Genomic DNA, 56,375 nt, shown 5'->3' with positions numbered 1-56,375 from the left:
CGACGAACTGCTGGCCGACCCGGAAACCTATGGCGGTCTGCGGGGCCGCAAGGGCTGGTTCGTGCCGAAGCCGGAGAAGGAGGAACGCGAGAAAGCCGTGGCGTCGTATGACGCCATCAGAGGGGCCGCCATCAACCTCAAAAACCAGTATTCCGCCGAAATCGAGAACGCACGTCCGGAGGAAGTGCGATACCGCCGACGCATCGCGATCGAGGTGCCCGGCTTGTCGCCGGCCGCCTCGGCCGCGCTGGCTCAGATTGCCCGTACACCGGGCTCGGACCCACGGGCCTTCGATGCCGTCGTCGCGCGGTCTGTTGCGACGTCCGAGCAGCGGGCGGAGATCGAGGCATTCGCGAGCGCCGTTGCCCGCCGGTTCGGCGCCACCGGCGCGATCGGGCATTCGCCGGACAAGGGCCTCGGCCCGGCGCAGTGGCTCTCGAGCGAAGAGCGCGAGATCCTGTCGGGCGGTGGGTTCGTCGCCTCCTACCTCAAGGAGGGGAGCCTGGATCACCTGATCGCCACGGTCCTGCGCCGCGAGCTCGACCAGCGCCTCGACGTGCAGCCTCAGCAAACCCTGGAGCAGGGCAAGGAGCTCGACCGTGACCTTGATCTCGGGTTGACGGTCTGAGGCCCCGTTATTTCCTGGATCGGCTCCTGAAACTTGCCCGTTAGAACTATCTCCGGTCTCCGCTGTGACGCCTACGACACGCGGTCCGTATTGGCGCCGCGGCGACTATGGGTAAGGGTAGGAGAGAGAGGACAGCCGAGAGTTTTGGCCGTCTGAAGGACGGATCGAGAGTCGCTGCCTGCGAGCCGGACCGGCCGGGCTAGAACCGAGGAACCGCACCCATGAGTTTCCGCGACCTGCCGGCGCTGGTGACCCAACGCCAGGACGCCCTCACCCTGCTCGAGGCTCTCGCCACGGGCGTCGACGAGCGTGAGTTCGCCCCCTTCGTCATCGCGCTGATGTCCCCCGAGGATGAGCAGGCGGCAGCCATCATGCTCGGATCGGGCAACGGGATGTCCTTGCGCGTCCAGCTCGGCGCGCTCCTCGCCGGGGCCGGCCTCGTGACCAACGACGAGGTGTTCCAGGCCCTCGATGCGCGCCGGGCCCGAGCCAAGGGAGCGGTGGCGTGAGCGGCGATCCCTACGTCTACGAGGGCACCGATACCCTCAGGAACAACGCCGGCATCCGGGATCCCGAGGCCCTGGCCGAGCGCGAGCAGATCGTCTCGTTCCAGGCCCTGCGCCAGATGCTCAAGGAGCCGGTGCTCGGCAACTTCGACCAGGCGCATTTCGCGGCGATCCATAAGCGGCTGTTCGCTGAGGTCTACCCGTGGGCGGGCGAGACCCGCACGGTCGAGCTTTGGAAGCCCGAGATCGTGCTGAACGGCCGCAGCGTCGCCTACGCGCCGCCGGCGCAGATCGACGGCCTGATGCGGTCGGCCCTGTCGAGCTTGGCACGCGAAGAGCCAGGGAACCTGAAGGACAGCCGGCCGGCGATCCGCCTGGCCCAGAACATGGCGACGCTGTTCCAGGCCCACCCGTTCCGGGAGGGCAACACGCGCACGCTGCTGGCGTTCATGGAGCAGTACGCCCGCCACCATAAGCAGCCGCTCGACCAGGCCCTGATCAACCGGGTGCCGAGCGAGACCCGAGACAAGTTCGTGCTGGCCACCCGCGGCCAGATCCAGCCCTTGGCGGAGATGGTGCGGAATGCGCGGTACTCGGAGGAGCAGCGCGCTCATCCGGTCCTCGGCCGCCTGTCGGCGGAGGCGTTCGAGGCGACGCGGCTGATGGGTGCGCCGCGCATCGTCCTGCCCGAACCCGGCACCCAGGTCCGGGGCCAGGTGGTCGCCACGAGCTACCACCACGCCCTGGTGCGTCAGGACCGCGAGATTGCGGCGGTGCCGCTCGCCTCGTTCCGGGTGATGCCGGAGAACAACGCGCGCGTCGACGTGCGGGTGCTGCGCAGCGACGAGGGCCTGGACCGCAACCAGCCGCGCGAGGAGGTCGCGCGAAGCCAGGTCGTGGGCCGGGTGCTGATCCCGGCGAGCTACCTCATGCTCTCCGGCCAGCGACCCGAGGACGTGACGCGCAACCGCATCGAGATCCCGGGTCCGAGCCCGGCGCTTGCCGAAGCGCTGAAGACCCGACCGGCCCGGGAGATCGTCGCCGACCCGGGGCTGGCCGCCGAGGTGCGCCAGATCGACAAGAGCCTGATCGAGCGCTTCGGGCGCGAGGGCTCAGCGATCCTGGTCCAGGGCAGCGACACCGAGGCCAAGAGCCTCCTGCCGAAAGGTCAGGATCTTGAGCAAATCCGCGCCGTCCTGAAGCCCATGATGGACGTCCTGGTGGCCGACGATCGTCAGCAGACACTCGCCCAGCAGAAGACGCTCGGCCAGGAAGAGCCTCAGCTCGGACGGTCCGTATGAAGGCTTTGCATCGCAAGCCGGTCGAGTCGATCTCGGCCGGACCGATCATCACCCTTGCCGTCGTCTCCCTCTCGACGATGGGCGTTCTCAGCCTGCTATGGTGGACGTTCTCTCCGGTCCTCGGCCGGATGTATGCCGCCCTGCGGCTGCTCGAGAGCGCGACCCTGTGGCGGTTCACGGGCTGGGGCCGGTACTTCACCGGCACGCCGGCGGGCGAGCCGTTCGCGTTCGTGTCGATCTACCAGTCGAGTGCTCCCTTCGGCCTGGTGGCCGCCCTGCTCACGGCGCTCATCGGCTTCCTCGCGTGGCGCAAACGCAGCCGGGACCACATCGAGAAGCTCATCACCCTTCCGCGCCAGGGCTTCGGAAAGGCGGAAATCATCAGTCGGTTCGTTCCGGCCGACCGGCTGGTGCGGCCGGTGCCGCTGGTCGACCCGGACCAGGAGACGTTCCCAGCCCAGCCGGACGTTTCCAACCCTCTCAAGGGGGTCCGCGACCTCCTCAATGCCAGGGCCGTGGAGACGGTGCTGGACGACATTCCCTGGCACCTCGCCGGCGCCCTCTTCCTGACGATCGACGCGGTGGCTCCCCTCGCCGATCGCAAGGCCCGCGAAGCCGTCCTGAAGGCCGTCAGGGCTGCCGCAGACCGCCACGCCGTGAATCCCCTGGCAGAGCACCCTGCCGCCCTCCTGCCGACCCTGTACGGCGCCCTGCTCCAGGCGATCACCGAACGGCCCGGCCGGAGTGACGCTCCGCTTTTCCAGGTTCATGCCGTGCTCGAGAAAAAGGAGGACCTCGCCTCGGTCGTCTCGGCGCTCGCTGCCGCGGCCCTCGCGGCGCACAGGCTGCATTTCCCGGATTACACGTGGCTTCGCCACGTCGATCCAAACTTGCAGTCTGCGATCACGACCTACTGAGGTCGCTCAATAAGAAGCGCCGAGCGGTGGGCCCGCTCGGCGCTGTCGTCGTGTCACGCTGTACCGGCCGGGTCGACCGTCAGGTCAGGTGCCGGACCCGGTCATGTATGTGGTGACGACGCCGATGATGACGCCCAGGATGGTGACGCCGGAGCCGACGACGATCCCGGCGATCGACCGGCCGCTATCCTCGCGGGCGTTGTCGTCCTGCGACGACTTGTAGAGCTTCACGCCCGAGATGCCGGCAAGGCCGATGCCGATCACCGCGAAGATGATCGAGATGACGATGCCGGCGTTGTTGCCGCCCGTGGCGATCGACGACGCGTTGAGTGACGAGCTCGCCGCCTTCGAGCGCGAGTTCTTGAGAAATTCGATCGGCGCGGACGGATCGCCCGAGGTGCCGCCCGTCGCCTGAGCCAGGGCCGAGACAGTGCTCCAGCCCATGACCGTCGCGGTCGCGAGCGCGTGGTAGTACATATCCTTGAAGTTCATGGAAGCCTCCATCGTCATGCTGCGGTTCTGGATCGGCCGATCTGGGGCTGAGCTTCGCTCATGATTTCCCCCAACACTTGATCGACGATCGTCTTTGCGATCCGGTCCTCACCGAACCGCGCAAGCGCGGACATCCGGCTCCACGTCTCGATGGCGGTGCCATCGGGAAAGCGGGAAGCGAGGATGCGCAGCGCATCGTTGACCGCCATGCGGCGGTACAGCTCGTCGCGCACCAGGCGGTCCTCCGCCTTGGTGGTCAGGGCCCACAGCATCCGGGGCCCGAGCGAGTTGTTCAGAATGATCCAGCGCTCTTCCTCGCGCAGCTTGAACCGCGCCAGCAGGTTCGCGCCGCGCCGCCCCTGCGGGCCGTGCACCTGGCGCTCGAGCGCGGACTTCACCGCCTGATCGAACCCGAAGGTCTTGCGCGCCTGCTCGCGGATCTCGTTCGAGTCGGCGTTGAGCACGAGCACGGTCGAGGCCATGTCGGCCAGCGTGTCGAAGTCGGCGAGCAGCTGCGAGACCAGGATCAGCTCCAGGCCCCACTTGCGGCCCTCGCGGGCGTCCGACTTCACCTGCCGGGCGATCGTCTCGACGCCGCCGGTCAGGTGGTACTCGTCCATGCACAGCCGCTTGGGCGTCTCCGCCACCTCGGCGTAGCGCGCCTCCCAGTACCGGACGTATTCCGACCTGATCTTGTCCTCGGGAGGAAAATCCATCTTCGCAATTTCCTCGGCAAAGCCGGAGATCTTCGAGAGATAGACGTGTCGCGCGATCATGAACATCAGCGCGTTGTTGCGCTCGGCCTCCGGCGACTTGTGGCGCTGCGCCACATCCTGGAGATCGATCGACACCACCCGGGCCTCTCCGAGGTCGAGCCTCGTCGGCCGGGCGAAGATCGGGAATTTCTCGATCGCGGACTCGAGCGAGCGCTGGACGTGGCGGATCAGCTCGGCAGGGAAATCCTGCACCATGATCGGCTCGGCGAGTACCCGGGCGAAGTCCTCCAGCACCGGCATCGCGTAGCGCTGCGCGCGCTGCGCCGCGTTGAAGAGCCGGCGCTCGACCAGCGCGTCGACGATGCTCCACCACCGCGCCTTGTCGGGAACAGCGATGCCGAAGTCGTGGATGATCCGGTCGAGCTCCGGGTCGACGTCGGGCTGGTAGACCGCCGGCGAGGACGAGAACTGGAGGTCGCTCTTGAGCTGGAACACCCGCGAGATCAGGCGCGGGACCAGGAGCGCTACTTCCGGGTTCGACACGTTGAGGAGCGTCGTCAGGAAGTTCTCGATGAAGCTCCTCTCGCGCTCGAGCGGCATGCGCCGGCCGAGCCCGAGGTCGAGGAAGTTGACCGCGTAATCCGGCGTGTTGAGGAGCCGCACGTAGTACGCTTCGTGCCGCCGCTCAGGGGGGAGCGCGTTGCGCACCAGCTCGATGAACCCCGACGAACTGACGCCGACGTCGATGACGGCGAGGAACGGCAGCGCCGCGCCGGCCGAGAACGCCGCGAACTCGACGTTAAGCCGGTTCATCAGCACGCTCTTGCCCGAGCCGGGCGTGGCGTAGATCAGCGTCAGCCAGAACAACTGCTCGGGCGACAGCGCCTCGTAGGGCACCGGCTTGCCGTCGGGCGTGACCAGCATGCTCTGGCCCTGCTTGAAGATCGGCGCCGTGCGGTGGAACGGCAGCAGGGCGGCGAGGTCGCCGAGCGGCGCGATCGAGCCCGGCGGAACCTCGGCCTGGACCGTCATGCCGGCCACCGTCTCGCACAGAGCCCGCAGCGGGTTGTGGGGCGCATCGGTCATCACCGCCTCGCCCCAGGTCATCATCCCGCTCATCAGGTACGAGCGGCGCCGCTCCAGTAGCCCCGGATCCTCGCCCGGCTCAGTCCAGGTCGTGGCGATCACCCGACCCTTGACGATCGCCTCGCCGTCCTTCTGAACCACTTCCTCGAGCTGGCGCAGCGCCCGAAACAGGTTCTTGTTGCTCGGGCTCGCGAAGGCGAGGAGGCCGGCGAACACCTTCCTGAGCCGGAAGCCGACATCGGCATCGCGCAAAGCCTCGAGGTGGAAGCAGACCCGGAACGGCATGTCGGCGGAGCGCGACGAACTCTCCAGCAGCGAGTCGAGCAGCCGGTTGAATGGCAGGATGGTCGAGGGGAACATCCGCATGACCGCGAGCGCGTAGCGGCGCCCGCCCATGTCCAGCGCCCGCATGTTGCTCGCGGCCTGCGCGTTAGAGGTCATGATCTGGCGCGCGACGGTCGGCGTGAAGAACTCGCTCACGTCATCGTCGTGGCGCTCCTTGGCGCCCGGGTAGCGCCGGGTGCCAGGTCCGTAGGGCGTCCAGCCGTCGGGGGTCTCGTGGTAGAGGACCGCCGCCCGGATCTGCTCGAGGTCGCGCCGACGCCCCTTGTCGTCGGGAGCCAGGATCCGGCCCTGCAGGCGGGCCTCGCCGAGCGCCTCCACCACCCGACGTACGAACGCGGCGTGGACGCCGTCGAGGGCGCCGAGCCGCAGGTAGGGGTTCTGCGCGTCGCGGGCCGGGGGCAGCTCCTGCCAGGCCTTGCGGTTGTCACGTCGCTCGCGGCGCACCTCCTCGGGCGTACCGGCCGTCGGGCGGGTCCAGGCGGCGAGCAGGATCGTCTCGGAGCGCGCACGCTCCTCCAGGACGGTCCGGCCTTCCTCGATCAGCGCCTCGACCGACAAACCCTTCTGGCGGGAGCGCCGGCCCTGGCGCTCGACGAAGGGATCGATGACCTTGGCGGTGTTGAGCGAGGACTCGTAGGAGATCGTGATCTGGTGCCCCGGCCGCTTGAGGATCTGCGCGATCCCGCCGGCGAAGCGCTCGACGACGTTGACGAGGTAATCCTCGGCCGAGACGATCGAGCGGATGCCGTCGATCTCGATCAGGGTGAGCTGCGACCCGTCATGGGCGTAGACCACCGCCTCCTCGCGCTCCGGGTCGAAGCCCGCCAAGTCGCAGAACTTGTCGGCCGTCCTCATTGGACACCCCGCAGGATGACCGAGAATTGGTAGACGGGCACAGCGAGCGCGAAGAGCCAGGCTCCGAGCAGTCCCGGGATGATGCCCCGCATGAGTGGCGCCGGGCGGACGTGCAGAGCGCAGAAGACCTGCGCGAGGGCAAACACCATCGCGGCGCAGGAGAGCATGATCGACGCCGGGTAGTAGGCGTAGATCAGCGGCAGGGACGTGATCGCGCCGTCGAGCCCGCGCGTCAGGCTGTCGTAGAGCAGCCCGGTCAGGAACAGGCAGCCGCCGCCCGCCACGCCGCAGAGGTGCAGGATCCGGCGCAAGCTCCGGTCCGAGCAGACCGACACCGACCAGGCGCGCGCGGCCACGACCGCGTAGCAGCCCGCCGCGAGGGTGAGCGCGATGGCCGCCTTGCTCACCACAGGATAATGGTCGAGGTAGGCCGCCGCGTTGACGGTCAGGTTGTCGATGAGGTGCCAGGATCCGTCGTTCATCGCGTCAGGTCCTCCCTCACTCGGCGAAGTAGAAGGAGAATTGCGCGATGATGATCGTGGGGATCGTCATGGCGCAGCCGATCACCCCGGCGACGATCCAGTTACCCGCCGTGCCGTCGCCCGAGTTGTTGGCCTGGTAGACCCGCAGCATTGCGTAGCCGGTCAGGAAAATGCCGGTGACGGCCGTGAGCACGACCACGAGCCAGGCCAATGTCGGCACGAGGTCGATCAGGCCGCGCAGGACGTCCGCGACTCCCTTCGAGCCACCCATCACGGCTTCCTCACGTAGGAGATAGGCAGGGTCTCGGGCCGGTAGCTCGGACCAAAGGCCGGATCGGGCCCGTAACCGGTGCCGGCGCCGACCAAGACGCGAGCGGCGTCGAGCGGCACCACCACCGGCTGGAGGAAGACGATGCCTACGGGGAAGTTGGTCGGGCTCGACAGTGTCGGCGGCCGGCTGAAGCTGCGCGCCGCCGCCGCGGTCAGGGCCTGGCCGACCGGCAGCGCGGCGCCGAGGCCCGCGGTCAGGTAATCGACGTTGCGGCCGGACTGGACCGCAAAGCCGTTGCCGACCACCGTCTGGGTGTTGAGCTGGGTCAGCTGCTGGCCGACCTGGCCGACGCCCTGGATCAGGCCGGCGATGACGAGGCCGCCGTAGCGCTCGAGCACGTGGTTGTCGACGTCCTCGGCGACGCCGGTACGGGCCTGGTCGACCGTGATCGCGAGCGCCTGCATCGGCCCCTGGCGGCCGTCCTGCAAGATCATGGTCGAGAACCGGATCGAGGCCTGCGTCTGCGAGTAGACGATCTGGCCGAGCAGCCGGATGCCGTTAAGCGGCCCGGGCTGCTGGCGCTCGTCGAGGTCGACGATGGTGGCGAAGATCGGGGCTGCCGGGTCGTCGGAGTTGAAGCCGCGATCGAGCACCGCGTAGGCGACGTCGCCGGCGCGCGCCACGGTCGCGTGCCGGATGCCGGGGCCGAACGGGCCGACCGGCACCGGCGCTGCCGCAGCGGCCGGGCGCGGCTCAGGCGGCTTTGGCCGGTCGCCCTTGCCGAAGGAGCGCACGAGGAACCCGCCAGGGGTTGGCTTCAACAGCGCCTTGATCTGCTCGTTGATCGCCGCGACCTGCTCGGGATCCGCCGTCGGCTGGACCGGCACGTCCCGGTACACGGTCTGGATGACCGGACGATCCTGGTAGATGATCTTCTCCACCACCTTGGGCTCCGGGGGCGGCTCCGGCGCCTTCGGGACCGGGTTCTCGTCAGGCAGATCGCCCATCGTCGCGCCGCGCTTCTCGGCGATCACCGTCGGCGCCACGTAGGGCTTCCCGGCGCTGTCCTTCTCGTCCGCCGCCTGGCGGTTGACGCCGGCGCGCCGGTCGGCCTCGACCTTGCCGACGGGACGCATCATGTCGTTCTGTGGACTAGGCGTCTGTCCGCGGATCTCGGAGGCCAGCCCGGCGCCCTGGTCCGTGCCGGGCGTGTCCTTCAGAACGAAGGCGGCCGAGCCGAGGGCGAAGACGAGGAGCGACCCACCCAGTGCAGCGGTCGCTTTCGGAGACAGCGTGGCCATTATCCCCTCCTAGAATTCGATGGTGATGGCGGTCTCGGCTCCGTCGCCGCGCTCGGCGACGAGGCGCGAGGCCGGGCGGAGGAACTCGTAGATCCGGTAGCCCCCCGACGCGTCGGCCGAGGCGACCGGCTGCGGGCTGACGAGGTCGCCCTGGACGCGCACGTACATGCGCTCGCGGTAGAGCCAGGCCTGCGCCCCACCGGTCGCAACGAGCTTCTGCGCGCCCGTCGGCGGCGTGCCGGCGCCGAAGAGGTGCAGGAGCGCCGTGGTGTCGATCGGGGCTGGCCCCCGCGGCGGGCCGGGCGGACCGGCCTTGCGAACAGGGGCGCTCGCCGTGACCACCTTGACCGGGGTGAGCGGCGAGGTGCCGGCGACCCGCACTGTGACCGGAATGTCCACCGTCTCGCTCTGGCCGGAGAGGACCATCAGCGGGATCGGGTAGGGCACGGCCTCGAGGCGGATGAGGATGTTGCCCCAGGTGTCGTACCGGCACGGCATCAGGTTGATCGAAGTTGGCCTGTCGGCGCCCGCCCCGGCCGGGACCTGCGTCGCCCCCAACGTGGTATCCTGGCCGCAGCCGGTGCCGTCCTGCGCAAACAGGCGCGGATCGTAGGCGACCGAGGCGATCGGCCAGGGCGCGCCCTTCGCATCCACGAAGGTGATCGGGCTCACGACCCCGTAGGCGAGATGCAGCGTCTCGGGCGCCGAGCGGCTGACCTCCTGCGTGACGGTGAGGAGCCGTGGCTCCGGCCGCGGCATGCGCCCGTCGCGGCCGGGGAAGTTGCCGGCGCCCTGCGCATCCTGGACCGCCCGGCGGACGTCCTGGATCTCGCCGGGCTTGAGGATCATGCCCTGGGTGCCGCCGATCATGCGCTTGCGCAGCTCTTCGAGCTCGGCCGGGGTCAGGGCGCGCGGGACGGGGGGCGGGGCCTGCGTGGGGACAACGACGGGACTAGCCGCAGTGGCCGGCGGCACCCCGGCCGGCCGGCGTACCGTCTCGCCCGGGGGCTGGAAGTTCGGCGGGGCCGGCTGCCCGGGGGCTTGCGCCACCGCGGCGGTCGCCCAGACGGCAGCCACGGCGAAGCCAGAGGCCAAAACGCGCTTCATGGCCCCACCTGATTGGTCAGTTGCTGCGTCGAGATCACCGAGTCGATCGCGATGCCATTCGGGTTGATCGGAGAGGGGTCGATCCGCACGATCGTCATGGTCAGAAGACGCCGCTCGACCCGCGTCTCGACGTTCGTGCGATAGAAGATCTGAAGCGGAACCTCGACGCGCCAGTAGTAGCGGCCCGCGAGCTTACCCTCTTCCGCCACATTGGCCGGGTCGGTCGTCACGGCCGAGACGGTCTGGTAGCCCGTCACGACTTTCTGGATGATGCCGCTCTCTTGCAGAGCCGCCCGGTAGCGGTCGCGCCCCTTCGGCGTGAACGACTGGCTCAGCGCGTTGTTGATGAGCGCGCGCCAGTTCGCGTAGTCGTAGGAGTTCAACTGGACGGCCGACGAGACCGCGAACTCCTTCAGCCGCGCCTGGCTGATATTCGGCTCGGCAAGCGGGATCGCCTCGCAGACGGCTTGCGCGTCCGAAGTCCAGATGAACTGCTTGACCGGAAACCGGATGAACGCGTTGTAGAACAGGAGCGCGTTGACCGTGAGCGACAGCAGCAGGAACAGCGACAGCAGCAGGATCCACTGCCACTGGTTGCGCAACATCATCCGGCCGGCGTCGACCTCTTGGGCGATGTGATCGGCCGATTTCATGACTGCGGCTTTCCCGCCGTCGGCGGTGCCACGATCTTCACCTCGCAGCCGAACACGCCGCCATCGGCGACGTAGGGGATCACCTCGGCCCGCTTGATCGACAGGTAGGCGAGCCACATCATCGCCATCAGCGAGGCGAAGACCGCGCCGGCGAGGAACGACGAGGCGCGCGAGTAACCCTCGATCCGGTCGGCGAGGGCCGAGGGCGACAGGCACCCGCCCGCCGAGGGCAGGCTGAACGCCCCGATGGAAGCTCGGCGGGCCATCCGTCAGCTACCGGCCAGGACGGCGCGCAGCTTGGCGTCGTCGCCAGCCTCGTAGCCGACCATGATCGCGAGCCGCCCGTCGGGCCGCGGCACGAACATCGTCGGTACGCCGGGACGCAGGGCCGGTGAGGCCGCGAAGATCGAGGCGAACGCCTCCCTGTTCTCGGCGAGCTTGGCGGCGGTCTCGGCGCTGACCTCGCCCGCCTTGCCGCCCTTCGTCTCGAACGCGGCCTTGAGCGCCGCGACCCGATCGGTGGCCGAGAGGATGCCCGCCGCCATGCGGTTGCCGCCCTCGGGATCGCCGAGGACTACAACCGGTACCCAGCGCGCCGCGATCTGCCCATGCAGGGCCGTGAATGCAGCGTGGCAGTACGGGCAGCGCGGATCGAAGAAGATCGTCGCGAACTGACCCTCCGGCGTGCCCGGGGGCGCATCGACGACTGCGGCGAGCTTGGCCAGAAGCTCCATGACCGGCCTCGCAGCCTTGGGATCCTCGATCGTTGCGTAACTCACGGTCCCAGCCTGCTGCGGCACGGGCGCAGGCACGGCTGCCGGGACATATGTCCGAGCAACCGTAGGGGGTGTGATAGCAGGCGCTAACGCAACCTGTGGGGCGGGCGGCGGCGCAGGAGCTAACAAATTGGCAGAATTAGCAGGATTGGCGGGAGAAGAATTGTTCTGTGAAAGCGCTGCCAAACTGGGATTTTGTTCCCGTGCCACGATCTGAAGCGAGACAGGCTGCCAGTTGTTAGACGTTGCAAGATAGACACAGGCAACGAGAGATCCGGCCCAGGCCAAGTGTTTTACTGCGTTCTCCATGCCAGAACCGCCCCACCAGAGTCATTGACGTTCGTGTTGGAGCTCTTATTGCGAAGAATGATACGACGTGTCAATTAAGGCCCGAGCCTATCGTAGCTAAACGATGCCGATAGAGGAGAACCATGGCGCGCCAGACACGCTCATTCGTGTGATAATGACTGTTATTCGTCGTGGTACGCTGTAACATGCCGCATGTTATCGAGTAATACTCGGCGTCAGGGGTTGCAGTAAGGCCCAGGCAAGCGTCCCGGCTAGATCGAAAGGGTTAAGCAGAAATGGCCGAGAAAAGCTTCGTTAGGAACTGGTTAAGAAATGCAACCCTCGCGGCTGTACTCTCAACCGGTATGCCAAGCCTGGTGGTCGCCGCGCCCGATGCCGCAGCAGCTCCCGAGCAACAGAAAAGAAACAGATCGAAATTCGAGTATCACGATGGGAGTGCTGAGGAGAAGCGGCCATATCGCCGGCCAAATCCCGACGTTGACCCAACGAATTTAAGATACGAGGAGCTGATAGCGCGCATCAACGCGCTTGAGGAGCGGCTTGAGGCGCTGGAATATCAGTCAAAGTTTTCGAAAAGGGTTCAGTGATGGCTGTGCCGGACCTCGGCAGCGTCCTCGTCTCGTTGAGCGAGGTGTTCCCGCTCGTCGTCAACCTGGTGTTCCTGCTGATCGCCCTCCTCGGGGTCGTGTACGGAACAGTCGGCCTCTACGGCCTCTACGGCGTCGCCGCCGGCGAGCACAAGTTCACGAACCGCCCCGTCACCATCGACGGCGCCATGGGCAAGCTCGCGCTCGGCAGCGCGATGATCGTCGCGCCGGTCCTTTTGTGGAAATTCGCCAACTCGTTCGTCTTGGGCGGCGACATCACCTACAGCATGTTCAACTACGGCTCGACGCCACGGTCCTCGACCTGCGAGGATATCAAGAGCGCGATCACATTTTTCTTCATGATGTTGGGCTCTTTCGCCTGGCTGATCGCCGGGATGCGGCTCTACAACGCCACGTCCGGCCAGCACGGCGCCGGCCCCGGCTCCGCCGCCCTGTATCTTGTCGGTGGGACACTCGCCTTCTTCATCAATGACGTGGCGAGCCTCGTCGGCAACACGATCAAGATGGACGTGTCGCTGTCGAACGTCTGCACGATGATCGGCGGGGCCTGAGACGATGCCGCCCCTCCTCTCACGGCCGATCGCGGCCGAGCAGGCCGCTCAGCTCGGCGGCCACGAACGCGCCGAGTGGCGCGCGGGCCTCGAACAACCGACCTCGCTCGAGCTGCCAGGCGCGGTAGCGCTGCACGAGCGCGCTTGCCAGCACCACGGTGCACAGGAGCATGGCGCCGAGCAGCGTGAGCCAGGAATGGGCGAGGATCGCCCAAGCCGCCGCCAGGACGCCGATCCCGACCGCGGCGAGGAACAGGACGAACGCCTGCCGGCGCGCCTCGTGCGCCAGGTCGCGGACGTCGGCCCCTTCCAGCGCGAAGGTGCGACCCATCTCGGCGAGCGTGAAGGTCGCCCCGCAGGTCGGGTCGTCGCATTTGCGAAGGTTGGGCGCTTCGGGATCCCCGATCAGGTGCCCGCGCCGGCACACCGGGCAGGCAGCGTGGGCGCCGCCGAGAACGGTCCCGGTCATCGCCGCGAAGGTGCGGTGCTCCGGCCCGACCCGACGCGCGAGCCGCGCCGAGAGAAACGATCCGATCCCCATCGATCCAGTCCATCAAGGGTGTTTCTTGGATGGAGCTTGTGGAGCAATCGGGGTCGTAACGGCAATACAAATATTAGTAAAAAATATCGGGGCTTCGACATGGACCATTCTCGCATTCGATATCTAGTTCGATTGGCGATCGTGCTTCTCGGCATGTCCGTTCTGCTGCCTGCCTGCGTCAGTACTGGCAGCAGCACTTCGGGTCACGTCGACGCCAAGTTGCGCGAGCGCGGGGTCTGACCATGCGTCTCGCGCGCTGGATCTTCTCCGCCTCGCTCGGTATCGCGCCCTTCCCGGCCACGGCCCAGGTCGCGAACACCTATTGCGCCCAGACCCCGGCGGCCTGTGCGCCCGTCGCGACTGCGGGCGCCTACGGCGTGCCCTATGGCGGCTACACACAACCTACCTACGGCGGCTACGGGGGCGGCTACGCCCAACCCGCCTACGGCGGCTACGCGGCTCCCGGCTACGGTGCGGGCTACGGTGCGCCTGGGTACGGGGCCGGCTATGGCGCGGGCTACAGCGCGCCGGGCTATGGCGGCGGCTACGGCGGCTACGGCGGCTATCCTCCGCCCGGCTACTACGGTCCCGGCGGCGTGGCGCAGGCCAACGTCCTCAACCAGATCGCCAATGGCCCGCGGGGACTGCCCGGGGGTGACAGCCAGCCGTTCCCGCCGAATGTCGGCGACAACTCGGCTGCCCCTGCCCCGCCGCACCCGTCGAACCCCGACTTCCAGCGCTACTCGGCCGGGGTCTTCGGTGACGCCAACCGCCCGACCAAGGTGGTCCAGCGCACCGGCCGCTCGGCCGGGATCCAGGACGGCTACCTGGAGGAATCGAGGCGCATCGCCGCCTACCTCGACACGCCGGCGATCGCCGCGCGCCTTGAGGCCCGCTATCCCTTCACTGCCGTGATGATCGGTGGCGACATCGTGCCCCCGGTGGTGTCCGAGCTGCGCGACGTGCGCCAGACCCCGACCCGCACCTTGCTGGTCACGACGCTTGGATCCTTCGAGATCGTGCGCGATGCGCGCGTCGCCGTGATCCCGCCGAACTGGCGCGACTACCTCACCGTCACCCCGCCGCCGGAGGGCCGCACCACCTGGACCCTCCCTAAAGGCGACGCCGAGAAGGCGAACTGGGAGATCGGCTACAAGGGCGGGCTCGAGGTCGGGATCGCCCAGGCGCGGGCGGCCTTCGACGATGGCCTGGCGCGCCTCGACCGGGACTTCCTCGGCATGCGCCGCTACGGCGAGCTCGCCACGGCCGGCGCGGTCAGCCTGCCGATCGTCAAGGTGCGCGCCACCGGCCTCAAGATCAGCCGGAACGGCCGCTCGGCCGCGGTCGACCAGCGCCTCCTCAAGATCGTCGTCACCCCGAAGTTCGTCAGCGCCGCAGGCCCGGCCGCTGTGGCCGCGGAGTAGGCCGATGCAGTGGAAGGGAGCCACCAGCTACCCCGAGGAGCCGATCGTCGTGCATGGCCGCGCCGAGGTCACGCGGCTCCTCATCCACGCCGTCGCGATCGGCGCCTCGGACGTGATCTTCCAGTCCGGCCGGCCGGTGCTCGCCTCCGTCCACGGGCATCTCTGTGCCCTGACCAAGGTCTGGCTCCAGCCGACCACGCTCGCGCGCATCGCCACCGAGCTGACCACCACCGAGTCGATCATGTCGAAGCTCTACTCGGGCCAGGACTTCGACCGCGCGATCACGGTGCTGGAGCAGAACGCGGGCGACCGCAACGCCGAGCCGGTCGGCCACCGGTTCCGCATCAACGTCACTGCCGGCTACTACGAGGGCGACGTCGGCGTGCAGATCGTCAACCGCTACATCCCGGCCGACCCGCCCACGGTCGAGGGGCTCGGCGTCGAGCCCGAGATCGTAGCCGAGTCGACCCCGGCGCAGGGTGCCGTCATCATCGCCGGCGAGACCGGCTCGGGCAAGACGACGACGATCGCCGCCCTGATGCGCCGCATCCTGGAGCAGCCGACGCCGATCCACGGCAACGTGCTGACCTATGAGGCGCCGATCGAATTCGTGTTCGAGAACGTACCGTCCTCGACCTGCACCATCATGCAGCACGAGATCGGCGTGCACCTGCCGTCCTTCGCCGCCGGCGTGCGCAACAGCCTGCGACGCAAGCCCGCCCTCATCATGGTGGGCGAGCTGCGCGACATGGACACGGTGCTGGCGAGCGTCGAGGCGGCGCAGACCGGCCACCCGATCTACACCACCACCCACGCCAACGACGTCGCCCACATCCTGCGGCGCCTCACCCTCAAGTTTCCGGCCGACCTCCAGGTCCAGGCCTTCCACGACGTCCTGTCATCGACCCACCTTCTGGTCTCTCAGCTCCTGGTGCCGAAGGTCGGCGGCGGCCGGGTCTGCCTGCGCGAGTGGCAGGTCCTCACCGATCCGATCCGGCGCGAGGTGGCACGTGCCGGCATGGCCGAGGCCGTCGAGACGCTGCGCACCATCATCGCGCGCGGCGAGGACGGCCGCTCGATGAAGCTCACCGTCATGTCCGCGCTCGAGCGGGGCGTGATCGACGTCACCACCGCCCGCCGCGTCCTCGATCGTTACGGATACCGCGATGCCCGTCTCGCGGCGTAGCCTCCTCACCGGCCTTGCCGGCGCCCTCGCGGCCACCCTGCCAGGGCTCGACCGCGCATACGCCGCCGCGCTCGCCGGCGCTTCAGTCCCCATGGCCGCCGCGCCGGTGCGGCTGTGGCTGCGACGGGAGGGAACCCGCGAGGAGGTGAGCGCGATCGTCCGGACTCCGGACGGCTACAACGGGCGCGATCTCCTCCTGCTCTCCTGGCTGCTGCGCGACGTCGGCGACGGCAGCTCGGCCGTGTGGATCGATCCGCGCCTGTTCGATCTCCTGGCGGCGGTCCAGGGCGCGATGAGCGCGGTCCACGGCTCGGCCGTGCCGTTGATCGTCACCTCGGGCTACCGGACGCCCAAGCACAATGCCGGACTGGAGGGAGCGGCGCGCGGCTCGCTGCATCTCGCTGGCCGCGCCGTCGACCTCAAGGCCTTCGGCTACGCCCCGGACGCGGTTGCGGTCGCGGGAGCGCTCTGCGGCCGCGGCGGCGTCGGGATCTACCCGAACTTCTGCCACCTCGACATCGGCGAGGCCCGGATCTGGGGCCGGGGACGCAAGAGCCCGCCTGGCCAGCCGACGCCCGGTACCCCGATCACCCAACCGAAGGAGCCCGCATGAGCGACGGTCACCTCCCCTGGCGCTGGTCCGCCGTACCGCTCCAGTTCTTCGGCATTCATGGAAGCATTGCGGCGTTCTTTCCGCTGCTCATCATCACGGGTCTGAGCCGCTACACATTCATCGCGATGGGTTTGTACGCGGCGTTCCTCGCGTACTGCAATCACCGCAAGATGACCCCGATGCGGTTCCTCAAGTACGTTTGGGCGAAATTTATCGAAGGTGGAAAATGGCCGGCGTTCTAGATCGGATCCCGCGTATGCGGGCTTTCCTCCTCCTCGCCGCTGTCGCCGGCGGGCTCGCGCTGGCCGTGCCAGCGCCGGCTCACGCGCAGTCGACCGGCAATAATTGCCTAGTGCGCCAAGCCGCCGACGCGGCCGTGCAGCGCCAGATCGCGCTGATCGACGCCGCCAAGGTCAACCCGTCGAGCTTCTTCAACGGGCCGAACTCGTGCATCGCCGGCGACCTGCTCAAGCGGTTCGACCTCTCGAACCTGATCCCGGACCTCTCGGGCTTCCTCACGAGCGCGGCGACGAACTTGGTGCAGTCGGTGATCGACCAGGCCAAGCGCCAGGTATGCCAGATCCTCGACAATCAGCTTCAGGACACGATCGGCAGCATCAATCGCCAGATGAACAGCTTCCAGAGCTCGATCACCGGCGACCTGTTCCGGCAGCTCAACGGCTCGATCTCGCCGATCTCGTTGCCAAGCATCACCAACATCGGCTCCTACAACCACGTCCAGAACTCGGCATTTGGCTCGGCGCTCAACCTGACCCAGACGCAAACCTCGACCCCTGTGGTGCAGCCGGACACGTCACAATCGTCCTCCTCCACGATTGTCATTCCTCCGTCTTCCGGCACTACGACCGGCACCGGATTTGAGGGGATCATGCGATGATGGGTCGTTTAGTCATTCTGTCTATTGTGGGTTTGTTTATCGGTGCTGTTTCAGCGCACGCCCAGAAGCTTTCGCTTCCCGTCGGCGAGTGGGGGAGATCATCTAATCATGGCCTGAATTGCAGTCCTCCATTTCTAAAAATCGAGCCTAACCGTATCGTCAAACGTCTTGGCGGCGGTGAAGGGCGCTGCCCCATGTCAAAAATCAAGAAAGAGGGTAAATATCTAATGGTGGACGCAAAGTGCACCTATGATAAATCAACACATGAAAAATATCTTATTCAAGGAGATGATGATGACGACTCATTTTCTCTTATTATACAGAGTCCAACTCGGATATTATTCAACAACACGCCACACGAGCTTTGTCAGAATGTTCAGGGAGGTGTGCGATGAGGTCGCTACCGCTCTTATTGCTTGGTGCGGCCTCTGCCGTTTTCTCCGGCAGCTCGGTTCTCGCCGGGACGTGCTTGACCGCAGATATTATGAGCCCGGGCGGGCAACGGGTTTCCTCGCCGTACGGTGTCAACAGAACCGGCCGCCCGGGAGCTTCTGCGGGTTACCACCAGGGTATGGATATCGTGAACAGTCAGGGCGCCGGAACGAAGATATTTTCGGGTTCGGCCGGCCCGGTCTCATATTATGAATTCAGAGGAGGGGGCGTAATTGCCGATGTAATTTCAGGAGATACACGCTTCTTGTATCTTCACATGAACACAACAACGCTCAAGGAAGGACAGTCTGGTCGGGTCGCTGCTGGAGATCAGGTTGGGACCATGGGTTGTGAGGGCATGAGGCAGTGCGCTCCTCACCTCCATCTCGGAACGCTCCTCAAGGGTAGCGCTCTCTCCTCGACGGGGACGAACGGTCGTGCCTGGAAGATGGGGTCGGGCAAGGGCGCGAGCCCGATGACTGCCGACGCGATCAAGTCGGCCCTCCCGCAGGCCTGGTACTACGTCAACCCCGAGCCGTTCCTGCCGCGCCAGATCCCGATCTCGACCAAGTACCCGGACATGGCCGGCGGGCCGCGTGACACCACCTTGCCGAAGACGTGCTCACCCGGTGCGAACGAAGGCGCAGCCTCGGAGACCGTGTCCCGCTCCGATACCCAGTCCCGGCAGGCCTCCATCTCGGCCGCAGCGGAGCGATCGACCGGCTCGGAGGATCACGCGGTCAAGGTCGCCAACCAACCCAACCGCAGCCTCTTCATCGAGCTGGCGCGGACCAACGCGACCGAGTTGACCGCCAACACCTTCGACTACGACGCACAGATGGATGCCGCGCTCGCCCAGCTCGTCGCCCTCTACGCCCTCGATGCCCGCCCCGTGGAGGTCCGGCCATGACGCGCCGGTTCCTCCTCCTTCCGGCCGGCGTCGTCGTTGCCGTCGCCCTGGCATCTCCGGCCCAGGCGCAAGGGCTGTTCCCGCAATGGGAGATCTCCCTTCAGCGGATGATTTCCGCCATGAAAGTCTCCGGCGCGCAGTCGAGCGCCACGGCTCTTCAGACCACCAACGGTCACAAGGCTGCCGCCGAGGCTGCTGCATCGACCCTGGTGAGCCAGGACAACGCCCTGCGCCTCGCTCGCGCCCAGCATCAGTACGGCTACGACACCGGTACCGGTTACGCCGCCTGCGACGTGTCACTCGCCATTCGCCAAGAGCGTGACAGCCACGCCTCGGCCGAGAGGGTCCGGCAGTCCTTCCGCCAAGCCGACCAGCGCTGGCTGACCAGCGGCGGCGACGCGGCCGAGCGCATGGGCATCACCCTCGAGCAGCGTCGCACTTTCTACTGCTCGCCCTCCGAGCAGGCGACCGGCTGGTGCAGTGGTGCCAAGCAGGGCGGTTTCGGCGCCGGCGACTCCGACGCCGCGCCCTGGCTGCTCAATCGCGACTACGGCGCCGAGGAGGTGATGACCGCCGCCGACTACCTCGACGTCGTCGCTCCCCTGCCCACCGTCAAGCCCAACCCGACCACGGTCGAGGACGATGCCGCCCTCGTCATGGCCCGCCGCTACGGGGCGATCATGAGCGGGGCTCGTGCCAGCCTCGTCGGCGTCATCCTCGGCGGCATGGGCGGCGACAGCCGCCAGGGAGGCAGCCCATGACCCGTCGCATCCTCCTCTCGGGCCTTGCCGCCGCGGCGATCGGCGCCGTCACCCCGGCGAGTGCCCAGACCTGCTTCGGCGTCGAGGCCCGCGTGAACATCGCCACCTCGACCCTCACCACCGCGATCACCGGCGCGATCACCACCACCGAGGCCGGTCTGATCACGCAGGAGATCGCAGAGCGCGCCCGCCTCCTCTCGGCCGTGAAGGTCCTCACCGCGCAGTCGGCGGCCGGCTCGGACCAGGTCTCGAACGGCTTCCGGGCCTCGAGCGAGGCGCTCGCCACCACCGTCGTCACCCAGGAGCAGCGCCAGGCCGTGGCGCTGGCCGCCCACCGCTACGGCTCGGTCGGCTACGACCCCTGCGGATCCAACACGAAGGCGCAGGGTCTCTACACGGCGATGACCGGGACCTCCGCCGCCCGCCGGCAGATCGTCACGCCCGTTCGCGCCCAGCCCGGCCGCTACGCCGACCCGAAGGACTGGGTCGCCGACGTCCGCTCGGGCGCCACCCCCGACGGCGCCGCCCTCTACAGCGGCGACGCGCAGGCGGCGGCCAAGTTCATCAACACGGTGGTCGGTCCGCCCGACGAACGGCCTCGCGGCACTGCCGCGACCGCGACCGCCACCGGCGACCGCGATCGCCTGGAGAAGACGGGGAAGGACACCTACCGGTCGATGACCGCGGTGGTGCTCGCCGACATCGCGGCCGATTACCGGCCCGACGGGCCGATCGCACAGGCGCGGGCCCTCTCGACCCACTGGCAGGGCAACGACGGCGGCGCCGCGTGGGCAGCCGGTGTCGCCGGCCAGCACGATCGCGGCATCATCCAGGACGCCGTGCGGATGGAGGCGGCCAACCTCGCGCTCCTCGCCCACCAGATCAAACGCGGCATGCGTACCGAGGCCACCGCCGCGGCGCTGCTGCTCGCCATGGTCAACGCCCGCCTCACGAACAGCGTGCCCGCGCCTGCGCGCGGCCCCTTCACCCCCGCGAGCTTCCAGGCACCGTGATGAAACAGGTCCTCCTCGCCGTCTCCGCCGCCGCCCTCGCGGCCAGCCTCGCCGCGCCGGCGGCGGCTCAGACCTGCTTCGTCGCCGATCCGATCTGGATCGCCGGCCACAACAGCGCGACCGCCACCCTGACCACCCGGGTGGCCACCATGGGCACCAACATCGCGACCCAGCGCAGCCTCACCCTCGAGCTGTTGCTGTCCGCCATGAAGGTGCAGACCGCCCAGACCTCGACCAACGGCGAGCGCGAGGTCAACCTCGTCAGCAACACCCAGCAGGCCGTCGCCTCGACCCTGTCCCAGGTCGCGCAGCGCCGCGCCCTCGTCGACGCGCGCGAGCAGTACGGGATCGACACCGGCCAGGGCGTGAACGCCTGCGGCTCGATCGACCTGATGAACTCGACGAGCCGCTCCATGGGCAACGTCGCGAAGAGCGGCCGGGAGACCTATCGCAGCCTCGACGTGGCGCCGGGCAAGAACACCCCGGTCCAGGAGGCGGCCCGCAACCGCTTGCAGGACCCGACCAAGACCGACAGCGCGGTCCTGTTCGATCCGGCCGCCAGCGACGACGACCGCAAGGCCGTGATCGAGGCGATGGCCGGCCTGCCGATGCCGAAACCCACCGCCGCGATGCCGGGTGCCGAGGCCGACGTGATGATGCTGCGGGCCCGCCGCGTCGAGGCCCTGCGCTCGCCCGCACTCGTCTCGCTCAGCGCCGTGCGGGCGATGTCGTCCACCGACGACCACCAGACCGGCACCTCCGCCGGCTCGCCGCTCGCGCAGCTCGACGCGCTCATCAGCCAGTACGGCGGCGGGCCGCAATTCGAGGCGTGGTCGGCCGGGCTCGCAGGTCAGTCCGAGCACGGCTTGCTGATCGAGCTCACCCGGATGCGCTCGATGTCGCTCAGCCTGCGCCAGCAGCTCATCGAGCAGCAGGCCCGCACATCGGCGCTGTTCGGCACCATCCTGGCCACCCAGGCCGGCGGCAACTTCTAGGGAATCCCCCCAATGCTCCGCAGGATCATCGCCGCCGGCGGCAGCCTCGGCGCCCTCGCCGCGGCCGGCGCCGCCCAGGCCCAGACGACGGGCAAGGAGATCTTCACCCCGGTCCAGAACGACCTGGCGCTGGTGAACCTGCGCAAGCTCCTCGGCTGCGTGGTCGACGGCGTGTGGACCGCCGCGACCTGCTCGGACGATCGCCCGCTCACGGTGGCGCTCGGCTACTTCAACGTCGGCTGCCTGATCGTCTCGACGATCCTCGCCTGCTACCTGCTCTATTCGCTCGTTGCCGACACCGCGAACGACGGCCAGGCCTTCGGCCGGGGATCCTCCGCCAAGTACACCCTGCTGCGGGTGATGACCGGCGCGATCCTCAGCTTGCCGATCAAGTCCGGCTTGTCGCTCGTGCAGATCCTGGTGGTGCAGATCGCCGTCTGGGGATCGGGCTTCGGCGACACCCTCTGGACGCGGGTCGCCGGCACCCAGCTCACCGGCATGTATGGCACGCTTGCCCAACCGACCCAGGCGCTCGGCGACTTCGCCCTGCGCGGCAAGCTCGCCAAGGTGCTCGAAGCCCGCCTCTACGGCCACGTCTGCGCCCAGTCCTTGCAGCAATATGCCAACAACGTGTCGGGCCGCGACAATGCCGCCTCGATCGTCTCACGTATCGTCACCGATACCGGCAGCTTCGGATCGTGGAGCCCGCAGACGACGACCTACTACTTCGCCGACTCGAACGGGTATTTCCGCAAGTCCAACAACCTGTGCGGCTCGGTCGTCTACGAGCACCAGAAGATCAACGTCAACCTCGCCGACACGAAGGACGCCTCGACGACATCGCTCCTGATCGCGCTGGCCGAGCAGCAGAGCCAGCGCGCGTTCCAGGCCGCGATCAACAGCCTCGACGGCGCCGCGAACGGGATCGCCACCACCATCATGTCCGGCACCCGCGACGAGGAGGCGATCCAGGGCCGCATCAAGGACGCGATCGACGCGGCCTATACCAGCGTCAGCCAGAGCCTGACCCAGGGCGACAATGCCCAGCTCAACCAGGTCCTGCGCAACTACCTGGACAACTCGACGGAGAGCGGGTGGCTGTCGGCCGCGATGTGGCAGCGCTCGATGAGCCTCGTCCAGGCCAAGCTCCTCGCCGCCTCCGCCGGCCCGAGCGCCTCGGTGACGGCGGTGCCCCCGGCCAGCATCGCCACCTACATGCCCTCGCTCGGCCACAGCGCCTACTGGCCGCTCGCCCAGGAAGCGCAGCGCAACGTCACGTATGTCGGGACCTTCAGCGGCTTCATCGCCGCTCAAGGCACGGGCAGCGTCGGGCGCATCGCCAGCGACGACCCGGTGGCCCAGGCCGACCCGCCGAGCGTGTTCGCCAGGGCGCTGTCGGCAATCTACTCGGGCGTCCTCGGGGTCATCAGCCGGCCGGAGAATACGACCTGGAGGGACCCGATCCTCGAGGTGCAGGAGATCGGCCAGACCATCGCCAACTATGGTCTTATAGCCACGGGAGCTGGTGTGGGGGCGGATTTCGTTGGTTGGGGGCTGGGGGAGCTAAAAAACCCAATCGGGAAACTCGCTGGTGAAGGCCTCCAGAAGGTTTCGAGCTTTCTTCATTTTCTAGCTACGATCCTCTTTGCTGCCGCCTTCATGCTGGTCGGCCTGGTGCCGTTCGTGGTCATTGTCCATTTTCTGATGAGCACCTTCAACTGGTTTCTCGTCGTCGCCGAGTCGATGATCGCAGTGCCGATCTGGCTCCTCACCAAGTTCATGCCAGCCCGCTCCGACAGCTTCGTCGGCAACAGCGGCCAGGGCTACATGTTCTTCCTCGGCATCCTGCTTCGCCCTCCCCTGATCGTCGTCGGGCTGCTGGTCTCGCTCCTGCTGATGCGGGTTGGCATCGACATCACCAACGTGTTCTTCCGCGGTGCGCTCGCGATGCTCTCGCCCGACGGCACCATCGCCTACGCGATGGTCGGGACCGCCGGGCTGTTCGTCTACGCCGTAATCCTGTTCTCGATCGTTATGCTGTCGGCCGGTCAGATCAGTGCCCTGCCGGAGACCGTGCTGTCCTGGATCGGGGCACAGATCGAGCGACGCACCGGCAGCAGCACTGCGACAGCCGCGGCCGGCATCATCATGCCGAGTTCGCCGAACCAGATCCTAGGCAGCACCGCTACCAGGGCCGGTAACAAACTCGTTGCCGGCGGCAAGACCATGCGGTCGATGATCCGTGGCAAGGATAAAGCGGGAGTGTGATCGATGAACGATGACACCCCCAAAGAGGTCGCGTGGCATTTCGGGATCGCGACTGCGCTCTCAGTGTCGCTGTGCGCCGCGCCGTTCGTGCCCGAGGCGATCCTGGCCTACGCCGGGTACCGCTTCCTGCGCCACTTCACCTACGGCTGGCGCAACTGGCGCGCGCCGGGGCGTGTGCCGCACCACCTCGGACGCCGCGGCTACCGCGACGAGACTACGCGCCGGCGCGGCGATGCGACCTGGCCGATCGGCCTGGCGAAGACCGGTCAGGTCTGGCTGCGGCGCGAGGACCTGGTCCAGGGCGTGGCGATCGAAGGCGACGACCCGCAGTGGCAAACTTTGGCGATCAACAACCTCGTGTTCGGGGCCTGCATCAATCGAATGGGCGCCATCGTCGTCCAAGGCATTGTCCGGCCCGTCCCTGAGGATGACGCCAACCCCGACGACCAGGAGGCCGACGAGAAGGAGGAAATGCTGGCCCAGAAGTTCGCCGAACTTGCGCGGCCTTTCGGCCGCGACAACGAGGTTTATTCGATCGATCTCGACGCCGTGCCGCGACCACCTCTGCGGATCACCGCCTCGACCTTGGCCGCTGCCATCGCGGACATGCGCCTGGGACCCGAGGCCGAGACCTTGCACGGCGCGCTGATGCCGTTCATCGAAATGGTCGCTCAACGCCGCAAGAAGAACCCGCTCGAACTCTACGCCGCCTTCGTTGACGCGGTCGCGCTCGATCGCCTCGTCGCGGGCAAGTACGAGATCGACCTGCACGAAGTGAGCGCCGACGAGATCACGTCGGCCGACGGCGCTGCTCTCCAGGCGGCGATCGATCCGATCCGCGCGATCCCAAAGACCATTCGCGAGACCGGTCGCATAGCCCTTGCGGCTCACGCCTCCGAGATCGCCGGCCTCAAGAGCGTCTCGCTCACCGAGGGGCTTGAATTGTGCTCTGCCATCTCCGCCCGGGGTATCGTTTGCATCCGCCCTTCTTCTCCTCTCACCACCGCGCTGGTGATCGCACGGTGTGTCGAGGCACTGATGGATGGCAAGCCGGGCCACGCTGCGGACAACCTCATCCACGTGGTCTACCACGAGGAACTGTCAGGCACGTTAGCGCGACGTTTCCGGGCCGCAGCAGTGCGGGCAGGAGCGATCGGGAGTCTTTCCCTCACGGCGAGACCGCCCGGGCACATCCACAAGGCCACCCGGAAAATCACTGCCGTTCGCATTCAGGGCAGCGCCTGGAACCCCGAAGGAGCCATCGGCACCGCAAAGGTCATCTCAACGATCAAGGACTGCTCGTTCACGCTCGACATTGAGATGCCCGCATGATCGAGCGTCTAACCCGCAAAGGGCCTAACAACGGCCTATCTACGTTGAAAATACCTTCGAATCATATCCAGGACGTGATTCGGGTTGACAATCTCCGCCGGGGGGCCGGAGATGCAACTACAGGTATTAATATGTGGTTTTCTACCAAAATTATTTATCGCGGTACCCGTGCTTTACTACGTCTTTGCCGCGAAACTCAGCGCGTTCTTGGTCGAATTTCGATTGCACGCAATAACTTAGGGGGAAGATAGTGTTTTCACCCATAAACCTAGTGCGAACGGACCAGTCGATATGGGCCGAAGGCCGCCCTGAATATCTCTGGAGCGGCCTTCGTGGCAGTCGCAGCGACGGTGTATGACCTCGGCACGCGAGCCAGAATCTAAACCTGTGAATCAGCTCCATCCACACGGAACTGCGTTCCAATGCCCACTGTAAGCGGCCCGGCTTAATGACTCCTATTGCTCCGCTCATCCGAATCGGCCCACATGGGCTGTCACGTTGGCTGAATCGGATGGGGTCCGATGAAATCGGCAGAGGAACGTCTCGCGGAACTCACGGCCGGCGATCGTCGCCGGCAGGCGCGTCGCCGCGAAGCGCTGCGAGAGAAAGGCATGACCACGCAGAGCGTCTGGCTCATGCCTGAGATCCGCGCCCTGCTCGATCAGGAGATCGAGGCTGGACGGTTCAAGAACCGGTCCGAGGCGATCAATCACGCCCTGTCCACGGTCTACGGTGGCAAGGAGAGAGCAATGTCGTAGCGGCAAAGCAAAAGGCCCCGGTGCTGGGGAGCACCAGGGCCTTTGGATCACATATCCGCTTGGGGAAGGGACTGCGACCCGATTCGCACTCCTGTTGTAGCTTCCCTCCCATCAGCGGTCAATGACACCCTAACGGGTGAACGATCCCGCTTTGCCTTCCGCCATGGAGGGTTCGAGTGGAGAGGGTTAATACCGGTGGACGGCCGCTGACGCGTGCCGCTCTCGCCGGCCGGAGACGTGCGCTCGACGAGGGCCGCGCGGTCTCCAGGCGCGAACTCGCGGGTCACGCTCGTGACGCCGCCAAGTCACTGGCCTTGCGTCCTTCGCTGCGCCAAGTGCTCGAAGCGTTGGTTGCGGCCTGGGGCGAACAGCCATGGGCCCGGCTCTTGGTCTGGCCCTCGAACGAGCGCCTTTGCGAAAAGACGGGACTCTCCGAGCGCGCCGTCCGCTACGCCCTGCGCGATCTCGTAGCCCTAGAGCTGATCGCCCCGAAGGACTCTGCCAACGGCAAGCGCTACGCCATCCGGGCACCCGACGGCTCGATCGTAGACGCCTTCGGGTTCGATCTCCTGCCTGTGGTCGCACGGGCTGGGGAATGGGCCGAGAGACTGCGCGCGTTGACCGCCGAGGTTGAGCACAGACGGCGTTCTTTTGACCTTTTAACCGTCTGTCGCCGTGCTGTTTCGGAAGCGCTGCATGGGCTCGCTACGCAGTACCCTGGAGTTTCGATTACCGATCTCGCCGCGGCGCGTGATGCCCTGGAAGAGTCCTCTCCCATGCGGTCGCGATCCTCGAAAGACCCGAGCCTGGTCGTCGAAGCGTGGAGTGAGTTGCGGGAGCTGGCTGAGGATCGTTTCTACCAAGCCGCCTGTGCCGGCAAATCGTGCAGCCACATAGAAACAGACAACGAACCCCTTAGTAAGTCTTGTAACAAGGTCTCTTCGAGGAGTGATGGGGCCAGGGCAGTGCTTCACCCTGCTCTGGTGGCGGCCGCCTGCCCCGTCGCAGCTGAGCTCGGGTTCGAGATTCTGACCGAGCCGGAGCTCATCGACGCTGGGCGCTCACTTCGCGGTTCAATTGGTGCCCATCCGAGCGCTTGGACTGAGGCCTGCGAAAGCTTGGGGCTGGTTCAGGCCGCGGCGCTCGTAGTGATGGTCGCCCAGCTGCACGACGACGAAACGACGGGCAGGCGCAAGTCCGAAATCCGGAACCCCGGCGGCTACTTCCGGCATCTCGTGCGGTTATGCCTCGATGGCCGCTACAGCGTGGCCGCTGAACTCATGACCATGCGCCGGCGGCGGATGACGTGACCGACAAAGAACGTATGGATGCTCAGGAGTGCTCTATCATGCCGATCGCTACTTACGTCGTTAATGCCGATTTTGGCTCAAGGTACATGTGTCGGGGACATTCAGCAGTGGAGCGACAGCGCCGACCCAAACTAGTCAACTTCGGATGCTGAAAAGGTCGCGAGCCGACAGCCATACAGCGAGATCGTGCGGCTACTGTGACCCGAAAAGGGCAACCCTGCCTGATCGGCTCAATCATAGGAGGAAGTGTGAGAATCCGTTTCAGAACTGGCATGCAAGCTTGAGGGTTGAGTGAGTGGCACGCGTCACGGGCGTGGAGGGAGTGTCTAATGCACAACCGAAAGACCCGATGTGGACGCTCGCCGCTCGCGCAGAGCTTTTGCGCGAAACCCTGCTGTACGTAACCTGCCTGAGCGACGTCGATTGGGTCTTACTCGCGCAACTGCTGCCCGCCCCACCTCGAACAGGCTGCCCGTAGCTGTGGTCGTAGTGCGCCGTGCTCGATGGCATCCTCTGTGCCTCGCGTACCGGCTGCGCCGTGCGCCAGCCGTCGCTCTACTTCCCGCACTGGGACACGGTGTACCGCCGGCTCTAGCGCTGGGCCGAGACCGGCGTGTTCGAGCGTCTGGCGCACGCCCTGATCCTGGCGGATCGCGAGCGGGTTGGCGCTAGGCCGGTCCGGTGGGGGCCATCCTTGATGCGCAGGCTGTGCGCTCGGGCGGTGTCAGGTTCGAGGGCGTACGCGGGTCCGGTCTCCCCAAGCGCATCGTCGGCCGCAAGCGCAATGCACTGCCCTACGGGCGACAGCCTGCTGATGGCCGCAGCCTCCCCGGATGACCCACACGACAGCCACGGTGGCGTCGCGCTCCTGCGGGCCCAGCGTCAGCTATAGCCGTTCCTCGCCCCCTTCGCGCTGGCCTCCAGGTTTGCGAGCACGAGAAGCCGCGTGGGCATCACCCTCAAGCTCGTCGTTGGACAGCCGAAGCTGGTGGCATCCATCTCCCCTCCCCTCTTATGACGACATATCCAGCGTGGTGCGTCTCCCCCTATCGCGGTCTGTGAGGCCCTGATCGACTGCTGCCCGGAGCTTCGATCGACGTTCATTCCAACGAATGGGGCCCCGACCCACTTGCCCGGTGGCTGGGGCGTTGATCAAGCCTCAGCGCGATCTGCCACCTATTGTCTGGATTGATTGACGGCGGGCCCGGCGCGAGTGCGGTTAGCTATTACCAACAATACGGATATGGTTCCTGGCGGAACCACATCCGTTTCAACGCGATCGAGCCCTCTTGTTGTGAATTTGGAGGGCAACCCGGATCGATCCTCCTGCGCGCTTGCCTCGCCCAGATTCCGGACTCGACACTCCCTACGAATCGTAGCAAATCGGTAATCTTCACGGTTATAACGTCCATTCGGCCGATTTACCGTGAGCGAGAGCCGAGGCTGTGAACCAGCATGCCATGCCGCACCAGACGTTGAGACCGTCAGTGGCCACCCAAAGCGAGATGATCGGCGACCACGCCGAAATCCTGCGTACCCAGTTGCAAAGGATGTCAGCTGCGCTCTATCCACCGAGTGCAGCTAAGACCCTCCGTCGGTTCTCCTCCGGCGAGGCTGCCAAAATCATTGGCGTTTCGGACAGTCGGCTGCGGCAACTCTCGATCGATCGAGCAGGACCCCAGCCCGAGGTTTCCGCGACCGGTCGCCGATCATATTCGCTCGGCGATATCCACGGCGTTCGCACGCATCTGGACGAGATTAATCGTTCGGGTCGCAAGTATCAGCCCTGGCGTGGACCTGGGGAGCACCTTCAGATCATTTCTGTGGTGAACTTCAAAGGGGGCTCAGGCAAGACCACAACGGCGGCACACCTTGCACAATCTCTAGTGCTTCGCGGTTATCGCGTCCTCGCCATCGACCTAGATCCCCAGGCCAGTTTGTCTGCCCTCCTCGGTGTTCAACCTGAACTCGACGTACAGCCGAACGATACGCTCTACGGCGCAATCAGGTACGAGGGAGATCGCCCTCTCTCCGATATCATCCGCCCAAGCTACTTTACTGGCCTCGACGTTGTGCCGGCCAATCTCGAGCTGATGGAATTTGAGCACGAAACGCCGAAAGCGCTGGCCAAGCGTAGGAGCACCGACCAGCTTTTCTTCACCCGCGTCGCTCAGGCCCTCAGCACAGTCGATGACCGCTACGACATCGTTGTGATCGATTGCCCGCCGCAACTCGGCTTCCTGACGCTCTCAGCTCTCTGCGCGGCAACGTCGCTCCTCATCACGATCCACCCGCAAATGCTCGATGTCTCGTCGATGTCGCAGTTCCTCGCGATGGCAAACGACCTTCTCTCCGTCGTGCGAGATGCCGGAGGGAAGATCGAGTATGATGCGTTGCGCTATCTCATCACGCGATACGAACCACAGGATGGGCCTCAGAACCGCATTGTTGCTTTGCTGCGCAACTTGTTTGGGGAGGCCGTACTGAATGCACCGATGCTGAAGTCCTCAGCGGTATCGGATGCCGGCCTATCCAAGCAGACCCTTTATGAAATCGGGCGGGAGACCATGACACGTTCGACTTACGATCGAGCCATCGAAGCTCTCGAAGCCGTGAACGCTGAAATCGAAGCCACCATCCGTCGCGCGTGGGGGCGTGCATGAGCCGGAAATCAAGCCTCGACGCAATTTTCCAGACGGGACCGCTGCCGGCGGTCCCCTCCCCGGTTGAGTCGTTAGAAGCTTCTAACGGGCCGAGCGATGGTTCCAATCCACCATTAGAAGCTTCTAACCCGCTACCCGCTCCTCGCATCCGAAGCGGAGCCGTGGCGGCCATGGGATCGGCTCTTGAGCACCTTGCGTCTCGCGCGGAGGTCGCCGAGCAGATCGAAACCGGTTCCGCCATTGTTGAGCTCGATGCCGAACTGCTCGACGGATCCTTCGTCGCCGATCGAGTGTCAGACGCGACCGATCCAACGCTCGATACCCTGGTCGAGAGCATTCGCGAAAGCGGTCAGCAGGTACCGATCCTTGTCCGCCCGCACCCGTCGAAGCCAGGCCGATACCAGATTGCCTTCGGACATCGTCGCGCGAGGGCCTGCCGTGCTCTCAGAAGGCCTGTCCGCGCAGTCGTTCGACCGCTCACCGACGCGGAACTGGTTGTCGCCCAGGGCAAAGAGAACCTCGATCGCCGAAATCTCAGCTACATCGAGCGAGCCTTCTTCGCCTTTCGGCTCGAGGCTCTAACGTTCACGCGAGACGTGATCTGCGCGGCGATGGGAGTCCATAAGCCGGACGTTTCCAACTACATCACTGTTGCACGTACGGTCCCAGAACACGTAGTCGCCGCCATTGGGCCGGCACCAAAAGCTGGCGGTCCGCGCTGGCGTGCACTCGCCGAGCTAATTAGGACGGCGCCGCCGAACAAGGTGGACCGCATCCTTGGCGACCCGAGTTTCCAGGGACGGCCGACCGATGAGCGATTCGCCGAATTACTCGAGGCATTGGCCCCAAAAGCAGATGTGAAAAAGGTTGAGGTCTGGAAGGACAAGACGGGTCGCAAACTCGCTCGCGTCGAGCGGGGAGATCAGCGCTTCATCCTTTCGCTGGATGAGAAGCTAGAGCCGAGTTTCGGCAACTATCTGCTCGGTCGGCTTCCTGAACTCCTCGCTGACTTCAAGGCCGGCAAGGACTAGTGGCCTGCGTATGGGGTTAGTGGCAAAGAGGATTCTCCTGGCTCAGCGTCGAGTACCCGCAAGCAAAGCGTTTGACGCTGGCCAGGGTGGCGTCCGCTAACTTCACCCACTGGAACGGTTTTGAACCAGCGTTCGCGGTTTAAACGAAAGTGTGAATGTCGCGTTCGAACTCCGGCGCCGAGCAATCAACATCGCGCCGGATCGCGCGCTAGGTCAAAAGGCCGAACCACTGCGCGGCCTGGTTGATCCACGAGGCGGATGTCGGCGTGAAGTGCACGTGGTATCCCGCGCGCTTGGCAGCCGAGCGCGGATCAGGTTGCTCTTGTGCGCTGCCGAGTTGTTGATCACCACATGCACGGTGAGGTTGGCAGGTGCCGCCGCCTCGATCTCATCCAGGAAGCAGCGGAACTCGCTGGATCGGTGATGGAGGTAGCACTGACCGATGGCGGTCTCGGCTTTTACGTTGCGAGCGGCAAATAAAGGGCTGTACCGTGCCGGGCATAAGTGTGAGTGTGCCGACCCTCCTGATGGAGCCAGAGCGGTAGCAGTGGCTGCGTGCGCTCGAACTCCTGAATCTGGCATTTCTCGTCCACGCAGAGAGCCAGGGCGCGGGCAGTCGGAGCCAGATAGAGCCCCACGATATCGCGCACCTTCTCGGCAAACAGCGGATCGGTCGACAGCTTGAAGGTCTCGAACCGGTGCGGCTGCAGGCCGAACGCTCACCATACTCGCCTAACCGTCGTGCCCGACACCTCATTGGCCTAGACCATGCTGCGCTGGCTCCAGTGAACGGCTCCCCGCGACCGCTGGTAGAGCGTGCGGTCGATCAATTCGGCGACCTGTTCGTTGCCGATTCGAAGCGGTGCACCGGAGCGGGGTTCGTCGAGCAGGCTATCCACTCGCTGAGTAGCGAAGTGCTGGCGCCACTCGCCAACCGTATGCTTGCCAGCGGCGAGGTGGCCGAGATGGCGGTATTGCTTAGACCGTCGGCAGCCAACACCACGATCCTGGCTCTCAAGGTCAGGCCCTGAGTAGTTTTGCGCCGAAGAGCCCAGCTCTGAGCTCGCCTCGTCCCTCCTCGCGCAACTCCAAGATGGTGGGCACGCGTTAGGCCATCGGCACCTTCCAGCAGGCGTTCCTCTGCCGCATACTTCAGCCGCAGGGCACTAAACGAGCCGGACGCGCCGGAGATCTCGAAACCCCGCTGCAAAACCGAACTGGCCTAAGGCCTGCTTGCTTCTGGACGCTTGCACCAACTCGTAAAGGGGCCGGTCTGGATTGAACGGGCTGGCCGAACCGATCGCTATCGTTGTACCCTTGCGTCGCTCGCATCGCCCAACGGCAACGTGGCTTATATCCTGATACGGGAAGTGCTCGCCATTCCATACAAGCCGGGTTTCCGGGCCTACCAGCAGCGCGCCACGTACTGGTGCCCGTAACAGGCAGGGGGCCAACGTCGCCTGTCATAAGTGAGGAGCGGCTCTGGTTTAAGGCGATTGCTTGACAGCTACCAGACTGCCGGCCGTTGGCCGCTCGGTTGGCGTCACTCGAAGCCCAAGCCTCCATACCGCGGTAAGGCCGTCTGACTGATCTGAGAAGCTGCGCCAATTCCCCTGCTGCCCTAGAACTCGCAGGCTTTAAGCGGCACTTCCTTATGGAAGGTGTTCCAGTTGACGAGCCACTTTGCGGAAGGAGCAGACAGCATGCCGCCAATCGACCGCCACAGAGTGCGACTCCTGCCTCTCTGGGAGTGACTCGACAGCTGCGCGTCCCTTATTTAAGGGCGCCTACCTTAGCATCCATCTTATTTAAAAAAACCCCGAATTGCTTTAATAACGCTCATCGGCCAAGATTGGCGGCATGACTGACATCTCTCAGACCAACCGTCGGCTCGGCCGGTTCCTTGACACGCCCGTCGCCGGCGAGGTTGTCCGTGCTTTTGTGCCGCCGCCACTCCCGCCCGAGCCGCCAATCGACGTACTCTCCCTCCTTGAGCGCCTGAGCGTCGCCGAACGAGCACTGGGGCGGCTCGACGGAATCACCATGCTCCTGCCCCGCCAAGAACTGTTCCTTTACATGTACGTCCGGAAGGAAGCGGTTCTTTCGTCGCAGATCGAGGGTACGCAGTCGACGCTCTCGGACCTGCTCCGGTTCGAAACCGAAGCGCAGGCCGGCGAGCCGATCGATGATATCCGTGAAGTTTCAAACTATGTCGACGCGATGATGTTTGGGCTCGAGCGTCTCGACGAACTGCCGCTGTCGCTCCGGCTCATCCGCGAGATGCACGCCCGCCTCCTTCAAAGCGGGCGCGGCGGCACCAAGAGCCCAGGCGAGTTTCGTCGCTCTCAGAACTGGATCGGTGGCAGCCGACCGGGCAACGCCCTCTTCGTTCCACCACCCGCTACCGAGCTCGACGCGACACTCAGCGCGCTGGAAGCCTTCATGCACGAGAACCAGTCGAGGCTTCCCGCCTTGATAAAAGCTGGGCTCATTCACGTTCAGTTTGAAACAATACACCCATTCCTTGATGGCAACGGCCGTATCGGCCGCCTACTCGTGACGCTTTACCTCTGCGTGCACGGCGTGCTGCAGAAGCCACTTCTCTATCTAAGCCTGTATCTCAAGACTCGGCGAACCGATTACTATCGCCTGTTGCAAGAGGTGCGCGAGCACGGCTCTTGGGAGGCTTGGCTCGAGTTCTTCCTTGACGGTGTCGCCGAGACGGCCAATCAAGCCTTCGATGCGGCGAGGCGCATCGTTGATCTGTTCAAGCAGGACCGCGAGCTCATCACAGCCCAGAGTGAGCGAGCGGGCTCGGCGCTGCGAATCCACGACCTCATGCAGCAGAACCCGTATGTCACGAGTAATCAGCTCGTCGAAAGGACGGGGCTGTCCTCGCCGACAGTCAACGCGGCGCTCGCTGATCTACAGCGGCTCGGCATCGTCGAAGAGGTGACCGGCCGCCGGCGCGGCCGCGTCTTCGGCTATCGCCGCTACCTCGCTATCCTGAGCGAAGGCACCGATCCGCTGCCAACCGCCTAATCAACGCCATCGAAGGCTCACCCCCTTGCGTCTCTAAAGCGTCACTATGTTCGACTTCCGCTGCTTTGCCTCGGCCCTGCGTGCGACGGCAGATTTCCTACGGGGGTAGGGGAGGGGGCCGACGACGACAAGGGCGTCCGGCAATGCGCAAAGCCGAACGAACCGAGGTGCGACTTCGACACTATGCGGGCGGTTCGGTCGGCGCCTTCGAAGGTTTGTGTGGGATGGATGCTCCTGCTTCACCGCGACATCGTCGAGGCCCTGCGTGCTACGGCAGGATATCTGCCGGGGCAGGGGAGGGTCCGGCAGTGACCCAAAGCGGTTCCTCGCAAACTATGTCAGGAATGTCCGGTCGCGAGGATTTTCCAGACATTTGATTTCATGACAGGCTCCTTGACATTCGCTGCGTCGCCGGGCTCTGGCGTCAAGTGCGTCACCGCCGAAGGCTCTTCTGGCTGTCAGGAACAGGTCGTTTTTCTTACATGCCAGTTCATGTGATGGAATGACCGCTGGGGCATGAGCCGCGCGAAGGCGCGCCATTCCCCTAGCTGTTCACGCGCTCGCCATGCTCCTACCAAAGCCATCGAGCAGTTGACGGAGCGGGCATGCAGCGCATCACGATCACCATTGACGACGAGTTGCTGGCGGCGATGGATCGTCTGTGTACCGAACGCGGCTATGGTAGCCGCTCGGAGGCCGTGCGTGACCTCGTCCGCGATGCGGTCGCCCCATCCCAGGGCGATCAGGCGGGCGCTGCGTCCTACTACGGGACGCTGAGCTACGTCTACAATCATGGCACCCGCGACCTGGCACGCCGTCTCACCGATGAAGGACACCACCACGGGGTGTCTATCGCCAGCATGCATGTGCATCTGACCAGGGACGATTGCCTGGAAGTAGCGGTGCTGCATGGATCTGTGCCGGCCATGCAGGCTTACGCCGATCGCATCATCACCCAGCGGGGTGTGCGCTACGGCCACCTGCACCTCATTCCCGAGAACAGCGCCGAACCGGCCAACCACCCGCACCCGCACGGTGACAACGCTGGCCACTGAGGACCGCCGGCCACAGCCGGCGGTGTGAACTTTGCGTAGATTTCTCATACGCGGGACGTGCGAGGGGCACGCCTCGATGCCGCTTCTGGAACGTCGTTGGCCCGCTCTACCTTGTCATCTGCCCACAGGGTGCGTCGATACAGCCTGCTCAGCTCCGCCAGCGTCCTGCTGGTCGCCTCCCACGCCTGGGCCGCGCCGGCGGTGACCGAGACCGCAGATACCATCGCGCTCTCCGAGATCACGGTCGCACCGGAAGCACCGGCCGCCACGTCATCGGGCACACCTAACCCCAGCGCCGGCTATGTCGGCGGCGTCACCGGCATCGGCGGCGCGCTTCGACCGTTTGATGCTGCAAGTGCCGGCATCATCACGGGGGCGCAGATCAACAGCCGCCCGGTGACCCGACCCGGCGAGGTGCTGGAGGAAGTGCCGGGCCTCATCATCACGCAGCACTCGGGTGAGGGCAAAGCCAACCAGTACTTCCTGCGTGGCTTCAACCTCGACCACGGCACCGACATCGCCATCAACGTCGACGGCATGCCGGTGAACATGCGCACCCATGCCCACGGCCAGGGCTACGCCGATCTCAACTTCCTGATCCCCGAGCTCGTCGGCGCGGTCGAGTTCCACAAGGGCCCGTACTTCGTGCGCGACGGTGACTTCGCCTCGGCCGGCTCGGTGCGGATCGACTATCTCGACAAGCTCAACCGCAACATCGCGCTGACGACGTTGGGCAGCTTCGGTCTTAAGCGAGCCCTCTCGGCCGCGTCGGCACCGCTCGGCGCGGGCAACCTGCTCGTGGCGGGCGAGGCGCAGACCTATGACGGCCCGTGGGTGGTGCCTGATACCCTCCGCAAGTTCAACGGCGTGGTGCGCTACAGCCAGGGTACGCCGCTCGACGGCTTTGCGGTCACCGGCATGGCCTACTGGGCCAAGTGGAATGCCACCAATCAGATTCCCGAGCGGGCGGTGGCGGAGGGGATCATCGGTCGCTACGGCACCCTCGACCCGAGCGATGGCGGCGATACCGGGCGCTTCTCGCTGTCGGGGCGCTGGAGCCAGTCGGATGACAGCGGCATCACGCGGGCCTCGGCCTACGTGATCCGATACCAGATGAACCTCTGGAACAACTTCACGTATTTCCTAAACGATCCGGTCAACGGCGACCAATTCCGCCAGCGCGACAGCCGCGTGCTCGGCGGCGGTGAAATCTCGCGCGTGTTCCAGGGCGACCTGTTCGGGCTCGCCATAGAGAACGAGTTCGGCGTGCAGACCCGCACCGACGACATCCGGGTCGGCCTGTTCAACACGACGGCGCGGCAGTATCGCTCGACGGTACTGGACGACCGGGTGCTGGAAGCGAGCGCCGCTTTCTACTATGAGAACCGGGTGCGCTGGACCGACTGGCTGCGCACCAGCGTCGGCTTCCGGGCCGACGGCTACTATGCCGATGTCCGCTCCGACACACCGGCGAATTCGGGTCGCGCCCGCGACGGCATCGTCAATCCGAAGCTCGGGGCGGTGTTCGGGCCGTGGCGCGACACCGAGCTGTACGTGAACTATGGCGGCGGCTTCCATTCGAACGACGCACGCGGCGTCACCGCGACGGTCGATCCGGTCAGTCCGCTGTTCAACGTCTCCCGCTCGCCGTTCCTGGTGCCCTCGACGGGCTACGAGGTCGGGATCCGCAATCGCTCGATCGCCGGGCTGGAGACCAGTCTCGCCCTGTTCCGGCTCGACTTCGCCTCCGAGAACCTGTTCCAGGGCGACACCGGCACCACCGAGCCGAGCCGACCGACCCGCCGCTTCGGCATCGAGTGGAGCAACCACTACGCCGTCACGCCCTGGCTGGCGCTCGAAGGCGACCTGACGATCACCAATGCCCGGTTCTCCGACCGCGATCCGGTCGGCCAGCGGGTGCCGGAGGCGCCGACGACCATCGCCTCGGCCGGCATCACCTTCGGCGAGGGCCTGGGCTGGTTCGGATCCTTGCGCTTCCGCTACTTCGGACCGCGTCCCCTGATCGAGGACAACTCGGTGCGCTCGAAGCCGACGGCACTCCTCAACGGCCGGGTTGGCTACAACTTCGACAATGGCGTCAGCCTCTCCCTCGACGTGCTGAACTTGACGAACGCCAAAGCCGACCAGATCACCTACTACTACGTGTCCCGCCTGCCGGGAGAGGACGCTGCCGGCGTTGCCGACCGGCACTTCCACCCGGTTGAGCCGACGGCCGTTCGACTGACCCTGGCCGGCCGGTTCTGACGCCCGATCTCCTTCGCCTGAAAGGATTACCTCATGCGCACCCTTGCTGCTTCGATCGGCCTGCTGACGGTTTTGTGGATCGGCCCGGCTGCGGCTCACGGCTGCCATCGCGGCTGGCAACAGGCGCCTGTCGAGGGCTGGCATAGCCACGGTCTCAAGTGTGATGCCCGCAAGGGCCTCGGGGTCTCACGCCGAGGCAAGGCCCACGGCCGCCGGGCGGCTTGATCCAATCCTCTGAGCTTTACCCGGGCTTGAATCGGGGGCCTGATCGGCGCGAGCCTCTGGTTGTCCGGATGCTCGCGGACGGGTCAGCATTCATGGCATCAGGACGATGGAATCTCGCGACACACAGCGAGGCGACGTCGGCTCGGGCGAAACGGCCGCGCTTCAGGGGAATCACGTTCGGCGCGTGATCGGCAGGTAGGAATCCATCGTCGAAGAGAGATGGCCTCGCTCGAAGCGCACGCCGAACACACGATCGAGCTCCGGCGAAACCGCGACCGTCGCGGCGGCCCCGTCGCATAGGATCCGGCCGCGTTCCAGCAGCACGAGCCGGTCGCAATCGAGGACCGCGCGGTCGAGGTCGTGCAGGACGACGACCACGATCCCGTGCCGGGCCCAGTCCCGCAGGCGGCGCATCAGGTCGAGGCGATGGCCGATATCGAGGCTCGCGCCGGGCTCATCGGCAAGGACGACGTCCGGCCTGGCGACGAGGGTGGCCGCGAGCAGCGCCCTGGCCCGCTCGCCGCCGGAGATCTGCGACCAGCAGCTTTCGGCGAGCCCGGCGAGATCGTGGTCGTGCAGAATATCCGGGATCGCGAGCGAGGCGCCGGGACGGCGGCTTGCGCCGAGCTCGATCACTTCCCGGACGGTGTAGTCCCAGGCCGGCTGGAAGCTCTGGGGCAGGTAGCCGATGCGGCGGCCGCGCTCGGGCAGCGGAAGGTCTGCGAGGGGCGCCCCGTCGAGCGTGACGCGGCCGGCGGCGGGACGCAGCAGGCCGGCGAGGGCGCGCAGCAGCGTCGACTTTCCGGCTCCGTTCGGCCCGATCAGCCCGACGAGGCTCCCCGGGGCGAGATCGACCGATACGGCGTCCAGCAGGCGGCGAGGGCCGGCCGTCACGACGAGGTCGTCCGCGCGAAGCCGGGTCATGCCCGCATCCGCCGGCGCAGGAGGAACAGGAAGAAGGGACCACCCGCGGCGGCCGTCACGAGCCCGAGCGGGATCTCCGCCGGCGGCAGTACCGAGCGGGCGAGCCCGTCGCAGACCATGACGAGGAGCGCGCCGATGGCCGCCGAGACCGGCAGCAAGCCGCGATGGCGCGGCCCGACCCACCAACGGGCCACGTGCGGCGCGGTCAATCCCACGAAAGCGACGAGGCCGCCATAGGCTACCGCCAGGGCGACGATGGCGGCGCCGACCAGGATCGCCCGGGCGACGAAGCGTGCCGTGTCGAGGCCGAAGGCCTGCGCCTGATCCTCGCCGAGGCCGAGGAGGTCGAGGCCGTGCGCAAGGCGCAGGCTTGCCCCGAGGGCGAGGCCCGAGAGTCCGGCGAGCCAGGCCAGCCCCTCCCAGGTCGGCGTCTGGACGCCCCCCAGCGTCCAACTCAGCACGACCTGGAGGCTGACGCTCTCGTCGGAGAGGGCGAGCATCAGGAAGGAGCGGACCGCCCCGAGCATCGCCGCGACCGCGACACCGGCGAGCAGCAGGCCGGCGGCATCGCGCGTGCCGGCGCCCCGGGCGACGGCAAGGACCATGAGAGTCGCCCCCCAGGCCCCTAGGAAGGAGAACCCGCCGAGCGCCAGGGAGGAGGGCAGGCCGAGGGGAACGAGCAGCGCCACTGTCGCCCCGATCGCCGCGCCGCCGGCCGAGCCGAGCAGGTAGGGTTCGGCGAGGGGGTTGCGGAACACGCCCTGGAAGATCGCTCCGCCGAGCCCCAAGAGGCTGCCGACCACAGCGGCGGCAAGGACGCGGGGCAGCCGCCACTCGAGGAGCAGGCGCGAGCGCAGGTCGTCGGCGCCGCCGAGCGCCCGGACGATCCTGGCTGGCCCGGCCCAGTCGTGCCCGGCCGCGATGCCGAAGGCGAGCGCGAGGACGAGGAGCGGCACGAGCCGGCTCGCGATGCGCAAGGGGATGCTCATGGATGGAGCGCGCTCATGGATGCCCTTCGGGGTTCGGGTGCAGGAGCGCCGCGAGGCGCTCGATCCCGTCCACGGTGCGCGGCCCGGGGATCAGGAATTCGGCGCGGGGCACGACATGCGCCCGGCCTTCGCGAACCGCGCGCATGTCGCGAAAGCCGGGCCGGGCCGTCAGCTCGCGCAGCTCGGCGTCGCGGCCCGCCAGGAGCAGGACGTCCGGATCGGCGGCGAGCAGGGCCTCCGGCGAGACCTGGGCGAGACTGCCGGATCCGGTCAGCGCCAGGCAGCCCCCGGCCCGGGCGACGGCGTCGGCCGTGTAGGTGCCCGCCCGCGCGGCGAGGACGAGCCCGTTCCCGAGCCGCGCCGTCACCAGGACGAGGCGCGGGCAGGGCCGCCCCGCGACCGCCCCGGCGACTCGCGCGAGACGGACCGCCAGGGTGTTGGCGACGGCGGTCCCGCGCGCCGGCTCCCCGGTCGCCCGTCCGACGAGGCGGATGTTGTCGAGGACCTCGCCGAGGGTGCGGCTCGTCAGGACGAGGGTGGGCACGCCGAGCCGCTCCATCGGAGCGAGCAGGAGATGGGCCGCCTGGCGCGCCGGTGTGACCAGAACCAGATCGGGCTCCTGGCCCACCACGGCATCCACCGAGAAGCCGAGCCGGCCGCCGACGACGGGCTTCGCCGCCGCTTCCGGTGGGTAGCGGGTCAGCGCGTCGATGCCGACGATCCGATCGGTCAGCCCGAGGGCGGCCACCAGCTCGGTGTTCGACGAGAAGATTGTCACGATCCGGCGCGGTGGCGCCGGCAGGACGACGTGCCGCCCCAGCGCATCGACGAGGTGGATCGGCTCGGGCCTGGCGGGGCGCGCCGCGACGAGCGTGGCGGCGAGGCCGAGGAGTACGAGGCAGACTTGCATTGGCACGCCAACGCTTCGTCTGCCTGGTTGGTGGTCGTGTCGCAGATTTTCGCCGCAAAACCGGTGACCACTTTTGCGAAATCTGCTTCGGCCCCAGAGGATCGCGGCGCGCACGGTCAGAACCGGGCCTGGAGGCCGATCTGCACGTCGCGACCCGGCGCGGAGGTGCCGCCGCCGCCATTGTAGAAGCGCAGGTCGGCCAGCGTCGGCTGCTGTCCGGCGATGGCGATGAAGAGCGGGTGGTAGTTCACGTCGAACAGGTTGCGCACCTGCGCGAACAGCTTCACTCCCGGCATCACGTCGACCTCGCCGCGCAGGTTGACCAGCACGAACGGGTCCTTGCGCCAGATGTAGTCGCGGTAGGGCTCCGCCGCCGGCACGCGCAGGTTCTCCTCGGTGTTGTACCAGACCGGGCCGTTCAGCACGCCCTGGACCTGGATCGTCCAGGGATACCGGATGCCGGCCTGCCCGAAGCGGGTGCCGAGCGCGAGCTGGTACTCGTAGACCCGCTCGACCCGATACGTGTTGGCCGTCGGCACGGCGCGCGCGCCCTCGTCCTTCATGTCGAAGTTGTAGTTGCCATTGGCATAAGCCTGCCAGTGCCACACCCCCGGCTCCCAGCCGATGGACCGGATCATGTCGGTCTCGTACTGGACCTCGATGCCCCGGATGACGACGTCGCCTGGATTGTTGATATAGTCCGATGTATTGGAGTTAGCGCCGCGCGAGCGGGTGGTGATACGGTCCGAGATGACGTTCTGGAACAGCGCCACGTCGAGCCGGGACGCGCCATGAGTCAGGGTCGTGCCGACCTCGACCTGCTCACTCGTCTCGGGGCGGATGGCCGGGTTGCCGAAGATCCGGCCGCCGCCGAAGGTGTTGTAGTCCGCCGCGATCTCCGTCGCCGTCGGCGCCCGGAAACCCGAGGAGGCGCCGACCCGGAACGCGGCCCAGTCGGTCGCCTTGTAGGTGGCGCCGACCGAGTAGGTCGTGGCTTCGTAGGGCCGCGCGCCGTTGATCTGGCCGGTCAGGTAGGGAGTGAAATCGAAGCTTGTCGTGCCGTAGGTCTGGCGCACGCCGGCGCGCAGCACCAGCCGGTCGTCGAGCAGGCGCTGCGTGTCCTCCAGGTAGAGGGCGTGGAACTGGTCGGTCTGGTTGTTGTCCTGCGGTGAGACCTGGGCGAGGGGATTGCCCGGCACGCCGGCCCGGAAGCGGTCCGAGCGGAGCCGGCTCGTTTCCCAATCCCAGCCGAGCAGCACGTCGTTGCCGGAAAACAGGTTGAAGCGCGGCTGGAAGCGGGTGCCGAGGATGTCGAGGTCGCGGGTGTTGAAATCCGCGCGGGTGCCCGGCACCGGCAGCCCGGTGGCGCCGCGCTGGATCGGCGAGGCCCACTTGAAGCGGTCCTCGTCGGTGACGCTGTAGACCTGCGCGAACAGGCTCGCCCGGCCATCCTCGGTCCGCCCGGTATAGCTTGCGTCGAAGGAGCCGTTGATCCGGTCGTCGCGGCTGTAGAGGTTGCCGCCTGAGCCGCGGAACCCGACACCGTAGATCCCGTCCGTGCGCAAAGTGAACTCGACGCGCTGGTTCGGATCGATTTGCAGGCCCAACGCCCCGGCGATCCCCATGCGGTTCCACTGGGTGTTGGCCATGCGGTCGCCGGAGCCCGCATAGTAATCGTCGCGCTTGGCGCCCGAAAGGCCGAGATAGTAGTCGAACGGCCCGGCCACGCCGCCGGTCTGGGCGCGCCCTTGAGCGAGGCCCCAGACGCCGCCGATGCCCTCGACCAGGGTGCCGGGCGCGGTCCGCCCAGTCTTCAGGATGATGTTGATCACGCCGCCGATGTTCTGGCTGCCGTAGATCACCGAGGAGGGACCGCGCACGATCTCGATGCGCTCGACATCGGCGATCGAGAGCTTGGACAGGTTGGCGGTGCCGGCGCGCCGGCCGTTCATCAGCACCAGGACCTGGCTGCGGAAATCCTTGCCCTGGCCGTCGGTGGCGCCACCACGGATGTTGATCGAGGTCTGGCCCGGGGTCCATTCCGAGAAGAAGCCGACGGCGTTCTCGGCGAGAACGTCGGTGACGGACTTCCCCGTGGAGTTCTCGATCATCGTGTGGTCGATGACCTGCACGGTGCCGGCGATTTCGGAGCGGGGCTCCGGCCGGCCGGTGGCGGTGACCACGATCTCGTCGAGGCGAAGATTGGCCTGGTCCTGTGCGAAGGCGAGAGCCGGCAGCACGCATCCGCTCGCCAGCGCGAGCATCCGGAGATGGCGGGGCATCACGAGTTTGTCCTCCACAGGAGAAGGTCCGAGCTGCGCGGGACGCTGAGGCGATGGCCGCCGGGAGCCGGCTCGGCCTGGGCGGCGAGATGGTCGGACAAGGCGGGCCGGCGCGGGTCGTCGGCCTCCCAGCCGAGACGGCCGGCGAGGTAGGCGGCGATCCCCGGCACGCTCGGCACGATCGCCCGGAAGGTCCAGTCGACCCGGGCGACGATCGCCGGGTGGTCGGCGCTCGGCAGGTGTCTCAGGACGATGTCGACGCCCGGGGTCTCGTCCTCGCCGTGCCATTCGCGGGGCAGGCATCCGGCGAGGCAGAGACCGCGGGGACCGTTCTGCGCCGGGAGCAGCCAGACCACGTTGCGTCGCGCCCAGGTGCGGCAGCGCGCGAAGAACGGGGCTGCCTCGGTGAGGGGGCCCGGCATGTTGGCGGCGAGCACCGTGTCGGCGACCCCGGCCGGCAGGCCGGCATCCCGCCACGCCGCCGGCACGAGGACCGGCGGCGGCACGAGCGCCCGCAGGCGGGCCTGCATGGCCGGCGCCGGCTCGACCGCGGTCCAGGCGGCGTCCGGGTCGCGCAAGGCTGCGCCGAGTTGGCCGCCGCCGGCTCCGACATCGAGGAGATCGCCGACGCGCAGGAGAGCGGCCCGCAGCAGCGGGGCGATCCGCTCGACGTAGTCAGACGCATCGATGCCGGAGGCATACAGCTCGAGCGGGTCGATCCCGTCATCGACGACCTCTGGCGGGTGCGATGGCCCGCCAGGTTTTTCCGAGTTGCGTTCCAAGTCCGATGGTCCTTCCCCGAACCGTCATGAGAGAGGATCGCAGGGGGATGACCGAGGACGCGAGGCATGCGCGGCCGGGCACCGGCAGCGCATGTGCGCGACCCGCCGGGACACCCCGCCCACGAGACGAAACAGGGTCAGGGCAGGTCTCCTGGCTCGCAGGTCGCTGCCATCCGTCCGGCCTTCCCGGTGCTCGCGCACCAGTGACCCTGCTCGACGGATGGCTCACCGCTTACAGTTGCGGGGACAGCTCCGGCCTGAGCGCATGGCGCGCCGCACCGGATTCCCTCTTAGCCCGCCATCCAGGGGATGACGGGAACCTTGACCGTTGTCGGTCGTCGGGGATCGTCCACCCTGCTGTCAATCGCGGTCGCGTGTCCCAACGGATGACGGGCCGGATCGGATACCGTCTGTTGCCATCGTGTGACAGACCGTGTCTGCCCCGGAACGGTGCCGGGTCCCATGCGCACAGGTCGGAGACGCCTGGGCGATCGTCTCCTCCGCTCACGATCCCCAGACCGGGAATGGATCGTCGAGGCACTGCTGCGCCTTCGTCAGCCCCGTCGTGACGCTGCCGACGAGACAGGGATCGAGGGCGGCGCGGATCGCGCCCTCGGCCATGTCCGGGCCGGTGATGACCACGCTCTCCTGGCGCAGGTCGCCCCGACTCGGGCTTCAGTGCCGGCGCATCAGGAACGCGAAGTCCTCGCTGGTGGGCCAACGCGCCTTCGGCACGGCGGCCCACCGGGAGCCGAGGCCTTCGGTGCGGGTGATTCGTCCGGTGATCGAGAGCTTGCCAATCCAGCCTGGGCGCGAGACGATTCAGAAAGGTCCCGAGGCCCGGATCACGCCCGGGAAGCCGCGCAACCAGATCGTGGAACTTGCGCGGATGCAGGGGGCGGCGAGCCCGGAACACGAAGCTGCGGATGCCATATGCCTCGGTTTCCTGCTCCAGTTCGCCGTTGGGGCGGTGAAGCCGCGTGACCATTGCCAGCGCCGGGCAGGCGTGGTCCTCGAACGAAAGGCCGCCCCGGCGAGTAGCTTCGGAGAGTAGCTTGACACAGCGCGTCGCCCCCGAAGACGTGTGCGCGAACGAACTTTATGACGCGGTGTCGCATCAGCAGTCACCGGATCTTACACCTTATCGAAATGGATAGAACTGAGCGCACACGATGGCATGGTGGCCGATCCAGCGGGTTATGGACTGGCAGAGATATTTCTACAAACGGTATCGATATTTAAACGATAGAAGTTATCACCATATCTCCCATGCTGAAAACATAAATTTGAATATCTAGATCACCTATAAGCGCCACATTTACATGGTATTTGCAGATTTGTCGTGATTTACGATATAAATAAATTTGGCACATTGCAGGATTTGAAATTTTTGCGCTGTGCAGACATAGGCGATGCCAAACTAGAAATATAGGTCCAAAATAGCTACCAGCCGAACATCTACGCACCGATTGCCATACTAAGTCAATAGCCCTCAAGTCTGCGCAATCGCGTTTTGATGAAAAATTCGCTGAAGGTCGGTCGTAGCGCGTTCGTTGCTGCGGCGCAATAATTGATGATGTGGCGATATACAACGTAAAAATCAAATACTTGGTAAAATAATAAGTTTCTTATTTACATATTGTAATATATCTGATTTCGCATTTGCACTAAGAATGACATCCAGATCATTTGCCGCATTGTCCCGAAACGTGCGAACGACAGACTGAAGACATCCAGATCTGCGGATGCTAACGTGACTGCGGTGAGTGAAGGTAATAAATTCCTTATAAGAGAGCGAAGTGAGGATTATATAAGGCCAAATTAAGAGAAATTGGCCGTGATCTCACTAGCTTGCCGTTCCTCATCACGCGAACACGTTCGGACTCGCGGCCCGGGCGCCGCAGAGACGTGAAACGCTGACCGGAGACGCAGAGCATGGGCAAGTTCGTGAATTCCGTTTCGGTGGCCGCGCTGCTGGCGCTGGTACCGCTCGCGGTGCCGCACGCCGCACTCGCCAACGACAAGCTCGACGAGCTGTCGAAGAGCGACGAAAACTGGGTGATGCCGGGGAAGAACTACGACTCTGACAATTACAGCAAGCTGACGCAGATCAACGACAAGAACGTCAAGAACCTCAAGGTCTCCTGGCAGTTCTCGACCGGTCTGCTCAACGGCCACGAGGGCGCGCCGCTCGTCGTCGACGGCAAGATGTTCGTCCACACCTCGTTCCCGAACAACACCTTCGCGCTCGGGCTCGACGATCCGGGCAAGATCCTGTGGCAGGACAAGCCGAAGCAGAACCCGGCCGCGCGCTCGGTGGCCTGCTGCGACCTCGTCAACCGCGGGCTCGCCTACTGGCCGGGCGACGGGAAGACCCCGCCGCTGATCCTCAAGACCCTGCTCGACGGTCACGTCGCGGCGCTCAACGCCCAGACCGGCGAGACGGTGTGGAAGATCGAGAATTCCGACATCAAGGTCGGCTCGACGCTCACCATCGCCCCCTACGTGGTCAAGGACAAGGTGATCATCGGCTCGTCCGGTGCCGAACTCGGCGTGCGCGGCTATCTCACCGCCTACGACGTCAAGACCGGCGAGCAGAAGTGGCGCGCCTACGCCACGGGCCCGGATCCCGACCTGCTGCTGGCCAAGGATTTCAACATCCACAACGCCCATTACGGCCAGAAGGGTCTGGGCACCTCGACCTGGGAGGGCGACGCCTGGAAGATCGGCGGCGGCACCAATTGGGGCTGGTACGCCTATGACCCGGGCACCAACCTGATCTACTTCGGCACCGGCAACCCGGCGCCGTGGAACGAGACGATGCGGCCAGGCGACAACAAGTGGACGATGACGATCTTCGGCCGCGACGCCGATACCGGTGAGGCCAAGTTCGGCTACCAGAAGACGCCGCACGACGAATGGGACTATGCCGGCGTCAACGTGATGATGCTGTCGACCCAGAAGGATCTCGCCGGCAAGGAGCGCAAGCTCCTGACCCACCCGGACCGCAACGGCATCGTCTACACCCTCGACCGCACCAACGGCGACCTCGTCTCGGCGCACAAGATCGACGACACCGTCAACGTCTTCAAGACCGTCGATCTGAAGTCCGGTCTGCCGGTGCGCGATCCGGAATACGGTACCCGGATGGACCACCTCGCCAAGGACATCTGTCCCTCGGCGATGGGTTACCACAATCAGGGCCACGATTCCTACGATCCGAATCGCAAGCTCTTCTTCATGGGCATCAACCACATCTGCATGGATTGGGAGCCCTTCATGCTGCCCTACCGGGCCGGCCAGTTCTTCGTCGGTGCGACGCTGAACATGTATCCGGGTCCGAAGGGCGACCGCCAGAACGCCGAGGGTCTGGGCCAGATCAAGGCCTACGACGCCATCACCGGCAAGTTCAAATGGGAGAAGATGGAGCGCTTCGCGGTCTGGGGCGGCACCATGGCGACGGCCGGCAATCTGGTATTCTACGGAACGCTGGACGGCTACATCAAGGCTCGCAACTCCGACACCGGCGAGCTGCTCTGGAAGTCGAAGCTGCCGTCCGGCGCCATCGGCTATCCGATGACCTACACCCACAAGGGCACGCAATACGTGGCGATCTACTACGGCGTCGGCGGCTGGCCGGGCGTCGGCCTCGTCTTCGACCTGCAGGATCCCACCGCCGGCCTCGGTGCCGTCGGCGCCTTCAAGAAGCTCGCTAACTACACCCAGATGGGTGGCGGCGTGACGGTGTTCTCCCTCGACGGCAAGGGTCCCTACGACGACCCGAATGTCGGCGAGTACTCGGCGAACTGAGCCGTCGACTTGCGCTCCTCCCCACTTGGGGAGGAGCGACCCGCTGCCTCTCGTGACAACGGATCCAATCATGTTGAGATCGCTCGGACATCTGCGCCGGTCCCTCCTTTGTGCGCCGCTCGCCGCCGTCGGCCTGACCACTCCGGCCCTCGCACAGACGATCACCCAGACACCCTCCGCCCAGGCGCCCGCCGCGGCTCCGGCGCGCCCAGACGACACCGTCCTGCGGGTCTGCGCTGCGACTCAGCCGCCGCTGTCGCTCAAGGACGGCACCGGCCTCGAGAACCGCATCGCCGGTGCGGTCGCCGAGGCCATGGGGCGCAAGGTGCAGTTCGTGTGGTCGGACAAGCCCGCGATCTACCTGGTGCGCGACTTCCTCGACAAGAAGCTCTGCGACGTCGTTGCCGGTCTCGATACCGGCGACCCGCGGGTGCTGACGACCAAGCCCTATTACCGCAGCGGCTACGTCTTCGTGACCCGGGTGCAGGACGGGCTCGACCTTTCCTCCTGGTCCGACCCGCGCCTCAAGGACGTGAACCACGTCGCGGTGCCGTTCGGCTCGCCGAGCGAGGCGATGCTGAAGAACATCGGGCGCTACGAGGAGGACATGGCCTACCTCTACTCGCTCGTGAACTTCCGCTCGCCGCGCAACCAGTACACGCAGATCGATCCGGCCCGCCTCGTCGGCGAGGTCGCGAGCGGCAAGGCCGACGTCGCCGCGCCCTTCGCTCCGGACGTCGCCCGCTTCGTCAAGGCATCGACCGTGCCGTTGCGCATGACCCTGGTGGCGGACGACGCCGCCCGCAGCGACGGCCAGAAGGTCGCCATGCGCTTCGACCAGTCGATGGGCGTGCGGCGCGGCAACGAGGCCTTGCTCGCCGCCCTCGACCAGGCCCTCGTGAAGGCCCGCCCGGCGATCGACGCGATCCTGAAGGACGAGGGCGTGCCGACGGTTCCGACCGGCTCCTGAGCCTCGTCCCCAATCTCATCCTTCGGACCGCCCGGCGCGGTCCCTCGACTTGAAGCGAGCGTTCATGATCCAGCGTAGGACCGCCCTCGGCGCCAGTCTCGGGCTCGTCATCCTCATCGCCGGCCTCGGTGCCCTGCCGCGCGCCACCACGGCGCAGAGCAGTGCCGTCGACCTGCGCAACATCGTCACCGGCGAGAAGCTCGACTTGAGCGACGTGCTGCCGGAGGGCAAGGACACGCCCGGCGTGAAGCAGTTCCTCTCCACCGGCCACAACCCCTACATCACCGATGCGAGCTGCCTGAAGAAGGGCGAGCAGACCTTCCTCGCCGCTTGCTCCGGCTGTCACGGCCACATTGGCGAGGGCAAGATCGGCCCCGGCCTCGCCGATAATTACTGGACATATCCCCAGAACACGACCGATGCCGGTCTGTTCTCGACGGTGTTCGGCGGCGCCAACGGTCAGATGGGGCCGCACAACGAGAGCCTGACCATCGACGACATGCTCCAGGTCACCGCCTGGGTCCGTCACCTCTACACGGGACCGGTCAAGGACGCCGAGTGGCTGAACGACGACCAGAAGAAGAAGTACACCCCCTACAAGCTCGGCGAGACTTTCCCCGATGATCCGCCCGGGATGTGCGCCAAAAGCGGCAAGTCCTGACGGCGTCCGATCCCGGGCCGCGGGCGCGGCTCGGGGTGTCACCGCCGGATCCGTGCGCCGGCCCCCGCCTCGAACACGATGACGACAGGAGGAAAACCATGCGCCTGACCCTTGCCGCCGCGACCCTCGCCCTGCTCGCCGGAGCGGCCGTTCCCGCGCTCGCCTATGACGGCACGAAGTGCAAGGCCGCCGGCGATTGCTGGGAGCCCAAGCCCGGCTTCCCCGACAAGATCGCCGGGACGAAGTACGATCCCAAGCACGATCCCAAGGAGCTGAACAAGCAATCCGATTCCATTAAGGCGATGGAGGAGCGCAACAAGAAGCGCGTCGAGAATTTCAAGAAGACCGGCAAGTGGGAATACGACGTCAGCAAGATCGCGGCGCAGTAGATCCCTGTCAGCGCGGCGCCGTCTCGCGCCGCGCTCCCCCCTGCCTGCGACAGTCCCGGAGTCGTCGATCCGCATGAACCAGATCCGGCCGGCCGATGCGGCCCTGACCGACTGGCGCCAGGTCGCCCTGCGCTTTGAAGCGGAGATCGCCAAGGCGGTGATCGGCCAGGAAAGGGCGATCCGGCTCGTCACCATCGCGATCTTCGCCCGCGGCCACGTCCTGCTCGAGGGCGATGTCGGCGTCGGGAAGACCACCCTGCTGCGGGCGGTGGCAAGGGCGCTCGGCGGCGCCTACGAGCGCGTCGAGGGCACGGTCGACATGATGCCGGCCGACCTCATCTACCACACCTACCTCGCGGAGGATGGCCGACCACGGATCGAGCCTGGCCCGGTGCTGCGCCGGGCGGAAGACCTCTCGGTGTTTTTCTTCAACGAGATCAACCGGGCGCGGCCCCAGGTCCATTCCCTGCTCCTGCGGCTGATGGCCGAGCGCAGCGTGTCGGCCTTCAACCGCGAGTACCGTTTTCCCTATCTTCAGGTCTTCGCCGACCGCAACCGGGTCGAGCGCGAGGAGACCTTCGAATTGCCGGCGGCCGCCCGCGACCGGTTCCTGATGGAGATCGGCATGGAGGCGCCGACCGATCCGGGGATGCGCCGGCGCCTCGCCTTCGATCCGCTCTTCCACGACACCGATGCACTGATCCAGGAGGTCGCCCAGGACGTGATCGACCAGGCATCGGTCGCCGGCATCGCGGCGGCGATCCAGCACGGCATCCATGCGAGCCCGGCGCTCGAGGAGTACGTCGTCCGGCTGTGGTCGGCGATCCGGGAGCCGGGGCAGGCCGGCATCGCCCTGCCGGACGTCGCCATGGACGCCCTGGTCCAAGGTGGTGCGAGTCCGCGCGGCGTCGCCTTCCTGATTCGCGCCGCCCGGGTCCGGGCCTGGCTCGAGGGCCGCGACATGCTGCTGCCCGAGGATCTGCGCGCGGTCTTTCCCGAGACGATGGCGCACCGGATCTTCCTCGAACCGGTCTACGAGATGCGGCGGGAGAGCATTCTGCCGGCCCTGTGCCGGGCGGTGCTCGACAGGGTGCCGGCACCGTGACCGGGGACATCCTCTACCGGCTGCGCGGCCCTGCCGCCGGTCCGGGCCCCGGCGCCCACCGCTCGCGCGAGATCGGTGGCATCGGCGTCTTTCGCGACCAGGTGCCGTTCTGGCGCCACCCCGATGCCCGCCGCATCGATCTGCGGGCGACCCTGCGCGATCCGTTCGAGGGTACGGTGGTGCGCCGGTTCGAGGAGCGCCGGGCGCTGGAGGTCTGGGCGCTCGTCGACCTCTCGGCCTCGATGCGCTTTCGCGGTACGGGCGTGACCTGGGACCTGGTGACGGAACTCTGCATCGCGCTCGCCCGCTCGGCGACCCGGATCGGCGACGCCTTCGGGCTCATCGGCTGCGGTGCCGGGCCGGACCTGATGCTTCCGGCCTCGCGCCGGCGTGGAACCGCCGACGTGGTCGCGGACAGGCTCGCGGCGATCCGGCCCCGGGGGACGAGCGCCGACGGCCTCCTTACGGCGGCCTCCTCTCTCGCCGGACGGCGCAAGCTCGTGATGGTGGTCTCGGATTTCCGCCTGCCCGAGGCGCTGATCGGCGCCCTGTTCGCGCGGCTCCAGGGCCACGACGTCGTCCCGGTCGCCATTGAGGATGGCGCTCTCGATGAGGGCCTGCCGGCCTTCGGACTGATCGAGCTGGAGGACCTGGAAGGAGGCGGACGACGGCGGGTGATGATGCGGCCCTCGCTTCGCACGCGCTGGCTCGCCCGCGAGGCCGAGCGAAGGGAGTCCTTTCGTCGCCTCGCCCTCCGGCACGGAAGACCGCCCTATCGCCTCGCCGACCGCTTCGACGGCGACGATTTCTCCCGCCACCTGCTCTGGACCGCCGCATGAGGACGCGCGCAATCGAGCCGCCACGGGTTCCGCGGGAGAGCCCGGTCGTAGCGATGGCCGGACTCCTATCTGTTCTCCTCTCCGGTCTCTTGCCGTTGCCGGCCGAGGCTCAGATCGGGGCGGTGGTAGTGCGCTCTCCGCGGCCGTTCGGACTCTTCGTCGGCGACCGTTTCGGCGCCACGGTCGAGATCGAGGCCGTGGACGGCTTCGCGCCGCAAGCCGCCTCGCTGCCGAAGCCGGGGCCGCTGACCTACTGGCTCGACCTCACCGCGGTCTCGGTCGCGCCCGGGCCGGCGCGGGACGGGAACCGGCTCTGGCGCCTGTCGCTCACCTACCAGACCTTCTACGCGGCCCTCGACGTACGACGCCTCGACGTCCCGGCCTTTACCGTGACCTTCGCCAGCGAGGCTCCGCGCGCGACGACCAGCGCTGTCGCCGAGGTGCCGAGCTGGCCGATCGGCGTGTCGCCCTTGCGCGAGATCCAGCCCCCGCCGGTCGCCGATCCGGTGGAGTATCTCCGGCCCGAGAGCCCGAATCCCCGCCGTGATCCGGCCTTGCCCGGTGCGCTCGCCTGGGCCTTCGCGGGCTTGGGCCTGGCGGGCCTCTTAGCTCTCGCCCGCGACCGGGCGTGGTGGCCATTCCGGCATCGGCCGGCTCGGGCCTTTGCGGCGGCCTGGAGGCAGGTGCGCCGGCAGGCCGTCCGCCGTGACGCCGAGGCCGCCTACCGTGAGGCGTTGCTGGCGCTCCATCGCGGCCTCGACCGCACGGATGGTCGGCGGGTGATGGGTGAGGATCTGGCAGGCTTCCTCGTCCGGCATCCCGCCTACGCCGCCCTGACCCAACCGCTCGACCGGTTCTTCCGGGCCTCCCGCGAGGTCTTCTTCGGACGCGATCCGTCGCTGGCGCAACGCGACTGGCCAATGCCCGACCTCGTCGCGACCGCCCGCCGCCTCGCCGCGGCGGAGCGGGCAGCGAATGCGGGAGGGCATTCATGACCGACTCCCTGACGGCTCTCGTCTCCCGCTTCGGGGTGACGGCCCCGGCCTGGCTGTGGCTGCTCCCGCTGGCGCTGTTGCCGCTTGCCGCGTCCGCGCAGAGGCGCATCCCGGTGCCCTCCCTCGCCATGGTCCCGGCCGATGGGCTGTCGCGCCTCGTCGATGCGGTACTGACGCTCGCCGGCGTGGCGGCGATCGGGTTCCTGGTCCTCGCCCTCGCCGGACCGCACCTCGTCGGCGAGAACCTGGTTCGGACGGGGGAGGGCGCGCAGATCTCGCTCCTCATCGACCGCAGCGGCAGCATGAATGAGACCTTCGCCGGCAGGCAGCCGTCCGGGCCCGAGGAGTCGAAGGCTGCCGCCTCGCGGCGGATCCTCGAAGGGTTCGTCGGCCGCCGGGCGCACGATCTCGTCGCGGTCTCGGCCTTCTCGACCTCGCCGATGGCGGTGCTGCCGATGACCGACCGCCACGACGCCGTGCGGGCGGCGATCCGGGCGATCGACCGGCCGGGCCTGGAGGCGACCAACGTCGCCCGCGGTCTCGGCCTGGCCCTGGCGCAGTTCGGCCCCGGCGCTCCGCAGGCCGCGCGCGTGCTGCTGCTCGTCTCCGACGGGGCGGCGGTCATCGATCGGCGCGTCCAGCCCCTCCTGCGGGAGGAGTTCGCGAAGACCCACCCGACCCTGTACTGGCTCTTCCTGCGCACGGCCGGCTCGCCGGGCCTCGGCGACCGTCCGGGAGGTGAGGACACGCCGCAGGCGGCGCCCGAGCGTCATCTCGACCTGTTCTTCAAGAGCCTCGGCGTGCCCTACCGCGCCTTCGAGGCCGAGAGCGCGCAGGCGGTGGAGGAGGCGATCCGCGAGATCGACCGCCAGGAGCGTAAGCCCATCTCCTACACCGAGCGGCGTCCGCAGCGCGATCTCACCGGGTTCGCCTACGGCCTCGCCGCCCTGGCCATGGGGCTGCTCATCGCGGGCAAGCTCGCCGAGACCGATCTGGCGACCCGAACGTCCGCGTCCCGCCCGGCGGCCTCCCGCGAGACCAGGCGCGCCGCATGACCGCCACTCGTCGTTCCCTCGCGCGCGTCCTGCGGCGGGCCTGGGGGGCCGTTCGGCCGGCCCTGCTCGTCGCCCTGCCGCTCGCCGGCGCGGCAGGCGCGCTCGCCTGCTCCGGCCTGGTCTGGCGCGACGGGAGCGCCAACCGCGCCATCGCGGCGCTCGAGGCCGGCCACGACCGTCCGGTCGCCGCCGATGCCGTCCCGGAACTACTGCTGGCCCGCATCCGGTTCCTCGCCGCCCGCGAACGCCTCGACGAGGCCGAGCCGCTGATCGCTGCCCTCGACGGCAGTGGCTCGCCGGCCCTGCGTGCGCTGGCGCAGATCGCGCTGGGCAACGCGCGGCTGCGGCAGGCCTTCGCCAAGCTGGAAGCGGGCGACTTGGAGCCGGCCACGCCGCTCGTTGGGCTCGCCCGGCAGGCCTATCGCCGCGCGCTGACGCTCCGGCCCGAGGCCTGGGATGCCAAGTTCAATCTCGACGTCGCCTCGCGCCTTGTGCGCGACTTCCCCGAGCGTGGGCGCGAGCAGGGCGAGGAGATGCCCGCCGACCCGAAGAAGATCTGGACCGACATCCCGGGCCAGCCGCGGGGGCTGCCGTGATTCGGGCTCCCCTCGTGCGGCTACTCGGCCATACGCGCGAGCGGCTGCTCGCCGGTGCGCTCGCCCTCACGGCTCTGACGGGCGTCGCGCCGCACCTCTCCATCACGGGGCAGCGCGTCGAGGCCGTGGTGGTGATCGACATCACCGGCAGCATGAACACCCGCGACGAGCGCCTTCGAGGAAAGCCCGTGAGCCGGCTCGACAAGGCCAAGGCGGCCTTGCGGGACCTCGCGGCGTCTCTCCCTTGCGGCTCGCGCCTCGGCCTCGGCCTGTTCGCCGAGCGGCGCACCTTCCTGCTGTTCGAGCCGATCGAGACCTGCGCCGATTTCGCCGCCCTCGACGGCGCCCTCGCGGGTCTCGACTGGCGCATGGGCTGGGAGGGGGACAGCCGGGTTGCCGCGGGCCTGTTCCGGGCGATCGGGCTGGCGGCGGATCTCGGCAGCGACCTCGTCTTCGTCACCGACGGCCACGAGGCGCCGCCTCTGCCGGCCCGCGGCGGTCCCGCCTTCGAGGGCAAGCCCGGCGCGGTGCGCGGGCTGATCGTCGGCGCCGGCGGCCATGCCCCGTCGCCGATCCCGCGCTACGACGACCGAGGCCGCGAGATCGGCTTCTACGGGGCCGACGACGTGCCGCACGAGAACCGGTTCGGCCCACCACCGCCGGATGCGGAGACGCGCGAGGGCTACAACCCACGCAACGCCCCCTTCGGCGCCACCGCCGCTCCCGGCCAGGAGCACCTGTCCTCGGTGCGCGAGTCCTACCTGCGCGGGCTCGCGGCCGAGACCGGCCTCGCCTATGCGCCCCTCGACGTGCCGGGGGGCCTCGCGGGCGCCCTCACGGCGGCGGCGACGCCGCGGACGCGCCCGGTCCGGCTCGACCTGCGCCCCGCCCTCGGCGGCGCGGCGCTCGCCGCCCTCCTCGTCCTGTTCGGTCTTCTGCCCTGGCACGCCCGCCTGCGCGAGACCGTCTCCCGCCTTCGTCACGGAGCGTAAAGCATGCGTCGGTTCCACGATTCCCTGTTCGGCGGCCTCCTCGTCGCGGCGACGTTCGGCGTTGCGCCGGCGGCGCTTGCCCACGGGCCGACCCCGCAGAAGATCGAGGCCACGGTCACCATCGCGGCCCCACCCGACAAGGTCTGGGCGGTCGCCGGCAAATTCGCGGGGATCGCTGGCTGGAACCCCCTCGTCGCGAGCGGCACGAGCAAAGGCGACGGCACCAAAAATGGCGACACCCGAACCCTGACGCTCAAGAACGGCGGCGTCCTGCACGAGAGCCTCGACGAATACGACGCGGCCCGGCGCAGCTACTCGTACCGCCTCGATGATCCGGACCTGAAGGCCCTGCCGGTCTCGTCCTACTCGGCGACCCTGACGGTGACGCCGGAGGGTGCGGGCAGCAAGGTCGCCTGGTTCGGGCGCTTCTACCGCGGCGATACCGGCAACGAGCCGCCGGAGGAACTGAGCGATGCGGCCGGCCGGGCCGCCATGAAGGCCTATTTCGAGGCGGGGCTCGCCGGGCTGAAGGCCAAGGTGGAGGGCGGCCCGTGAGGGCGCTCCTCCTCACCGTACTCCTCTCCATGTCGGCCTTCGGGCCAACCGCTCTCGCGGCCGAGATCTACGTCGCGAGCCAGGATGGCGGGGTGGTGTCGCGCATCGATCCCGCTGCCCCCCGGGTCATCGCCACCATCCCGGTCGGGCCCGGCCCGGCAGGGCTTGCGGCGGGGCCGGGAGGACGGGTCTACGTCACCCATCCCGACCACAAGGCGATCTCGGTGATCGACGGGCCCGCCGGACGGGTGATCGCCCGCCTGGACCATCCGGGCTCGCCCTTCGGCATCGCCGCCGCCCCCGACGGATCCGCGCTCTACGTCGGCGACTGGCGCCGGGGCGAGGTGGTGCGGCGCGATCCCAGGACCGGCGAGGCCGCCGGCCCGGCCGTGCCGGTCCCCGATCCCGCCGGCCTCGTCCTCGACCGCACCGGCGCCCGCCTCTACGTCGCCGACCGCGAGCATCGCCGGATCGTCGCGATCGACACGGCCGGGATGCGGGTATTCGGCGCCGCTGCCACCGGGGAGGGTCCCTTCGCCGTGGCGTTGAGCCCCGACGGGGCGCGGCTCTACGTGGCGAACGTGCGCAGCAACGACCTCACCGTCATCGACGCCCGGACGCTCGCCCAAATCGCCACCGTGCCGGTCGGGACGATGCCCTACGGCGTTGCCGTGACGGTGGATGGGCGCACGGTCGTGGTGAGCCGCCAGCATGCCGGCAGCGTCGCCCTTCTGTCGGTCGACCGCCTGGCACCGGACGGCGAGGTCGCGGTCGGCCGTTACCCCGAGGGCGTGCTGGCCCTCGAGGATGGCCGCGTCGCCGTCGCCAACTGGTTCTCGGGCGATCTCTCCCTCGTCGATCCTCGCTCACGCCGGGAACTGGCGCGGCTGCCCCT

55 protein-coding genes, 1 pseudogene and 1 riboswitch (2 of these 57 only partly in view) are annotated in these 56,375 nt (G+C 67.0%); of the genes and pseudogenes, 40 read left to right on the top strand and 16 right to left on the bottom strand.

Annotated features, from left to right (window positions below; genetic code table 11):
- The 4 genes from traA to EOE48_RS11120 all read left to right on the top strand — a co-directional run.
- Positions 1–628, top strand: the final stretch of a protein-coding gene (gene traA / locus EOE48_RS11135) for a Ti-type conjugative transfer relaxase TraA (protein ID WP_127728904.1). 3,113 nt of this gene lie to the left of the window's left edge; only the last 628 of its 3,741 coding nucleotides appear in the window; the start codon falls outside the window, past its left edge; it ends in the stop codon at positions 626–628.
- Positions 629–849: 221 nt separating this feature from the next.
- Complete coding sequence (locus EOE48_RS11130) at positions 850–1,137, top strand: hypothetical protein (protein ID WP_127728902.1); 288 nt, start codon at positions 850–852, stop codon at positions 1,135–1,137.
- Positions 1,134–2,435: a Fic/DOC family protein gene (locus EOE48_RS11125; RefSeq protein WP_127728900.1), complete on the top strand. Its 1,302-nt coding sequence runs from the start codon at positions 1,134–1,136 to the stop codon at positions 2,433–2,435. The genes EOE48_RS11130 and EOE48_RS11125 overlap by 4 nt, the downstream gene beginning before the upstream one ends.
- Positions 2,432–3,352 carry a hypothetical protein gene (locus EOE48_RS11120; RefSeq protein ID WP_127728898.1) on the top strand — a complete coding sequence of 307 codons (921 nt, stop codon included), beginning with the start codon at positions 2,432–2,434 and terminating at the stop codon, positions 3,350–3,352. Before EOE48_RS11125 ends, EOE48_RS11120 begins: the two co-directional genes overlap by 4 nt.
- A gap of 84 nt (positions 3,353–3,436) precedes the next feature.
- Here the strand turns inward: EOE48_RS11120 and EOE48_RS11115 are convergent, their stop codons facing one another.
- The 9 genes from EOE48_RS11115 to EOE48_RS29830 are packed head-to-tail and all read right to left on the bottom strand — an operon-like array spanning position 3,437 to position 11,394.
- Complete coding sequence (locus tag EOE48_RS11115; RefSeq protein WP_245238640.1) at positions 3,437–3,844, bottom strand: hypothetical protein; 408 nt, start codon at positions 3,842–3,844, stop codon at positions 3,437–3,439.
- Positions 3,845–3,858: 14 nt separating this feature from the next.
- Positions 3,859–6,846, bottom strand: a complete 2,988-nt coding sequence (locus EOE48_RS11110) for a hypothetical protein (protein WP_127728896.1) — start codon at positions 6,844–6,846, stop codon at positions 3,859–3,861.
- A complete protein-coding gene (locus tag EOE48_RS11105; RefSeq protein ID WP_127728894.1) occupies positions 6,843–7,328 on the bottom strand; it encodes a hypothetical protein in 486 nt (161 codons plus the stop codon). Before EOE48_RS11105 ends, EOE48_RS11110 begins: the two co-directional genes overlap by 4 nt.
- 16 nt (positions 7,329–7,344) lie before the next feature.
- A complete protein-coding gene (locus EOE48_RS11100; protein ID WP_048432323.1) occupies positions 7,345–7,599 on the bottom strand; it encodes a hypothetical protein in 255 nt (84 codons plus the stop codon).
- Positions 7,599–8,900, bottom strand: coding sequence for a DotG/IcmE/VirB10 family type IV secretion system protein (locus EOE48_RS11095; protein WP_127728892.1), 1,302 nt, complete (start codon positions 8,898–8,900; stop codon positions 7,599–7,601). The genes EOE48_RS11100 and EOE48_RS11095 overlap by 1 nt, the downstream gene beginning before the upstream one ends.
- 9 nt (positions 8,901–8,909) lie before the next feature.
- The gene (locus EOE48_RS11090) at positions 8,910–10,007 is read right to left on the bottom strand and encodes a DotH/IcmK family type IV secretion protein (protein ID WP_127728890.1); all 1,098 of its coding nucleotides are present in this window, start codon (positions 10,005–10,007) and stop codon (positions 8,910–8,912) included.
- Positions 10,004–10,660 carry a DotI/IcmL family type IV secretion protein gene (locus tag EOE48_RS11085; RefSeq protein ID WP_048432321.1) on the bottom strand — a complete coding sequence of 219 codons (657 nt, stop codon included), beginning with the start codon at positions 10,658–10,660 and terminating at the stop codon, positions 10,004–10,006. The genes EOE48_RS11090 and EOE48_RS11085 overlap by 4 nt, the downstream gene beginning before the upstream one ends.
- A complete protein-coding gene (locus EOE48_RS11080) occupies positions 10,657–10,926 on the bottom strand; it encodes a hypothetical protein (RefSeq protein ID WP_127728888.1) in 270 nt (89 codons plus the stop codon). The genes EOE48_RS11085 and EOE48_RS11080 overlap by 4 nt, the downstream gene beginning before the upstream one ends.
- A 3-nt stretch (positions 10,927–10,929) precedes the next feature.
- Positions 10,930–11,394: a thioredoxin domain-containing protein gene (locus tag EOE48_RS29830; protein ID WP_246154145.1), complete on the bottom strand. Its 465-nt coding sequence runs from the start codon at positions 11,392–11,394 to the stop codon at positions 10,930–10,932.
- A 626-nt stretch (positions 11,395–12,020) separates the two neighbouring features.
- On the opposite strand from EOE48_RS29830, the gene EOE48_RS11070 reads away from it, so the two are divergent.
- A complete protein-coding gene (locus EOE48_RS11070) occupies positions 12,021–12,332 on the top strand; it encodes a hypothetical protein (protein WP_127728886.1) in 312 nt (103 codons plus the stop codon).
- Positions 12,332–12,904, top strand: coding sequence for a hypothetical protein (locus tag EOE48_RS11065; RefSeq protein ID WP_048432318.1), 573 nt, complete (start codon positions 12,332–12,334; stop codon positions 12,902–12,904). Before EOE48_RS11070 ends, EOE48_RS11065 begins: the two co-directional genes overlap by 1 nt.
- 19 nt (positions 12,905–12,923) lie before the next feature.
- Here EOE48_RS11065 and EOE48_RS11060 read toward each other — a convergent pair whose 3' ends face one another.
- A complete protein-coding gene (locus EOE48_RS11060) occupies positions 12,924–13,445 on the bottom strand; it encodes a hypothetical protein (RefSeq protein WP_127728884.1) in 522 nt (173 codons plus the stop codon).
- Between the two features lie 242 nt (positions 13,446–13,687).
- Here EOE48_RS11060 and EOE48_RS11055 point away from each other — a divergent pair, with 242 nt between their 5' ends.
- The 21 genes and pseudogenes from EOE48_RS11055 (at position 13,688) to EOE48_RS10955 (ending at position 37,401) form a co-directional block, all read left to right on the top strand.
- On the top strand, positions 13,688–14,869 hold the full coding sequence (locus tag EOE48_RS11055) for a type IV secretory system conjugative DNA transfer family protein (RefSeq protein ID WP_127728882.1): 1,182 nt from the start codon (positions 13,688–13,690) through the stop codon (positions 14,867–14,869).
- A 4-nt stretch (positions 14,870–14,873) separates the two neighbouring features.
- A complete protein-coding gene (locus EOE48_RS11050; RefSeq protein WP_127728880.1) occupies positions 14,874–16,055 on the top strand; it encodes a type IV pilus twitching motility protein PilT in 1,182 nt (393 codons plus the stop codon).
- Entirely contained in the window at positions 16,036–16,668 is a 633-nt protein-coding gene (locus EOE48_RS11045) for a YcbK family protein (RefSeq protein WP_127728878.1), read from the top strand. The genes EOE48_RS11050 and EOE48_RS11045 overlap by 20 nt, the downstream gene beginning before the upstream one ends.
- Positions 16,665–16,910, top strand: coding sequence for a hypothetical protein (locus EOE48_RS11040; protein ID WP_127728876.1), 246 nt, complete (start codon positions 16,665–16,667; stop codon positions 16,908–16,910). Before EOE48_RS11045 ends, EOE48_RS11040 begins: the two co-directional genes overlap by 4 nt.
- A 14-nt stretch (positions 16,911–16,924) precedes the next feature.
- A complete protein-coding gene (locus EOE48_RS11035; RefSeq protein WP_246154144.1) occupies positions 16,925–17,566 on the top strand; it encodes a hypothetical protein in 642 nt (213 codons plus the stop codon).
- Positions 17,563–17,961: a hypothetical protein gene (locus EOE48_RS11030; RefSeq protein ID WP_127728872.1), complete on the top strand. Its 399-nt coding sequence runs from the start codon at positions 17,563–17,565 to the stop codon at positions 17,959–17,961. Before EOE48_RS11035 ends, EOE48_RS11030 begins: the two co-directional genes overlap by 4 nt.
- Positions 17,958–18,398 (top strand): annotated as a pseudogene (locus EOE48_RS30360) (M23 family metallopeptidase); the annotation flags it as partial. The gene EOE48_RS11030 and the pseudogene EOE48_RS30360, both read left to right, overlap by 4 nt.
- A gap of 75 nt (positions 18,399–18,473) precedes the next feature.
- A complete protein-coding gene (locus EOE48_RS29820; RefSeq protein ID WP_246154175.1) occupies positions 18,474–18,908 on the top strand; it encodes a hypothetical protein in 435 nt (144 codons plus the stop codon).
- On the top strand, positions 18,905–19,669 hold the full coding sequence (locus EOE48_RS11020) for a hypothetical protein (RefSeq protein WP_127728868.1): 765 nt from the start codon (positions 18,905–18,907) through the stop codon (positions 19,667–19,669). Before EOE48_RS29820 ends, EOE48_RS11020 begins: the two co-directional genes overlap by 4 nt.
- On the top strand, positions 19,666–20,682 hold the full coding sequence (locus EOE48_RS11015; RefSeq protein WP_127728866.1) for a hypothetical protein: 1,017 nt from the start codon (positions 19,666–19,668) through the stop codon (positions 20,680–20,682). The genes EOE48_RS11020 and EOE48_RS11015 overlap by 4 nt, the downstream gene beginning before the upstream one ends.
- A complete protein-coding gene (locus tag EOE48_RS11010) occupies positions 20,682–21,677 on the top strand; it encodes a hypothetical protein (RefSeq protein ID WP_127728864.1) in 996 nt (331 codons plus the stop codon). The genes EOE48_RS11015 and EOE48_RS11010 overlap by 1 nt, the downstream gene beginning before the upstream one ends.
- A 12-nt stretch (positions 21,678–21,689) precedes the next feature.
- Positions 21,690–23,945, top strand: coding sequence for a DotA/TraY family protein (locus EOE48_RS11005; protein WP_127728862.1), 2,256 nt, complete (start codon positions 21,690–21,692; stop codon positions 23,943–23,945).
- A 3-nt stretch (positions 23,946–23,948) separates the two neighbouring features.
- Positions 23,949–25,277 carry a hypothetical protein gene (locus EOE48_RS11000; protein ID WP_127728860.1) on the top strand — a complete coding sequence of 443 codons (1,329 nt, stop codon included), beginning with the start codon at positions 23,949–23,951 and terminating at the stop codon, positions 25,275–25,277.
- Positions 25,278–25,798: 521 nt separating this feature from the next.
- Complete coding sequence (locus EOE48_RS10995) at positions 25,799–26,035, top strand: ribbon-helix-helix domain-containing protein (RefSeq protein WP_048432303.1); 237 nt, start codon at positions 25,799–25,801, stop codon at positions 26,033–26,035.
- Between the two features lie 176 nt (positions 26,036–26,211).
- Entirely contained in the window at positions 26,212–27,345 is a 1,134-nt protein-coding gene (gene repC, locus EOE48_RS10990) for a plasmid replication protein RepC (protein ID WP_127728858.1), read from the top strand.
- 1,460 nt (positions 27,346–28,805) lie between these two features.
- Entirely contained in the window at positions 28,806–30,008 is a 1,203-nt protein-coding gene (gene repA, locus EOE48_RS10980) for a plasmid partitioning protein RepA (protein ID WP_127729055.1), read from the top strand.
- The gene (gene repB / locus EOE48_RS10975; RefSeq protein WP_127728854.1) at positions 30,005–31,039 is read left to right on the top strand and encodes a plasmid partitioning protein RepB; all 1,035 of its coding nucleotides are present in this window, start codon (positions 30,005–30,007) and stop codon (positions 31,037–31,039) included. The genes repA and repB overlap by 4 nt, the downstream gene beginning before the upstream one ends.
- 785 nt (positions 31,040–31,824) lie before the next feature.
- Positions 31,825–32,070 (top strand): hypothetical protein, encoded by a 246-nt coding sequence (locus EOE48_RS29150; RefSeq protein ID WP_187371381.1) that lies wholly within the window; start codon positions 31,825–31,827, stop codon positions 32,068–32,070.
- Between the two features lie 829 nt (positions 32,071–32,899).
- Positions 32,900–34,081 (top strand): Fic family protein, encoded by a 1,182-nt coding sequence (locus EOE48_RS10965; RefSeq protein ID WP_127728852.1) that lies wholly within the window; start codon positions 32,900–32,902, stop codon positions 34,079–34,081.
- A gap of 605 nt (positions 34,082–34,686) precedes the next feature.
- Positions 34,687–35,136, top strand: a complete 450-nt coding sequence (gene nikR, locus EOE48_RS10960; RefSeq protein ID WP_127728850.1) for a nickel-responsive transcriptional regulator NikR — start codon at positions 34,687–34,689, stop codon at positions 35,134–35,136.
- A gap of 201 nt (positions 35,137–35,337) precedes the next feature.
- Positions 35,338–37,401 (top strand): TonB-dependent receptor, encoded by a 2,064-nt coding sequence (locus EOE48_RS10955; RefSeq protein ID WP_425463650.1) that lies wholly within the window; start codon positions 35,338–35,340, stop codon positions 37,399–37,401.
- A 396-nt stretch (positions 37,402–37,797) separates the two neighbouring features.
- Here EOE48_RS10955 and EOE48_RS10945 read toward each other — a convergent pair whose 3' ends face one another.
- The 6 genes from EOE48_RS10945 to EOE48_RS29145 all read right to left on the bottom strand — a co-directional run bounded on the left by EOE48_RS10945 (position 37,798) and on the right by EOE48_RS29145 (position 44,155).
- Positions 37,798–38,550, bottom strand: a complete 753-nt coding sequence (locus EOE48_RS10945) for an ABC transporter ATP-binding protein (protein WP_127728848.1) — start codon at positions 38,548–38,550, stop codon at positions 37,798–37,800.
- The gene (locus tag EOE48_RS10940; protein ID WP_127728846.1) at positions 38,547–39,539 is read right to left on the bottom strand and encodes a FecCD family ABC transporter permease; all 993 of its coding nucleotides are present in this window, start codon (positions 39,537–39,539) and stop codon (positions 38,547–38,549) included. The genes EOE48_RS10945 and EOE48_RS10940 overlap by 4 nt, the downstream gene beginning before the upstream one ends.
- Before the next feature lie 13 nt (positions 39,540–39,552).
- Positions 39,553–40,449, bottom strand: coding sequence for an ABC transporter substrate-binding protein (locus EOE48_RS10935; protein WP_127729051.1), 897 nt, complete (start codon positions 40,447–40,449; stop codon positions 39,553–39,555).
- A 116-nt stretch (positions 40,450–40,565) separates the two neighbouring features.
- Complete coding sequence (locus EOE48_RS10930; protein WP_127728844.1) at positions 40,566–42,731, bottom strand: TonB-dependent receptor; 2,166 nt, start codon at positions 42,729–42,731, stop codon at positions 40,566–40,568.
- Complete coding sequence (locus tag EOE48_RS10925) at positions 42,731–43,513, bottom strand: hypothetical protein (RefSeq protein ID WP_127728842.1); 783 nt, start codon at positions 43,511–43,513, stop codon at positions 42,731–42,733. The genes EOE48_RS10930 and EOE48_RS10925 overlap by 1 nt, the downstream gene beginning before the upstream one ends.
- A 124-nt stretch (positions 43,514–43,637) precedes the next feature.
- A riboswitch (cobalamin riboswitch) is annotated at positions 43,638–43,852 on the bottom strand.
- A gap of 165 nt (positions 43,853–44,017) precedes the next feature.
- Positions 44,018–44,155 (bottom strand): hypothetical protein, encoded by a 138-nt coding sequence (locus EOE48_RS29145; protein WP_187371380.1) that lies wholly within the window; start codon positions 44,153–44,155, stop codon positions 44,018–44,020.
- On the opposite strand from EOE48_RS29145, the gene EOE48_RS10920 reads away from it, so the two are divergent.
- The 13 genes from EOE48_RS10920 to EOE48_RS10860 all read left to right on the top strand — a co-directional run.
- The gene (locus EOE48_RS10920) at positions 44,148–44,567 is read left to right on the top strand and encodes a hypothetical protein (RefSeq protein ID WP_127728840.1); all 420 of its coding nucleotides are present in this window, start codon (positions 44,148–44,150) and stop codon (positions 44,565–44,567) included. The genes EOE48_RS29145 and EOE48_RS10920 overlap by 8 nt on opposite strands.
- Positions 44,568–45,448: 881 nt before the next feature.
- Positions 45,449–47,323, top strand: coding sequence for a methanol/ethanol family PQQ-dependent dehydrogenase (locus EOE48_RS10915; RefSeq protein ID WP_127728838.1), 1,875 nt, complete (start codon positions 45,449–45,451; stop codon positions 47,321–47,323).
- Positions 47,324–47,393: 70 nt separating this feature from the next.
- Positions 47,394–48,293 carry a methanol oxidation system protein MoxJ gene (gene moxJ / locus EOE48_RS10910; RefSeq protein ID WP_127728836.1) on the top strand — a complete coding sequence of 300 codons (900 nt, stop codon included), beginning with the start codon at positions 47,394–47,396 and terminating at the stop codon, positions 48,291–48,293.
- A 64-nt stretch (positions 48,294–48,357) separates the two neighbouring features.
- On the top strand, positions 48,358–48,954 hold the full coding sequence (gene moxG / locus EOE48_RS10905; protein WP_127728834.1) for a cytochrome c(L), periplasmic: 597 nt from the start codon (positions 48,358–48,360) through the stop codon (positions 48,952–48,954).
- A gap of 98 nt (positions 48,955–49,052) precedes the next feature.
- A complete protein-coding gene (locus EOE48_RS10900) occupies positions 49,053–49,343 on the top strand; it encodes a methanol dehydrogenase [cytochrome c] subunit (RefSeq protein WP_127728832.1) in 291 nt (96 codons plus the stop codon).
- A 73-nt stretch (positions 49,344–49,416) separates the two neighbouring features.
- Complete coding sequence (locus EOE48_RS10895; protein ID WP_127728830.1) at positions 49,417–50,448, top strand: AAA family ATPase; 1,032 nt, start codon at positions 49,417–49,419, stop codon at positions 50,446–50,448.
- Positions 50,445–51,287, top strand: coding sequence for a DUF58 domain-containing protein (locus tag EOE48_RS10890; protein ID WP_246154141.1), 843 nt, complete (start codon positions 50,445–50,447; stop codon positions 51,285–51,287). Before EOE48_RS10895 ends, EOE48_RS10890 begins: the two co-directional genes overlap by 4 nt.
- A gap of 122 nt (positions 51,288–51,409) precedes the next feature.
- Positions 51,410–52,282 carry a nonribosomal peptide synthetase MxaA gene (locus tag EOE48_RS10885; RefSeq protein WP_342791832.1) on the top strand — a complete coding sequence of 291 codons (873 nt, stop codon included), beginning with the start codon at positions 51,410–51,412 and terminating at the stop codon, positions 52,280–52,282.
- Between the two features lie 8 nt (positions 52,283–52,290).
- On the top strand, positions 52,291–53,337 hold the full coding sequence (locus EOE48_RS10880) for a vWA domain-containing protein (RefSeq protein WP_127729049.1): 1,047 nt from the start codon (positions 52,291–52,293) through the stop codon (positions 53,335–53,337).
- Positions 53,334–53,933 (top strand): MxaK protein, encoded by a 600-nt coding sequence (locus tag EOE48_RS10875; RefSeq protein WP_127728824.1) that lies wholly within the window; start codon positions 53,334–53,336, stop codon positions 53,931–53,933. Before EOE48_RS10880 ends, EOE48_RS10875 begins: the two co-directional genes overlap by 4 nt.
- Positions 53,930–54,925, top strand: coding sequence for a vWA domain-containing protein (locus EOE48_RS10870; protein WP_127728823.1), 996 nt, complete (start codon positions 53,930–53,932; stop codon positions 54,923–54,925). The genes EOE48_RS10875 and EOE48_RS10870 overlap by 4 nt, the downstream gene beginning before the upstream one ends.
- A gap of 3 nt (positions 54,926–54,928) precedes the next feature.
- Positions 54,929–55,480 carry an SRPBCC family protein gene (locus EOE48_RS10865; protein ID WP_127728822.1) on the top strand — a complete coding sequence of 184 codons (552 nt, stop codon included), beginning with the start codon at positions 54,929–54,931 and terminating at the stop codon, positions 55,478–55,480.
- Positions 55,477–56,375 carry the 5' portion of a YncE family protein gene (locus tag EOE48_RS10860; RefSeq protein ID WP_246154131.1) on the top strand. Its footprint extends 40 nt past the window's final position, so the window shows 899 of its 939 coding nt (coding positions 1–899); the start codon lies at positions 55,477–55,479; its stop codon lies beyond the right edge, outside the window. Before EOE48_RS10865 ends, EOE48_RS10860 begins: the two co-directional genes overlap by 4 nt.

The sequence above is a fragment of the Methylobacterium oryzihabitans genome (genome assembly GCF_004004555.2).
Lineage (GTDB): Bacteria > Pseudomonadota > Alphaproteobacteria > Rhizobiales > Beijerinckiaceae > Methylobacterium > Methylobacterium oryzihabitans.
Note: the sequence above shows the minus strand (reverse complement) of the source record. Positions and strands in the feature narration are given on the sequence as shown.

Excerpts from the sequence above, each read along its gene's own strand:
- moxJ (WP_127728836.1), top strand. The coding sequence starts at position 47,394 with ATGTTGAGATCGCTCGGACATCTGCGCCGGTCCCTCCTTTGTGCGCCG.
- EOE48_RS10920 (WP_127728840.1), top strand. The coding sequence starts at position 44,148 with ATGACCACGCTCTCCTGGCGCAGGTCGCCCCGACTCGGGCTTCAGTGC.
- EOE48_RS11040 (WP_127728876.1), top strand. The coding sequence starts at position 16,665 with ATGAGCGACGGTCACCTCCCCTGGCGCTGGTCCGCCGTACCGCTCCAG.
- EOE48_RS29820 (WP_246154175.1), top strand. The coding sequence starts at position 18,474 with ATGACTGCCGACGCGATCAAGTCGGCCCTCCCGCAGGCCTGGTACTAC.
- EOE48_RS11095 (WP_127728892.1), bottom strand. The coding sequence starts at position 8,900 with ATGGCCACGCTGTCTCCGAAAGCGACCGCTGCACTGGGTGGGTCGCTC.
- EOE48_RS29830 (WP_246154145.1), bottom strand. The coding sequence starts at position 11,394 with ATGGAGCTTCTGGCCAAGCTCGCCGCAGTCGTCGATGCGCCCCCGGGC.
- EOE48_RS11005 (WP_127728862.1), top strand. The coding sequence starts at position 21,690 with ATGCTCCGCAGGATCATCGCCGCCGGCGGCAGCCTCGGCGCCCTCGCC.
- EOE48_RS11090 (WP_127728890.1), bottom strand. The coding sequence starts at position 10,007 with ATGAAGCGCGTTTTGGCCTCTGGCTTCGCCGTGGCTGCCGTCTGGGCG.
- EOE48_RS11130 (WP_127728902.1), top strand. The coding sequence starts at position 850 with ATGAGTTTCCGCGACCTGCCGGCGCTGGTGACCCAACGCCAGGACGCC.
- EOE48_RS10895 (WP_127728830.1), top strand. The coding sequence starts at position 49,417 with ATGAACCAGATCCGGCCGGCCGATGCGGCCCTGACCGACTGGCGCCAG.
- repB (WP_127728854.1), top strand. The coding sequence starts at position 30,005 with ATGAGCCGGAAATCAAGCCTCGACGCAATTTTCCAGACGGGACCGCTG.
- EOE48_RS10915 (WP_127728838.1), top strand. The coding sequence starts at position 45,449 with ATGGGCAAGTTCGTGAATTCCGTTTCGGTGGCCGCGCTGCTGGCGCTG.
- EOE48_RS11085 (WP_048432321.1), bottom strand. The coding sequence starts at position 10,660 with ATGAAATCGGCCGATCACATCGCCCAAGAGGTCGACGCCGGCCGGATG.
- EOE48_RS11000 (WP_127728860.1), top strand. The coding sequence starts at position 23,949 with ATGAACGATGACACCCCCAAAGAGGTCGCGTGGCATTTCGGGATCGCG.
- EOE48_RS11010 (WP_127728864.1), top strand. The coding sequence starts at position 20,682 with ATGAAACAGGTCCTCCTCGCCGTCTCCGCCGCCGCCCTCGCGGCCAGC.
- EOE48_RS10945 (WP_127728848.1), bottom strand. The coding sequence starts at position 38,550 with ATGACCCGGCTTCGCGCGGACGACCTCGTCGTGACGGCCGGCCCTCGC.
- EOE48_RS10965 (WP_127728852.1), top strand. The coding sequence starts at position 32,900 with ATGACTGACATCTCTCAGACCAACCGTCGGCTCGGCCGGTTCCTTGAC.
- EOE48_RS11065 (WP_048432318.1), top strand. The coding sequence starts at position 12,332 with ATGGCTGTGCCGGACCTCGGCAGCGTCCTCGTCTCGTTGAGCGAGGTG.
- repA (WP_127729055.1), top strand. The coding sequence starts at position 28,806 with ATGCCGCACCAGACGTTGAGACCGTCAGTGGCCACCCAAAGCGAGATG.
- EOE48_RS11060 (WP_127728884.1), bottom strand. The coding sequence starts at position 13,445 with ATGGGGATCGGATCGTTTCTCTCGGCGCGGCTCGCGCGTCGGGTCGGG.
- moxG (WP_127728834.1), top strand. The coding sequence starts at position 48,358 with ATGATCCAGCGTAGGACCGCCCTCGGCGCCAGTCTCGGGCTCGTCATC.
- EOE48_RS11030 (WP_127728872.1), top strand. The coding sequence starts at position 17,563 with ATGATGGGTCGTTTAGTCATTCTGTCTATTGTGGGTTTGTTTATCGGT.
- EOE48_RS11035 (WP_246154144.1), top strand. The coding sequence starts at position 16,925 with ATGCGGGCTTTCCTCCTCCTCGCCGCTGTCGCCGGCGGGCTCGCGCTG.
- EOE48_RS11070 (WP_127728886.1), top strand. The coding sequence starts at position 12,021 with ATGGCCGAGAAAAGCTTCGTTAGGAACTGGTTAAGAAATGCAACCCTC.
- EOE48_RS10930 (WP_127728844.1), bottom strand. The coding sequence starts at position 42,731 with ATGCCCCGCCATCTCCGGATGCTCGCGCTGGCGAGCGGATGCGTGCTG.
- EOE48_RS10935 (WP_127729051.1), bottom strand. The coding sequence starts at position 40,449 with ATGCAAGTCTGCCTCGTACTCCTCGGCCTCGCCGCCACGCTCGTCGCG.
- nikR (WP_127728850.1), top strand. The coding sequence starts at position 34,687 with ATGCAGCGCATCACGATCACCATTGACGACGAGTTGCTGGCGGCGATG.
- EOE48_RS11105 (WP_127728894.1), bottom strand. The coding sequence starts at position 7,328 with ATGAACGACGGATCCTGGCACCTCATCGACAACCTGACCGTCAACGCG.
- EOE48_RS10865 (WP_127728822.1), top strand. The coding sequence starts at position 54,929 with ATGCGTCGGTTCCACGATTCCCTGTTCGGCGGCCTCCTCGTCGCGGCG.
- EOE48_RS10940 (WP_127728846.1), bottom strand. The coding sequence starts at position 39,539 with ATGAGCATCCCCTTGCGCATCGCGAGCCGGCTCGTGCCGCTCCTCGTC.
- EOE48_RS11045 (WP_127728878.1), top strand. The coding sequence starts at position 16,036 with ATGCCCGTCTCGCGGCGTAGCCTCCTCACCGGCCTTGCCGGCGCCCTC.
- EOE48_RS11015 (WP_127728866.1), top strand. The coding sequence starts at position 19,666 with ATGACCCGTCGCATCCTCCTCTCGGGCCTTGCCGCCGCGGCGATCGGC.
- EOE48_RS10900 (WP_127728832.1), top strand. The coding sequence starts at position 49,053 with ATGCGCCTGACCCTTGCCGCCGCGACCCTCGCCCTGCTCGCCGGAGCG.
- EOE48_RS11115 (WP_245238640.1), bottom strand. The coding sequence starts at position 3,844 with ATGAACTTCAAGGATATGTACTACCACGCGCTCGCGACCGCGACGGTC.
- EOE48_RS10875 (WP_127728824.1), top strand. The coding sequence starts at position 53,334 with ATGACCGCCACTCGTCGTTCCCTCGCGCGCGTCCTGCGGCGGGCCTGG.
- EOE48_RS11055 (WP_127728882.1), top strand. The coding sequence starts at position 13,688 with ATGCGTCTCGCGCGCTGGATCTTCTCCGCCTCGCTCGGTATCGCGCCC.
- EOE48_RS11120 (WP_127728898.1), top strand. The coding sequence starts at position 2,432 with ATGAAGGCTTTGCATCGCAAGCCGGTCGAGTCGATCTCGGCCGGACCG.
- EOE48_RS11050 (WP_127728880.1), top strand. The coding sequence starts at position 14,874 with ATGCAGTGGAAGGGAGCCACCAGCTACCCCGAGGAGCCGATCGTCGTG.
- EOE48_RS10995 (WP_048432303.1), top strand. The coding sequence starts at position 25,799 with ATGAAATCGGCAGAGGAACGTCTCGCGGAACTCACGGCCGGCGATCGT.
- EOE48_RS11100 (WP_048432323.1), bottom strand. The coding sequence starts at position 7,599 with ATGGGTGGCTCGAAGGGAGTCGCGGACGTCCTGCGCGGCCTGATCGAC.
- EOE48_RS11110 (WP_127728896.1), bottom strand. The coding sequence starts at position 6,846 with ATGAGGACGGCCGACAAGTTCTGCGACTTGGCGGGCTTCGACCCGGAG.
- EOE48_RS11020 (WP_127728868.1), top strand. The coding sequence starts at position 18,905 with ATGACGCGCCGGTTCCTCCTCCTTCCGGCCGGCGTCGTCGTTGCCGTC.
- EOE48_RS11080 (WP_127728888.1), bottom strand. The coding sequence starts at position 10,926 with ATGGCCCGCCGAGCTTCCATCGGGGCGTTCAGCCTGCCCTCGGCGGGC.